The 54,017-nt window shown below is 73.1% G+C and carries 59 protein-coding genes, 2 pseudogenes and 1 riboswitch (1 of these 62 running past the window's edge); of the genes and pseudogenes, 38 read left to right on the top strand and 23 right to left on the bottom strand.

Translation table 11 applies throughout. The features are described from left to right. The 8 genes from gcvH to AB0F68_RS27635 all read left to right on the top strand — a co-directional run. Positions 1–79, top strand: the end of a protein-coding gene (gene gcvH / locus AB0F68_RS27670) for a glycine cleavage system protein GcvH (RefSeq protein ID WP_357343446.1). Its footprint begins 302 nt before the window's first position; only the last 79 of its 381 coding nucleotides appear in the window; its start codon lies beyond the left edge, outside the window; its stop codon occupies positions 77–79. Positions 80–296: 217 nt separating this feature from the next. Continuing rightward, positions 297–749: an FHA domain-containing protein gene (locus tag AB0F68_RS27665; protein WP_007071101.1), complete on the top strand. Its 453-nt coding sequence runs from the start codon at positions 297–299 to the stop codon at positions 747–749. A 50-nt stretch (positions 750–799) separates the two neighbouring features. Then, positions 800–1,501 (top strand): MerR family transcriptional regulator, encoded by a 702-nt coding sequence (locus tag AB0F68_RS27660; RefSeq protein WP_357343444.1) that lies wholly within the window; start codon positions 800–802, stop codon positions 1,499–1,501. A 215-nt stretch (positions 1,502–1,716) separates the two neighbouring features. Then, positions 1,717–2,181 (top strand): bifunctional nuclease family protein, encoded by a 465-nt coding sequence (locus AB0F68_RS27655; RefSeq protein WP_073833177.1) that lies wholly within the window; start codon positions 1,717–1,719, stop codon positions 2,179–2,181. A gap of 209 nt (positions 2,182–2,390) precedes the next feature. Further along, positions 2,391–2,969, top strand: a complete 579-nt coding sequence (locus AB0F68_RS27650) for a MerR family transcriptional regulator (RefSeq protein WP_357343442.1) — start codon at positions 2,391–2,393, stop codon at positions 2,967–2,969. 452 nt (positions 2,970–3,421) lie between these two features. After that, positions 3,422–3,811 (top strand): group 1 truncated hemoglobin, encoded by a 390-nt coding sequence (locus tag AB0F68_RS27645; RefSeq protein ID WP_357343440.1) that lies wholly within the window; start codon positions 3,422–3,424, stop codon positions 3,809–3,811. A gap of 2 nt (positions 3,812–3,813) precedes the next feature. Next, positions 3,814–4,980, top strand: a complete 1,167-nt coding sequence (locus tag AB0F68_RS27640) for a globin domain-containing protein (protein ID WP_357343438.1) — start codon at positions 3,814–3,816, stop codon at positions 4,978–4,980. After that, positions 4,977–5,657, top strand: coding sequence for a cell division protein DivIVA (locus AB0F68_RS27635; protein ID WP_357343436.1), 681 nt, complete (start codon positions 4,977–4,979; stop codon positions 5,655–5,657). The genes AB0F68_RS27640 and AB0F68_RS27635 overlap by 4 nt, the downstream gene beginning before the upstream one ends. Before the next feature lie 54 nt (positions 5,658–5,711). Here the strand turns inward: AB0F68_RS27635 and AB0F68_RS27630 are convergent, their stop codons facing one another. After that, positions 5,712–6,506, bottom strand: a complete 795-nt coding sequence (locus tag AB0F68_RS27630; protein WP_357343434.1) for an MBL fold metallo-hydrolase — start codon at positions 6,504–6,506, stop codon at positions 5,712–5,714. Between the two features lie 86 nt (positions 6,507–6,592). Between AB0F68_RS27630 and AB0F68_RS27625 the strand changes: the two genes are divergently transcribed. After that, a complete protein-coding gene (locus AB0F68_RS27625; RefSeq protein ID WP_357343432.1) occupies positions 6,593–6,937 on the top strand; it encodes a helix-turn-helix domain-containing protein in 345 nt (114 codons plus the stop codon). A 3-nt stretch (positions 6,938–6,940) separates the two neighbouring features. On the opposite strand, the gene AB0F68_RS27620 is transcribed toward AB0F68_RS27625, so the two are convergent. Further along, positions 6,941–7,597, bottom strand: coding sequence for an NAD(P)H-binding protein (locus AB0F68_RS27620; RefSeq protein WP_357343430.1), 657 nt, complete (start codon positions 7,595–7,597; stop codon positions 6,941–6,943). A gap of 124 nt (positions 7,598–7,721) precedes the next feature. Here AB0F68_RS27620 and AB0F68_RS27615 point away from each other — a divergent pair, with 124 nt between their 5' ends. Continuing rightward, positions 7,722–8,570, top strand: coding sequence for an NAD-dependent protein deacetylase (locus AB0F68_RS27615; RefSeq protein WP_357343429.1), 849 nt, complete (start codon positions 7,722–7,724; stop codon positions 8,568–8,570). 66 nt (positions 8,571–8,636) lie between these two features. Next, positions 8,637–8,735: riboswitch (glycine riboswitch) on the top strand. Between the two features lie 73 nt (positions 8,736–8,808). Further along, on the top strand, positions 8,809–11,631 hold the full coding sequence (gene gcvP / locus AB0F68_RS27610; RefSeq protein ID WP_357343427.1) for an aminomethyl-transferring glycine dehydrogenase: 2,823 nt from the start codon (positions 8,809–8,811) through the stop codon (positions 11,629–11,631). Between the two features lie 95 nt (positions 11,632–11,726). On the opposite strand, the gene AB0F68_RS27605 is transcribed toward gcvP, so the two are convergent. Beyond that, positions 11,727–11,927: a DUF5999 family protein gene (locus AB0F68_RS27605; RefSeq protein WP_091258044.1), complete on the bottom strand. Its 201-nt coding sequence runs from the start codon at positions 11,925–11,927 to the stop codon at positions 11,727–11,729. Positions 11,928–12,050: 123 nt separating this feature from the next. Between AB0F68_RS27605 and AB0F68_RS27600 the strand changes: the two genes are divergently transcribed. Continuing rightward, on the top strand, positions 12,051–13,247 hold the full coding sequence (locus AB0F68_RS27600; RefSeq protein WP_357343425.1) for a chorismate-binding protein: 1,197 nt from the start codon (positions 12,051–12,053) through the stop codon (positions 13,245–13,247). Positions 13,248–13,261: 14 nt separating this feature from the next. Here AB0F68_RS27600 and pip read toward each other — a convergent pair whose 3' ends face one another. Next, positions 13,262–14,209, bottom strand: a complete 948-nt coding sequence (gene pip / locus AB0F68_RS27595; protein WP_357343423.1) for a prolyl aminopeptidase — start codon at positions 14,207–14,209, stop codon at positions 13,262–13,264. Between the two features lie 51 nt (positions 14,210–14,260). Here pip and AB0F68_RS27590 point away from each other — a divergent pair, with 51 nt between their 5' ends. From AB0F68_RS27590 to def, 3 genes are all read left to right on the top strand, one after another. Further along, complete coding sequence (locus tag AB0F68_RS27590; protein WP_357343421.1) at positions 14,261–14,752, top strand: MarR family transcriptional regulator; 492 nt, start codon at positions 14,261–14,263, stop codon at positions 14,750–14,752. A gap of 77 nt (positions 14,753–14,829) precedes the next feature. Beyond that, the gene (locus AB0F68_RS27585; protein ID WP_357343419.1) at positions 14,830–15,618 is read left to right on the top strand and encodes a TetR/AcrR family transcriptional regulator; all 789 of its coding nucleotides are present in this window, start codon (positions 14,830–14,832) and stop codon (positions 15,616–15,618) included. A gap of 10 nt (positions 15,619–15,628) precedes the next feature. Continuing rightward, complete coding sequence (gene def / locus AB0F68_RS27580; RefSeq protein ID WP_357343417.1) at positions 15,629–16,138, top strand: peptide deformylase; 510 nt, start codon at positions 15,629–15,631, stop codon at positions 16,136–16,138. A gap of 55 nt (positions 16,139–16,193) precedes the next feature. On the opposite strand, the gene AB0F68_RS27575 is transcribed toward def, so the two are convergent. From AB0F68_RS27575 to AB0F68_RS27565, 3 genes are all read right to left on the bottom strand, one after another. Next, on the bottom strand, positions 16,194–17,768 hold the full coding sequence (locus AB0F68_RS27575) for a VWA domain-containing protein (protein WP_357343415.1): 1,575 nt from the start codon (positions 17,766–17,768) through the stop codon (positions 16,194–16,196). 158 nt (positions 17,769–17,926) lie between these two features. After that, the gene (locus AB0F68_RS27570) at positions 17,927–18,700 is read right to left on the bottom strand and encodes a GNAT family N-acetyltransferase (RefSeq protein WP_357343413.1); all 774 of its coding nucleotides are present in this window, start codon (positions 18,698–18,700) and stop codon (positions 17,927–17,929) included. 33 nt (positions 18,701–18,733) lie between these two features. Beyond that, a complete protein-coding gene (locus AB0F68_RS27565; protein WP_357343410.1) occupies positions 18,734–19,513 on the bottom strand; it encodes a TSUP family transporter in 780 nt (259 codons plus the stop codon). A gap of 176 nt (positions 19,514–19,689) precedes the next feature. On the opposite strand from AB0F68_RS27565, the gene AB0F68_RS27560 reads away from it, so the two are divergent. Beyond that, positions 19,690–20,469, top strand: coding sequence for an endonuclease/exonuclease/phosphatase family protein (locus tag AB0F68_RS27560; protein ID WP_357343408.1), 780 nt, complete (start codon positions 19,690–19,692; stop codon positions 20,467–20,469). A 16-nt stretch (positions 20,470–20,485) separates the two neighbouring features. Here AB0F68_RS27560 and AB0F68_RS27555 read toward each other — a convergent pair whose 3' ends face one another. From AB0F68_RS27555 to AB0F68_RS27545, 3 genes are all read right to left on the bottom strand, one after another. Beyond that, positions 20,486–21,367, bottom strand: a complete 882-nt coding sequence (locus tag AB0F68_RS27555) for a tetrahydrofolate dehydrogenase/cyclohydrolase catalytic domain-containing protein (protein WP_357343407.1) — start codon at positions 21,365–21,367, stop codon at positions 20,486–20,488. Between the two features lie 92 nt (positions 21,368–21,459). Beyond that, positions 21,460–22,485, bottom strand: a complete 1,026-nt coding sequence (locus tag AB0F68_RS27550) for a hypothetical protein (RefSeq protein ID WP_357343405.1) — start codon at positions 22,483–22,485, stop codon at positions 21,460–21,462. Between the two features lie 18 nt (positions 22,486–22,503). Next, positions 22,504–23,511: a tyrosine-type recombinase/integrase gene (locus tag AB0F68_RS27545; protein WP_357343403.1), complete on the bottom strand. Its 1,008-nt coding sequence runs from the start codon at positions 23,509–23,511 to the stop codon at positions 22,504–22,506. Positions 23,512–23,521: 10 nt separating this feature from the next. Between AB0F68_RS27545 and AB0F68_RS27540 the strand changes: the two are divergent. From AB0F68_RS27540 to AB0F68_RS27530, 3 genes and pseudogenes are all read left to right on the top strand, one after another. Beyond that, positions 23,522–23,962 (top strand): annotated as a pseudogene (locus AB0F68_RS27540) (phosphotransferase); the annotation flags it as partial. Between the two features lie 139 nt (positions 23,963–24,101). Further along, complete coding sequence (locus tag AB0F68_RS27535) at positions 24,102–24,470, top strand: phosphotransferase (protein ID WP_357343401.1); 369 nt, start codon at positions 24,102–24,104, stop codon at positions 24,468–24,470. A gap of 398 nt (positions 24,471–24,868) precedes the next feature. After that, positions 24,869–25,600 (top strand): annotated as a pseudogene (locus tag AB0F68_RS27530) (IS5 family transposase); the annotation flags it as partial. Positions 25,601–25,878: 278 nt separating this feature from the next. Here the strand turns inward: AB0F68_RS27530 and AB0F68_RS27525 are convergent. Next, positions 25,879–26,766 carry an AraC family transcriptional regulator gene (locus AB0F68_RS27525; protein WP_357343399.1) on the bottom strand — a complete coding sequence of 296 codons (888 nt, stop codon included), beginning with the start codon at positions 26,764–26,766 and terminating at the stop codon, positions 25,879–25,881. A gap of 140 nt (positions 26,767–26,906) precedes the next feature. On the opposite strand from AB0F68_RS27525, the gene AB0F68_RS27520 reads away from it, so the two are divergent. From AB0F68_RS27520 to AB0F68_RS27500, 5 genes are all read left to right on the top strand, one after another. Beyond that, positions 26,907–27,722: a phytanoyl-CoA dioxygenase family protein gene (locus AB0F68_RS27520; protein ID WP_357343397.1), complete on the top strand. Its 816-nt coding sequence runs from the start codon at positions 26,907–26,909 to the stop codon at positions 27,720–27,722. Positions 27,723–28,063: 341 nt separating this feature from the next. After that, complete coding sequence (locus tag AB0F68_RS27515; protein WP_357343395.1) at positions 28,064–28,606, top strand: hypothetical protein; 543 nt, start codon at positions 28,064–28,066, stop codon at positions 28,604–28,606. A gap of 229 nt (positions 28,607–28,835) precedes the next feature. Next, on the top strand, positions 28,836–29,726 hold the full coding sequence (gene sigJ / locus AB0F68_RS27510; RefSeq protein ID WP_357343394.1) for an RNA polymerase sigma factor SigJ: 891 nt from the start codon (positions 28,836–28,838) through the stop codon (positions 29,724–29,726). Positions 29,727–29,876: 150 nt separating this feature from the next. Then, positions 29,877–30,371, top strand: a complete 495-nt coding sequence (locus AB0F68_RS27505; protein ID WP_357343392.1) for a cupin domain-containing protein — start codon at positions 29,877–29,879, stop codon at positions 30,369–30,371. A gap of 109 nt (positions 30,372–30,480) precedes the next feature. Then, positions 30,481–30,939 carry a carboxymuconolactone decarboxylase family protein gene (locus AB0F68_RS27500; RefSeq protein ID WP_357343390.1) on the top strand — a complete coding sequence of 153 codons (459 nt, stop codon included), beginning with the start codon at positions 30,481–30,483 and terminating at the stop codon, positions 30,937–30,939. A 94-nt stretch (positions 30,940–31,033) separates the two neighbouring features. On the opposite strand, the gene AB0F68_RS27495 is transcribed toward AB0F68_RS27500, so the two are convergent. From AB0F68_RS27495 to AB0F68_RS27470, 6 genes are all read right to left on the bottom strand, one after another. Next, positions 31,034–33,412: an excinuclease ABC subunit UvrA gene (locus tag AB0F68_RS27495; protein ID WP_357343388.1), complete on the bottom strand. Its 2,379-nt coding sequence runs from the start codon at positions 33,410–33,412 to the stop codon at positions 31,034–31,036. 82 nt (positions 33,413–33,494) lie between these two features. After that, positions 33,495–33,905 carry a VOC family protein gene (locus tag AB0F68_RS27490; RefSeq protein WP_357343387.1) on the bottom strand — a complete coding sequence of 137 codons (411 nt, stop codon included), beginning with the start codon at positions 33,903–33,905 and terminating at the stop codon, positions 33,495–33,497. 5 nt (positions 33,906–33,910) lie between these two features. Then, a complete protein-coding gene (locus tag AB0F68_RS27485) occupies positions 33,911–34,360 on the bottom strand; it encodes a helix-turn-helix transcriptional regulator (RefSeq protein WP_357343385.1) in 450 nt (149 codons plus the stop codon). A gap of 85 nt (positions 34,361–34,445) precedes the next feature. After that, a complete protein-coding gene (locus AB0F68_RS27480) occupies positions 34,446–35,390 on the bottom strand; it encodes a TerC family protein (RefSeq protein WP_357343383.1) in 945 nt (314 codons plus the stop codon). Positions 35,391–35,568: 178 nt separating this feature from the next. Beyond that, a complete protein-coding gene (gene pdxY / locus AB0F68_RS27475) occupies positions 35,569–36,420 on the bottom strand; it encodes a pyridoxal kinase PdxY (RefSeq protein WP_357343380.1) in 852 nt (283 codons plus the stop codon). Positions 36,421–36,454: 34 nt separating this feature from the next. Next, positions 36,455–37,027, bottom strand: coding sequence for a GNAT family N-acetyltransferase (locus AB0F68_RS27470; RefSeq protein ID WP_357343379.1), 573 nt, complete (start codon positions 37,025–37,027; stop codon positions 36,455–36,457). Between the two features lie 181 nt (positions 37,028–37,208). Between AB0F68_RS27470 and AB0F68_RS27465 the strand changes: the two genes are divergently transcribed. Next, positions 37,209–38,627, top strand: coding sequence for an OFA family MFS transporter (locus AB0F68_RS27465; protein WP_357343377.1), 1,419 nt, complete (start codon positions 37,209–37,211; stop codon positions 38,625–38,627). Next, positions 38,624–38,749, top strand: coding sequence for a hypothetical protein (locus AB0F68_RS27460; protein ID WP_357343375.1), 126 nt, complete (start codon positions 38,624–38,626; stop codon positions 38,747–38,749). The genes AB0F68_RS27465 and AB0F68_RS27460 overlap by 4 nt, the downstream gene beginning before the upstream one ends. A 55-nt stretch (positions 38,750–38,804) precedes the next feature. On the opposite strand, the gene AB0F68_RS27455 is transcribed toward AB0F68_RS27460, so the two are convergent. Then, positions 38,805–39,533: an SDR family oxidoreductase gene (locus tag AB0F68_RS27455; RefSeq protein WP_357343373.1), complete on the bottom strand. Its 729-nt coding sequence runs from the start codon at positions 39,531–39,533 to the stop codon at positions 38,805–38,807. A gap of 77 nt (positions 39,534–39,610) precedes the next feature. Between AB0F68_RS27455 and AB0F68_RS27450 the strand changes: the two genes are divergently transcribed. The 4 genes from AB0F68_RS27450 to AB0F68_RS27435 all read left to right on the top strand — a co-directional run bounded on the left by AB0F68_RS27450 (position 39,611) and on the right by AB0F68_RS27435 (position 43,293). Next, positions 39,611–40,453, top strand: a complete 843-nt coding sequence (locus AB0F68_RS27450) for a patatin-like phospholipase family protein (RefSeq protein ID WP_357343371.1) — start codon at positions 39,611–39,613, stop codon at positions 40,451–40,453. Between the two features lie 67 nt (positions 40,454–40,520). Beyond that, a complete protein-coding gene (locus AB0F68_RS27445; RefSeq protein WP_357343369.1) occupies positions 40,521–41,201 on the top strand; it encodes a hypothetical protein in 681 nt (226 codons plus the stop codon). Positions 41,202–41,394: 193 nt separating this feature from the next. After that, positions 41,395–42,285 (top strand): GNAT family N-acetyltransferase, encoded by an 891-nt coding sequence (locus AB0F68_RS27440; RefSeq protein WP_357343367.1) that lies wholly within the window; start codon positions 41,395–41,397, stop codon positions 42,283–42,285. 132 nt (positions 42,286–42,417) lie between these two features. Then, the gene (locus AB0F68_RS27435; protein ID WP_357343365.1) at positions 42,418–43,293 is read left to right on the top strand and encodes a hypothetical protein; all 876 of its coding nucleotides are present in this window, start codon (positions 42,418–42,420) and stop codon (positions 43,291–43,293) included. A 74-nt stretch (positions 43,294–43,367) separates the two neighbouring features. On the opposite strand, the gene cydB is transcribed toward AB0F68_RS27435, so the two are convergent. Together cydB and AB0F68_RS27425 are read right to left on the bottom strand one after the other, a co-directional pair. Continuing rightward, positions 43,368–44,366: a cytochrome d ubiquinol oxidase subunit II gene (gene cydB / locus AB0F68_RS27430; RefSeq protein ID WP_357343363.1), complete on the bottom strand. Its 999-nt coding sequence runs from the start codon at positions 44,364–44,366 to the stop codon at positions 43,368–43,370. Between the two features lie 15 nt (positions 44,367–44,381). After that, the gene (locus tag AB0F68_RS27425) at positions 44,382–45,794 is read right to left on the bottom strand and encodes a cytochrome ubiquinol oxidase subunit I (protein WP_357343361.1); all 1,413 of its coding nucleotides are present in this window, start codon (positions 45,792–45,794) and stop codon (positions 44,382–44,384) included. 165 nt (positions 45,795–45,959) lie between these two features. On the opposite strand from AB0F68_RS27425, the gene AB0F68_RS27420 reads away from it, so the two are divergent. From AB0F68_RS27420 to AB0F68_RS27410, 3 genes are read left to right on the top strand one after another with little or no spacing between them, the layout of a single operon-like run. Further along, a complete protein-coding gene (locus tag AB0F68_RS27420) occupies positions 45,960–46,736 on the top strand; it encodes a lysophospholipid acyltransferase family protein (RefSeq protein ID WP_357343360.1) in 777 nt (258 codons plus the stop codon). After that, the gene (locus tag AB0F68_RS27415; RefSeq protein WP_357343358.1) at positions 46,733–47,314 is read left to right on the top strand and encodes a hypothetical protein; all 582 of its coding nucleotides are present in this window, start codon (positions 46,733–46,735) and stop codon (positions 47,312–47,314) included. Before AB0F68_RS27420 ends, AB0F68_RS27415 begins: the two co-directional genes overlap by 4 nt. Before the next feature lie 60 nt (positions 47,315–47,374). Then, positions 47,375–48,217, top strand: a complete 843-nt coding sequence (locus tag AB0F68_RS27410) for an SDR family NAD(P)-dependent oxidoreductase (protein ID WP_357343356.1) — start codon at positions 47,375–47,377, stop codon at positions 48,215–48,217. Positions 48,218–48,221: 4 nt separating this feature from the next. On the opposite strand, the gene AB0F68_RS27405 is transcribed toward AB0F68_RS27410, so the two are convergent. Continuing rightward, a complete protein-coding gene (locus AB0F68_RS27405) occupies positions 48,222–48,590 on the bottom strand; it encodes a DUF4180 domain-containing protein (RefSeq protein WP_357343354.1) in 369 nt (122 codons plus the stop codon). Beyond that, positions 48,583–49,035 carry a helix-turn-helix domain-containing protein gene (locus tag AB0F68_RS27400; RefSeq protein ID WP_357343352.1) on the bottom strand — a complete coding sequence of 151 codons (453 nt, stop codon included), beginning with the start codon at positions 49,033–49,035 and terminating at the stop codon, positions 48,583–48,585. Before AB0F68_RS27400 ends, AB0F68_RS27405 begins: the two co-directional genes overlap by 8 nt. A 99-nt stretch (positions 49,036–49,134) precedes the next feature. Here AB0F68_RS27400 and AB0F68_RS27395 point away from each other — a divergent pair, with 99 nt between their 5' ends. The 4 genes from AB0F68_RS27395 (at position 49,135) to AB0F68_RS27380 (ending at position 52,909) form a co-directional block, all read left to right on the top strand. Next, a complete protein-coding gene (locus AB0F68_RS27395; RefSeq protein WP_357343350.1) occupies positions 49,135–49,902 on the top strand; it encodes a glycerophosphodiester phosphodiesterase family protein in 768 nt (255 codons plus the stop codon). Positions 49,903–49,917: 15 nt separating this feature from the next. Continuing rightward, positions 49,918–51,321 (top strand): MFS transporter, encoded by a 1,404-nt coding sequence (locus AB0F68_RS27390; protein ID WP_357343348.1) that lies wholly within the window; start codon positions 49,918–49,920, stop codon positions 51,319–51,321. 106 nt (positions 51,322–51,427) lie between these two features. Further along, the gene (locus AB0F68_RS27385; protein WP_357343482.1) at positions 51,428–52,102 is read left to right on the top strand and encodes a thymidine kinase; all 675 of its coding nucleotides are present in this window, start codon (positions 51,428–51,430) and stop codon (positions 52,100–52,102) included. 27 nt (positions 52,103–52,129) lie between these two features. Continuing rightward, a complete protein-coding gene (locus AB0F68_RS27380) occupies positions 52,130–52,909 on the top strand; it encodes an NPCBM/NEW2 domain-containing protein (protein ID WP_357343346.1) in 780 nt (259 codons plus the stop codon). Between the two features lie 6 nt (positions 52,910–52,915). On the opposite strand, the gene AB0F68_RS27375 is transcribed toward AB0F68_RS27380, so the two are convergent. Then, positions 52,916–53,377 (bottom strand): hypothetical protein, encoded by a 462-nt coding sequence (locus AB0F68_RS27375; protein WP_357343343.1) that lies wholly within the window; start codon positions 53,375–53,377, stop codon positions 52,916–52,918. 132 nt (positions 53,378–53,509) lie between these two features. On the opposite strand from AB0F68_RS27375, the gene AB0F68_RS27370 reads away from it, so the two are divergent. Next, positions 53,510–53,881: a VOC family protein gene (locus AB0F68_RS27370; RefSeq protein WP_357343341.1), complete on the top strand. Its 372-nt coding sequence runs from the start codon at positions 53,510–53,512 to the stop codon at positions 53,879–53,881. Positions 53,882–54,017: the final 136 nt, after the last annotated feature.

The raw sequence follows: 54,017 nt of genomic DNA, 5'->3' as shown, positions 1-54,017 counted from the left end.
GGAGATCACTCCGGATGATCCGTCGGCGGTCGAGGGTTTGTTGACCGCTGGTGCGTACCGCGAGCTCACTGAGAGCTGAGTTCGTGTGTTCCGGGCGGCGGGGTAGGCTCCGCGCGTCCGGTTGCCCTGTTTTTCGGCGCTGGCTAGGCTCGCCCAGTTGACCGAGACCCAATAGTTTGAGCGTTGCGGAATGCGCCTTCCCGGGCACGGGGAGCCAGCCGCCGGGTGTGTTTCGGCCCGGCGGCCAGACCCGCCATTACCCGACGCCGACCGAACAGATCCGTGAGGTGGTCCCCATGACGCGCCCAGACGACGAGTTCCCCCCGCTCGACGTCACTTCGACGCTCAATCTCGGTTCGCTCGACGAAGTGCTGGAGGGCCCGGACACCGATGTGGTGCCGAGCCGGATGTCCGGTTCGTTGCCGCCGGGTATGGCGCTGCTGGTGGTTCGCCGGGGTCCGAACGCGGGCGCCCGGTTCCTGTTGGACCACGACGTGACGACGAGCGGCCGGCACCCGGACAGTGACATCTTCCTCGACGACGTGACGGTGTCGCGGCGGCACGCCGAGTTCCACCGGGACGGTGGCACGTTCACGGTGCGGGACGTGGGCAGCCTGAACGGCACCTACGTGAACCGGGAGCGGGTCGAGGCGGCGACGCTGAGCAACGGTGATGAGGTGCAGATCGGTAAGTTCCGGGTGGTGTTCATCGCCGGTCCGCGTCCGGAGGAGGAGGCCGGCCGGGGGTGAATGGGCCTGCGGCTTCGACGTCGCCCGGGGAGGCGCGGGGGACTCCGCTGATGAGCATCGGCGAGGTGCTGGCGCAGTTGCGGGTGGAGTTTCCGGACGTCACGATCTCGAAGTTGCGGTTCCTGGAGGCCGAGGGCCTGGTGGAGCCGGAGCGGACGCCGGCGGGGTACCGGAAGTACAGCTGGGACGACGTGGCGCGGTTGCGGTTCGTGTTGACCGCGCAGCGGGATCAGTACCTGCCGTTGCGGGTGATCCGGGACCAGTTGGCGGAGTGGGACTCGTCGGGTGCGGCGTCGGGTCGGCAGCGGCCGAACCTGGTGGCGGTCGGTCCCGGTGGTGAGGTGCCGGGTCGGGAGGTGGCGGAGTCCGCCGAGTCGCCGGAGGTGCGGCTGGGCCGGGCGGAGCTGATCTCGCGGAGCGGGATCGACGAGTCGACGTTGGCCGAGTTGGAGCGGCTCGGTGTGCTGGTGCCGGATCCGCCGGGTTGGTACGACGCGGATGCGTTGATCATCGCGCGGGCGGTGGCGGGGCTGGCGGCGTACGGGTTGGAGCCGCGGCACCTGCGGGCGTACCGGACGGCGGCGGATCGGGAGGTCGGTCTGTTCGCGCAGTTGGTGGCGCCGTTGGCGCGGCAGTCGGATCCGGCGGCGCGGGCCCGTGCGGCGGAGACGGCGCGGGAGTTGCTGGCGTTGTCGCAGCAGTTGCACGCGGCGTTGGTGCGGGTGGGGCTGCGGTCGACGTTGGGTCGGTGAGGTTGGTTCGGGCCGGGTGTCGTGGGGGCGCCCGGCCTTCGCCGTGGGTGGGGCTCGGAAAGATCTGCGCCGGGAAGCGTGTCGTAGGCTTGCCGGGGTAACCCTTTCCGGTGAGGCGTGGTGCACGTAGCGCATGGGACTCCCGTGTCGCGGTCCGTGTACCGTGCAGGGAAGGGCGCGGTGCGGGCGTAGGTGACAACGACACGGAGGCGGCGGTGCGCGAGCTGAGCGTGGTCGGAGTTCGGGTGGAGCTGCCCAGCAACCAGCCGATCGTCCTGCTGCGGGAGGTCGAGGGGGACCGCTATCTGCCGATCTGGATCGGCGCGGTCGAGGCGACGGCGATCGCCTACGAGCAGCAGGGGGTCAAGCCGGCGCGGCCGTTGACGCATGATCTGCTGCGGGACGTGCTGGCGGCGCTGCAGGCGCCGTTGCGGGCGGTGGAGATCACCGAGTTGAAGGAGAACGTCTTCTACGCCGATCTGTTGATCGGTGACGGCGTTCGGGTGTCGGCGCGGCCGAGCGATTCCATCGCGTTGGCGTTGCGGGTCGGTGCGCCGATTCGTTGTGCCGAGCAGGTCCTCTCCGAGGCGGGGATCGTGATCCCGGACGAGCAGGAGGACGAGGTGGAGAAGTTCCGGGAGTTCCTGGAGCAGGTGCGTCCGGAGGACTTCGCGGGCTGAGGTGCCCGGCCGGTGGGCCGGTGGTGACGCGGCGGCGGTTGTCACGGTGGGTGACGGCTGGCCGCCGTCGGTGATCTTCCGGGTGGCGGTGCGGCGTGTCGCGGTGTCTCCTGCGGGGTGACGTCGGGTGCCGGCGCTAGGGTTGCGGTGTCGAGGGGTGCACGTACGGGGAGACGACGTGTCACCGCACGGGCGGGGAGGTTGTCCGGATGCACGAGCCGCGAGATCCTGGTGCGAGTACGGAGCAGCAGCCTGATCCGGTCGTTGACGGTGAGGTGGGCTATCGGGGTGTGACCGCGTGTCACGCGGTGGGCATCAGTTACCGGCAGTTGGACTACTGGGCCCGGACGGGTCTGGTGGTGCCGAGCGTGCGGGACGCGTCCGGGTCGGGGACGTCCCGGTTGTACTCCTTCCGCGACCTGGTGGTGTTGAAGGTCGTGAAGCGGCTGTTGGACGCCGGGGTGTCGTTGCAGAACATCCGGAAGGCCATCGACGCGCTGCGGTCGCGTGGGGTGGAGGACCTGGCGGGCATCACGTTGATCTCGGACGGGACGACGGTGTACGAGTGCCGGTCGCCGGAGGAGGTCGTGGACCTGTTGCAGGGCGGCCAGGGGGTGTTCGGCATCGCGATCGGTGGGGCGTTCAAGGAGATCCAGGGTTCGCTGTCGCAGCTGCCGGCGGAGCCGGTGGGTGGGCAGCCGGAGCCGGCCGTCCCGCCGGCGGAGCCGGATTCGGAGTCGGTGGGTGACGAGTTGGCGGCGCGGCGGGCGCGCCGTCGGGCGGGCTGACGGGCCCGGTCGCTTTAGGGGTCCGCGCCACGCCCAAAACGGGTACGGCGCGGTCCCTTTTTTGATCACGGGGCGTGTCGGTCGACAGATCGGGTGGCAGCCGGCCCACGGGACCGTTTCCTCCGGCCGGGAGAGCGGCTGTGACGTGCGCAAACGCCCTCGGTGAGTCGTCGGCCGCCCGGTGTCCGAAGTGGACTCCCGCGGGTGTGGTTTGGCACGCAGCGTGGCGGTGTGGTCGCGGGACGCGAGGGTTCGGGCGGGTCGGTTGACTGTCCGTGATCGACGGTTGTCGGGAATCGGATAGGGCAGGGCTGAAGCGTTTCGGCGGGCACGCTATGGTCCGACACGGTCGCTTGCGCGTGGCCGTTCGGTGGAGCCGGTGCGACGCGTGCGGGCTGCCGGTTGCCCCCTCCGCGGCGCTACCCGCGTGACCCCTCCCGGAAGGAACCACCATGACGGTGACCGAAGAGACCACCCCGATCTCGCACTACGAGCGCATCGGGGGCGCGGCCGCGGTGAAGGCCGCGGTGGAGCTGTTCTACGACAAGGTGCTGGCCGACCCGGACCTGGCCGGTTACTTCACCGCGGTGAACATGCCCGAGCAGCGGCGGCACCTGGCGCTGATGCTCGCGGTGGTGCTCGGCGGCCCGAACGAGTACGCCGGTCGCGGCCTGGCCGAGGCGCACCAGCCGCTGAACATCCCGGCGGCGCACTACGCGAAGGTCGGTGAGCACCTGATCGCGACGCTGTCGGAGCTGGGCGTGCCGGGCGATGTGATCGCCGACGTGCACGTCGTGCTGGGCCAGGTCAAGGACCAGGTTGTCTCAGTGGGGAACGCCTGAGCGTGGACGCGGCACGGCTCAAGCAGAGCTGGTCCCTGGTCGCCGCGCACGGCGACCAGGTGCCGCTCTACTTCTACTCGACGCTGTTTTTGGCGCACCCGGAGACCCGGCAGATGTTCCCCACGAACATGGCCGGGCAGCGGGACCGCCTGGTGAACGCGCTGGGGCACATCGTGTCCCACGTGGACCAGGTGGACCGGCTGGTCGGGTTCCTCCAGGACCTCGGCGCGGACCACCGCAAGTTCGCGGTGCGCGCCGAGCACTATCCGGCGGTCGGTGAGGCGCTGCTGGCGACGCTGCGGCACTTCTCCGGCGAGGCGTGGACCGACGAGCTGGCCGCCGACTGGGCGGCCGCGTACGGGCTGGTCGCGCAGGTGATGATGGACTCGGCGCAGGCGGCGGAGACGAAGTCCCCGCCGTGGTGGGTGGCCGAGATCCTCGGCCACGAGCGGCGCACGTTCGACGTGGCGGTGCTGACGGTGCGCCCGCAGTACCTGCTGCCGTTCACGCCGGGTCAGTCGATCGGGGTTTCGCACCCGGCGGTGCGGTCGTGGCGCTACTACTCCCCGGCGAACGCTCCCCGCCCGGACGGGACGCTGGAGTTGCACGTGCGGGCCGCGCCGGGTGGTGCGGTGTCGTCGCGGCTGGTGTACGGATGCGCGGTGGGCGACCAGCTCCACCTGGCCGCGCCGGTGGGCGACCGGTTGACGTTGTGGTCGGCCGGGTCCTCGGATCTGCTGCTGTTGGCCGGTGGCACCGGCTGGGCGCCGGTGAAGTCCCTGCTGGAGCAGGTCGCGGCGGAGGGTGTGGACCGCCGGGTGGACCTGTACGTGGGGGCCCGGTCCCGGTTGGAGTTCTACGACAGCGAGGCGATCGACAAGTTCGCCGCCTCGTACCCGTGGCTGCGGGTGACGTACGTGCCGGCGTCGGACCCGCGCCGGCCGGGTGAGTTCGTGCAGGTGGCGGACCAGGTCCTGGCCGACGGTGACTGGCGGTCCCGGCACGTGTACGTGTGCGGCTCCGACGAGATGGTGAGCCATTCGGTGGCCGCGCTGACCGGGGCCGGCTACCAGCCGGGTCAGCTGCACCACGAGGGTTTCGGCAAGCACTGGTACGGGCCGGCCTTGCGGACGGCGACCGCCCCTGACGATTCCGGAGGTGTCCGGTGAGCGCGACCCCGATCAGCAGGTACGAGGGTCAGGTGACCGGTGGGGTGCAGGTGCGCCTCACCGCCGACCGGGTCCGCCGGTGGGAGTTCGGGTCGGCGTCGTTCACCCGCCGCGGCTACGACCACACCGACGTGGACCGCTTCCGGGTGCAGGTGGCCGACGAGCTGGACCTGCTGGCCACCCAGCTGGCGAACCTGCGGGCGGAGAACGAGCGGCTCAACGACCACCTGGAGCTGCACCGGCACGGGGTGATCCCGAGCGCCGACAACGCGGCGGCGGTGCCCGCGGCGAAGGAGGTGAACCTGCTGTCGGCGGCGCAGCGGGAGGCCGAGCAGATCATCGCGCAGGCCCACGACTACGCCCGCCGCGTGGCCGAGTACGCCCGGATGCAGTACGAGAGCTACATGCAGGCCGCGGCGGAGGAGGCGAAGCAGGAGGCCGAGCGCGCGGTGACGGAGTACCGCAGCAACGCCGGGGTGAACTTCGACGACTCGGTGGCCACCCGGGAGGCGCTGCGGATCTTCGGCGAGATGATGATCTCGCACATGCAGGCCGCGGCGCGGCACCTCGACGACGGCAGCGAGCAGCTGTCGCGGACGATGGAGCGGATCGCCCGGGAGGTGCGGCCGGTCGGCGGTGGGCAGCCGCAGGTGGCGCTGCCCCGCCACCAGCGCTGAGCGACGGTCCGGCCCCCCGGGTGGCCCGGTGGGTCGGACCGTCACCGGCGGGCGTCAGCCGGTCGGCGCGACGGTGACCGGTCGGCCGGGCGCCGCGCCGAGCAGCCGGTGCGCCAGGCCGTGGCGGGCGAACGCGGCAGCCACGTCGGCGGGTCCCTCGGTGAAGTGGCTCCACCCGTCGTCGTGGACGACCACGACCGGGCAGTCGCCGAGCAGGCGGGCGGCCCGCACGGCCTGTTCGGCGGTGAAGGAGAGGGTGGCCGGCCCGAATGCGGCGAGCCGGGCGGCGCCGGCGTGCAGGACGGCCAGACCGATGGGGCCGTCGGCCGCCACCTCGGCGGCGGTGTCCAGGTCGACGGTGTCGCCGCTGACCCACACGGCCGGTGGGCGCGCGGCTCCGGCGGGTGAGGACGGGCGGAGCAGGAAGCCGGTCACCTCGCCCAGCGCGGCGCCGAGGGGGCCGGGACCGTGCGCCGCCCGGGTGGCGGTGACGGTGACCCGGCCGGCGACCTCGACGTGCGCGCCGGGCGGCAGGCCGACGGCGGCGCCGCCGAGCCGGCCGGCCGCCGCCGGGGTGGTGAGCACGGCCGGGGCGTCGGCGAGCAGCGCCCGGCCCGCCCGGTCGAGGTTGTCGGGGTGCTGGTCGTGGCTGAGCAGCACCGCGTCGACCGCGCCGAGCGCCGCGGCCGGCAGCGCCGGACCGCGCCGCTTGGTGAGCGTGGCGCCGGGCAGCGGATAGCGGGTGCCGGGCGGGTCGAAGGTGGGGTCGGTGAGCAGCCGGACTCCGGCGACCTCGAGCAGGACGGTCGGTCCGCCGAGGGCGGTGACGGTGACGGCGGGGGTGCGCATGCTTGCCTCCTGACGGTCGGGACGGTCAGGCTGGCACCGGAGGGTGGGTTTCCTTCAAGTAACCACGGGGGGCGGGAGTGGACGCCATGGACTGGCGGTCGCCGGAACTCGTCGCGGGCGACTGCCCGCTGTCGCGGACCCTGGACATCGTGGGTGGCCGATGGAACGCGATGATCATCCGCGAGTTGCTGGACGGCCCGAAACGGTTCACGCAGCTGCGCGCCGGGCTGGGTCCGGTGACCGCGAAGGTGCTCACCGAGCGGCTGCGGCTGCTCGCCGACTACGACATCGTGCGCCGCGACGAGCAGCGGGGCGTGCCGCCCCGGGTCGCGTACGCGCTGACCCCGCGCGGGGAGTCGCTGCGTCCGGTCCTGGCCGCGCTGTGGCGGTGGGGGGTGCGGGACGAGGCGAGCTGGGCGGCCGCCGGTTGACGGTCAGCCGGCGGCGGCGCGGACCGCCTCACCGATCGGGGTGTCCCCGCCGACCAGTTCCAGGGTGAGCCCGACGGCGGCCGGGGCGGACAGCAGGGCGAGCAGGACCCGGGCCACGTCGGCGCGGGTCACCGCACCGGGCTCGACGTGCCGGGCCAGGGTGATCCGGCCGACCGGTGCGTCGTCGGTGAGCCGGCCGGGCCGCAGCACGGTCACGTCGAGGTCCCGTCCGGTGACGTCGTCCTCGGCGGCCTTCTTCGCCCGCAGGTACGCCGCCCACACCTCGTCGGTGCCGGCCCTCGGGGGCCGGTCCACGCCCATCGAGGAGACCAGCAGGTAGCGGCGGACCCCGGCGCGTTGCGCGGCGTCGGCGAGCAGCACGGCCGCGGCCCGGTCGACGGTGTCCTTGCGGGCCGCGCCGCTGCCCGGGCCCGCCCCGGCGGCGAAGACCACCGCGTCGGCGCCGGACAGGTGCCCGGCGACGGTGTCGACGTCGGTGTGCTCCAGGTCGCAGACGACCGGTTCGGCGCCGGCGGCGCGCAGCGCGGCGGCGTGCTCGGGGTTGCGGATCAACCCGACGGCCGTGTCGCCGCGCCCGGCGAGTTCCCGCTCCAGCAGCTTGGCGATCTTCCCGTGGCCCCCGGCGATGACGACGCGCATGCCCTCAACCTAGCCCCGCGGCCCCTGACCGGGCGGATCCCGGCCGGAACGGGAGCCGGGAACGTCACTCGCGGCGGCGGGGGTGGTGCTCGCCGTGCGGCGGCGGGCGAGGCAGCATGGACGGGTGACCGAGACGTTCGACGCGTTGACCCGGCTGGTGGGCGCCGGGGACGTGGTGGTGCTCAGCGGCGCCGGCCTGTCCACCGAGTCGGGCATCCCGGACTACCGGGGGCCCAGCGGCGCGGCCCGCCGACACACTCCGATGACCTACCAGGCGTTCACCCGCGACCCGGACGCGCGGCGGCGCTACTGGGCGCGCAGCCACCTGGGCTGGCGGATGATCGCCCGGGCCGCCCCCAACGACGGGCACCGGGCGGTGGCCCGGCTGCAACGCGCCGGCCTGCTCGGCGGCATCATCACCCAGAACGTCGACGGCCTGCACACCGCCGCCGGCGCCACCGGCGTGATCGAGTTGCACGGCCGCCTCGACGAGGTGACCTGCCTGGACTGCGGCAACCCGACCTCCCGCGACGAGTTGGACCGGCGGCTGACCGAGGCCAACCCCGGTTTCGACGCGCACGTCGCGCACGTCAACCCCGACGGCGACGTGGACCTGCCCGACGAGGCGGTGGCCCGGTTCCGCACCGTCGACTGCGGTATCTGCGGCGCCGGCATGCTCAAACCCGACGTGGTGTTCTTCGGCGAGACGGTGCCCGCGCCCCGGGTCGCCGACTGTTTCGCCCACGTCGAGCGGGCCCGGGCGCTGCTGGTGCTCGGCTCCTCCCTGACCGTCATGTCGGGGCGCCGGTTCGTGCTGCGCGCGGCGAAGCTCGGCATCCCGGTGGCCATCGTCAACCAGGGCCCCACCCGCGGCGACGGGCACGCCACCGTCACCCTCGACGCGCCGCTGGGCGCGACGCTGACCGCCCTGGCCGACCGGGTCGCCGCCGGGCCGGTCCCCGCCGCCGTGTGACCGACGCCCGGGCGGGGTACGACATGAGCCGGAAACATGGTCGCTGGTAGCGTTGACCATGCCGGTACCACCCACGTGGGAGAGACCGCCCGGGAACCACCCGGACGGCGCCGAAGGGGCAGATTCTCCCCGGAACCTCTCAGGCAAAAGGACCACGTGGGCAGGCGCTGTGGAGCGCGTCAGCGCGACTCAGGGGGAGGCCGACCCGTCGACCTCGCCCCCGCAAGGAGCGCAGCGCATGACCGCAGAGCAGTTCGCCGACCGGCACATCGGCCCCGGCCCGGACGACGAGCGCCGGATGCTGGAGACCGTCGGTCACAGCTCCATCGACGAGCTGATGGACGCCGCGATCCCCGAGGTGATCCGCTGGCACGGCACCCTGGACCTGCCCGCCCCGGCCAGTGAGCGGGAGGCGATCGGCGAGCTGCGCGCGCTGGCCGCCCGCAACACCGTCGCCGTGTCGATGATCGGGCTGGGCTACCACGGCACGCACACCCCGGCGGTGATCCGCCGCAACGTGCTGGAGAACCCGGCCTGGTACACCGCGTACACGCCGTACCAGCCGGAGATCAGCCAGGGCCGGCTGGAGGCGCTGCTGAACTTCCAGACCATGGTCACCGACCTGACCGGGCTGGCCACCGCCAACGCCTCGATGCTCGACGAGGGCACCGCCGCGGCCGAGGCGATGACCCTCGCCCGCCGCGCGTCGAAGAGCAGGAGCCCGGTGTACGTGGTCGACGCCGACACCCTGCCGCAGACCATCGCCGTGATCGCCAGCCGCGCGGAGCCGCTCGGCATCGACGTGCGGGTGCTCGACGTGGAGCACGACGAGCTGCCCGCCGAGTTCTTCGGCCTGCACCTGCAGTACCCGGGCGCGTCCGGCGCGGTCCGTGACCACACGCCGCTGGTGGAGGCCGCGCACGCCGTCGGAGCGCTGGTGACGGTCGCCGCGGACCTGCTGGCGCTGACCCTGCTGCGCCCGCCGGGCGAGATCGGCGCGGACATCGCCGCCGGCACCACCCAGCGCTTCGGTGTGCCGATGGGCTTCGGCGGCCCGCACGCCGGCTACCTGGCCGTCCGGTCCGGGCTGGAGCGGATGCTGCCCGGCCGGCTCGTCGGGGTGTCCAAGGACGCCGACGGCAACCCGGCGTACCGGCTGGCGTTGCAGACCCGCGAGCAGCACATCCGGCGGGAGAAGGCGACCAGCAACATCTGCACCGCCCAGGTGCTCCTGGCGGTGATGGCCGGCATGTACGCCGTCTACCACGGCCCGGACGGGCTGCGGGCCATCGCCCGGCGTACCCATGAGGCGGCGGCGCGGCTCGCGGCCGGGCTGCGCGCCGGCGGCGTGCAGGTCGCGGACGTCGCGTTCTTCGACACCGTCACCGCGACCGTGCCCGGGCGGGCCGCCGAGGTGGTGGCCGCCGCCGCGCGGCGGAACGTGAACCTGCGGCTGGTCGACGCCGACCGGGTCGGCATCTCCTGCGACGAGACGACCACGGCCGCGCACCTGGCGGAGGTGTGGGCGGCGTTCGGCGTGGCCGAGGTCGACGGCGAGGTGGACGCGGAGCTGCCGGCGGAGTTCCGGCGCGGCAGCGACTTCCTCACCCACCCGGTGTTCCGCACCCACCACTCCGAGACGGCGATGCTGCGCTACCTGCGCCGGCTGTCGGACTTCGACTACGCCCTGGACCGGGGCATGATCCCGCTGGGCTCCTGCACGATGAAGCTGAACGCCACCACCGAGATGGAGCCGGTCACCTGGCCGGAGTTCGCGCACCTGCACCCGTTCGCCCCAGCGGAGCAGACCGCCGGCTACCGGGAGTTGATCGCCCAGCTGGAGGCCTGGCTGGCCGAGGTCACCGGCTACGACGCGGTCAGCGTGCAGCCCAACGCCGGGTCGCAGGGGGAGCTGGCCGGGCTGCTGGCCATCCGGGCCTACCACCGCCAGCGCGGGGAGGGGCACCGCGACGTGTGCCTGATCCCGTCGTCGGCGCACGGCACCAACGCCGCGTCCGCGGTGATGGCCGGCATGCGGGTGGTGGTGGTCGGCTGCGACGCCGACGGCAACGTCGACCTGGTCGACCTCGACGCGAAGATCGACAAGCACCGGGACGCGCTGGCCGCGATCATGGTGACCTACCCGTCGACCCACGGGGTGTACGAGACGGGCATCGCGCAGCTGTGCGCGAAGGTGCACGACGCCGGCGGGCAGGTGTACGTCGACGGGGCGAACCTCAACGCCCTGGTCGGCTTCGCGAAGCCGGGGCGGTTCGGGGCGGACGTGTCGCACCTGAACCTGCACAAGACGTTCTGCATCCCGCACGGCGGCGGTGGCCCCGGCGTGGGTCCGGTGGCGGTGCGGGCGCACCTGGCGCCGTTCCTGCCCGGCGACCCGCTCGGCGCGCACACCGACGGCCGGCCGGCGATCTCCGCAGCGAACCACGGTTCGGCGGGGATCCTGCCGATCCCGTGGGCGTATCTGCGGATGATGGGCGCCGAGGGGCTGGCCCGGGCCACCGGCGTGGCGGTCCTCGCGGCGAACTACGTGGCGGCGCGGCTGCGCCACCACTACCCGGTGCTGTACGCCGGCAACAAGGGCCTGGTGGCGCACGAGTGCATCCTGGACCTGCGGCCGCTGACCAAGGCCACCGGGGTCACCGTCGACGACGTGGCGAAGCGGCTGATCGACTACGGCTTCCACGCGCCGACGATGTCGTTCCCGGTGGCCGGGACGCTGATGGTGGAGCCGACCGAGAGCGAGGACCTGGCCGAGCTGGACCGGTTCTGCGACGCGATGATCGCCATCCGCGCGGAGATCGACAAGGTCGGCTCGGGGGAGTGGCCGGCGGGGGACAACCCTCTTGCCAACGCGCCGCACACCGCGGCGATGGTCTCCGGTGACGAGTGGCCCCACCCGTACCCGCGGTCGGTGGGCGCGTACCCGGCCGGGGTGGACCGGGCGGGGAAGTACTGGCCGCCGGTGCGGCGGATCGACGGCGCGTACGGCGACCGGAACCTGGTCTGCTCGTGCCCCGCGCCGGAGGCGTTCGAGAACTGAAGGCGCAGCGCGCCGGGGCGGTGCAGTGCCGCCGCCCCGGCCGGCGCGTCGACCGGTGGGGCCAACGCGTACGCTCCCTGACGGAGCGTGATCGTTCAGGCGACGAGGGCGTGCCGGGCGGGGCCGCGGTGCGGGGCGATGGTGCTGCCGTCGGGGAGCAGCTCACCGGTGTCCTCGAAGACGATGACACCGTTGCAGAGCAGGCTCCAGCCCTGCTCAGGGAAGCAGGCGATGACGCGTGCGGCTTCGCGATCGGTCGCCTCGGCGGAGGGGCAGGTGGGTAGGTGCTGGCACATCGGGTTCTCCGGACTGTGGGGGCACTGTGTCATGGTTCACATGACCAGTGACGCACAGTACCAAGCGTAAGTGCGCGCTATCGAGCAAGGATGCGGCTTGTTCACCCGAAATCGGCTGAACGGATGAGGTGGAACGAACCGGACGGCGTGGAAGCGCTCCCAAAGATGGGGGTCGACGTGCCCGGAGCCCCGCCCGAGTGCCGGGACCGGCTCGTGGAACGGGCCCGGCTGGAATGGTGGCTCGCCGACGGCGGCGACCCGGCGACGCTCGCCCAGGATTTCCTGGCCGCGCACGGCGTCGACCTGGCCGACCTGGCCCGGCCGGCCGTCCACGACCCGGACGGGACCTGCGGCGCCGCCCTGTTCCTGTCCGCCGCGGCCGGGGCGCGGGCCGCCGGCGGCGCGGCGGGCGCGCCCACCCCGCTGCCGGCACTGCCGGACCTGGTCGTGGTGGTCTACGGCCACGCCGACCGGCCGGCCCCACATGTGGGCGCCGGACGGGACGGCGGCTGGTGGCTGGGGCCGTGGCGGGACAGCTGGACTCCCGCCGCGCACGCGCAGGCCGTGACGGCGGTCCGGGGGGCCATCGGGCGCGGCGACGTCTACCAGGTCAACCTGGTCGGCCACGCCGCCGCCGGGTACGCCGGGGATCCGCTGCTCGCCCTGGCGCGGCTGGCCGCGCTGCCCGGCGCCCGCTACGGCGGCACCCTGTCCGGGCTGGGCTGGGCGATCGGCTGCGCCTCCCCGGAGACACTCGTCGCCGTCGAACACGGCCGCCTGGTCACCCGGCCGATCAAGGGCACCCGTCCGGCCACCCCGGCCGGCCGGCGGGAGCTGCTCGCCTCGGCCAAGGAACGCGCCGAGCACGTGATGATCGTCGACCTGGAACGCAACGACCTGGCCCGGGTGGCCCGCACCGGCTCGGTGCGGGTGGACGAGCTGTTCGCCGTACGCCGGTGGTGCGACCTGTGGCAGGCCGAGTCGACGGTGTCCGCGGCGCCCGCCGACGGGCTGGGCCTGGCCGACCTGCTGCGCGCGGTCTGTCCCGGCGGGTCGGTGACCGGCGCCCCGAAGCTCGCCGCGCTGGCTGAGATCGCGGCCTTGGAGCCGGTGGGCCGCGGCGCGAGCATGGGCGCGCTCGGCTGGGTCGGGGCGGGCCGGATCGATCTGGGGTTGACCATCCGCACCGCCGCGGCCGACGCCGAACGGCTGCACCTGTGGGCCGGCGGCGGTATCACCTGGGGCAGCGACCCGGCCGCCGAGGTCGCCGAGGCGGGCGCGAAGGCCGCCCCGGTCCGGGCTCTGCTCGCCGCTGGCTGAACCGCCGCCGGGGGTCAGGCGCGGGCGAAGGCGTCCAGGGCGGCGACCACCCGCTCGCCCACCCCGTGGCCGCTGCCGTGGCCGCCGGACTCGACGATCTCCAGCCGGGCGTCGGGCCAGTCCCGGGTGAGCTGCCAGGCGATGTCCGGCGGGCCGCTGACGTCCAGGCGGCCCTGCACCAGCACGCCCGGGATGCCGGCGAGCTTGCCGGCGTCGCGCAGCAGCTGCCCGTCGGGCAGGAACCCCAGGTTGCTGAAGTAGTGGGTGACCAGCCGGGTGAAGCCGGCCCGGAACGCCGGGTCGGCGTAGCGGGGGCTGGGCTGGTAGCCGCCGGCCAGGGAGACGTGCACGTCCTCCCAGGCGCACCAGTCCCGGGCGGCCCGGTCGCGCACCTGCGGGTCCGGGTCGTTGACCAGCCGGGCGTACGCGGCGGACAGGTCGCCGTCCCGGTCGGCCGCGGGCACGCCGTCGCGGAACCGGGCCCACTCCTCGGGGAAGATCCGGCCCATGTCCCGGGTCACCCAGTCGATCTCGCGGCGGGTGTTGGCGACCACGCTGAACAGCACCAGCGCGGTGACCCGGTCGGGGTGGCGCTGGGCGTAGGCCAGGGACAGCGACGAGCCCCAGGAGGCGCCGCAGAGCAGCCACCGGTCGACGCCCAGGTGCGCGCGCAGCCGTTCCATGTCGGCCAGCAGGTGGGCGGTGGTGTTGACCGACAGGTCGGTGGCCGGGTCGCTGGCCAGCGGGGTGCTGCGGCCGCAGCCGCGCTGGTCGAACAGGATGATCCGGTAGGCGGCCGGGTCGAACAGCTGCCGCCAGGAGGCGCCGGCGCCGGAGCCGGGGCCGCCGTGCACCACCAGGGCGGGCCGGCCGTCGGGGTTGCCGCAGGTCTCCCAGTGGATCCGCTGGCCGTCGCCGACGTCGAGCCGGCCCTGCGCGTACGGCTCAATCGGTGGATACATCGGCTTGCCCTCCCACGGCCCGGATACAACAGCGCTGTTACATTAGCGGACGTGACCGCCACCCCCGACCGCGAGGCCCTCGGCACCCTGCTTCGCCACGTCCTGGAGATGCTCGACGGCGACGTCGCCGCCGTCTACGCCCACCTCGACCTGGCCGACTACCGGCCGCGCTACTCACCGCTGGTGCGGGTGCTGGTCGCCGACGGGCCCCTGGCGATCGGTGACCTGGCCGCCCGGGTCGGCGTCACCCACTCCGCGGCCAGCCAGACCGTCGCGCAGATGGCCCGCGCCGGCCTGGTCGTCCTCGCCCCCGGCGCGGACGCCCGGCAGCGCATCGTCGCCCTCACCGACCGGGCGCACGCGCTGCTGCCGCTGATCGAGGCCGAGTGGGCGGCCACCACCACCGCCATGAAGCGGCTCGACGCCGAACTGCCCGTACCCCTGGCCGACGAGCTGTACGCGGTGCTCGCCGCGCTGCGCCGCCGCCCGCTGCGCGACCGGATCGCCGACACCGGCCTGGCGCCCACCCGCCCGCGGGCCTGACCCGGGCGCCCGCCCGGCGGCGGAGGCGCGCAGCCTGCCGTACCTCCGGCGAGAAGGTGGGTCGGTACAGTCGGCGGGTGGCCACCGAGTACAGCGGCACCGGGGACCCGGCGCGCAGCCTCGCGCTGCTCTGGCGTACCCGGGACAAGCCCAGCCGCAAGGGCGGCGAGTTGTCCGTGGAGCGGATCGTGCGGGCGGCCATCGAGGTCGCCGACGCCGAGGGGCTGGGCGCGCTGTCGATGCGGCGGGTCGCCGAGCGGCTCGGGGTGGGCACCATGACCCTCTACACCCACGTGCCCGGCAAGGGTGAACTGCTCGACGTCATGCTCGACACCGTCTACGGCGAGACCGCCCGCCCCGATCGGGTGCCGGGCGGCTGGCGGGGCCGGCTGGCGCAGATCGCCCGGGAGAACTTCGCCCTCTACCTGCGCCACCCGTGGCTGCTGCAGGTCGCCACCACCCGGCCGCCGCTGGGCCCCAACCTGATCGCCAAGTACGAGTACGAGCTGCGCGCCGTCGACGGGATCGGCCTGACCGACCTGGAGATGGACGCCGTGGTCACCCTGATCACCGGCTACGTGCACGGCGCGGCCCGTCCCGCCGTGGAGGCCGCCCAGGCCAGCCGGCACACCGGGATGACCGAGCAGCAGTGGTGGCACGCGCACGCCCCGTACCTGGAGAAGGTGCTCGACCCGGGCCGGTTCCCCCTCGCGGCCCGGGTGGGCGCCGCCGCCGGGCAGGAGTACCAGGCCGCCGGGGACCCGGGCGGGGCCTTCGAGTTCGGGCTGGCCCGCCTGCTCGACGGCATCGAGGTCCTGGTCCGCGACCGGGCGGGTGCGGCACCCGCCGGGGTAACGGGCCGATAGCCTTCCGGGCATGACTATGCGCCCGATCCGGATCATCGGCGACCCCGTGCTGCGCACCCCGTCGGAGCCGGTGACCAGTTTCGACGCCGAGCTGCGCGCGCTCGTGCAGGACCTCATGGACACGCTGCTCGGCGCGCCCGGCCGGGCCGGGGTGGCGGCCCCGCAGATCGGGGTGAATGCGCAGGTGTTCGTCTACGACGCCGACGGGCACCGCGGCCACCTGATCAACCCGACGCTGGAGCTGTCCGAGGAACGCCAGGACGACGACGAGGGCTGCCTGTCCATCCCCGGGCTGTACTTCCCGACCCAGCGGGCCATGCACGCCACGGCGCACGGCTTCGACCAGCACGGCCAGCCGCTGACCATCGCCGGCAGCGGGTTCCTGGCCCGCGCCCTGCAGCACGAGACCGACCACCTGCACGGCCGCCTGTACGTGGACGCCCTGCGCGGCGACATCCGCCGCCGGGCGCTGCGGGAGATCCGCGCCGGCCGGTTCGACTCGCCCAGCCGGGGCCGCTGACCGCGAGGTGCGGGGGTGGCGCGACGGCCACCCCCGCACGTCCGGTCGCGACGGGTCACTTCGGCGGCGGGGCCACCAGGCAGGTCGCGGTCGAGGTGTTACCGGAGTCGTCCACGCCGGTGATGATCGCGTCGCCGCGCAGCGTCACCTTGTAGTCGATGTCGCCGGTGCCGTCCTTGACCCGGGACTGCGCGCCCGGCGCCTGCACCAGCTTGATCTTCGTGCCGGCCGGGAACGGCCCGAACCGCACCGACGGGTCGGCGGCGTCGGAGATGTGGACCTGGACCGCCGTGTCGACGATGTCCGTGGCGGTCAGCTGGTAGAACCCGTCCGGGTTGTACGAGCCGGGGGTGTTGTCGCCGCTCGGGTTGTTGGTCGGCACGCACTGCGTGACCGGCGCGGTGGTGTCGACCACCCGCATCACCGCGGTGTCGCTGCCGGTGTTGCCGGCGGCGTCGGTGGCGGTGCAGGTGACCGTGGTGGCGCCCAGCGGGAAGGTGCTGCCGGGAGGCGGCGCGCAGGTCGGGGTGAGCGGACCGTCGACGTTGTCGGTGGCGCTCGCCGGGTAGTTGATCACCGCGCCGGCGGGGCTGGTGGCCTCCACGGTGCGGTCGTCCACGACCACGGTCGGCGGGGTCACGTCGTTGACCGTCACCGCGATGTGCTCGACGAACGCCGGCCCGCCGGACAGGCCGTTGAGCAGGAAGTCCACCGTGCAGTGCAGGGTGGCGCCCTGCGGGGCGTCGCCGGCGACCGTGATGGTCTCGGCGAACGGCACGTCGGTGCCGCTCTGCTGGGTCTTCGACGGCGCGTCGAAGCCCACCGACAGGCCCGGGTCGCAGACCACCTGCGGGCTGACGGTCACGTCGAGGTCCCGCAGCCCGGACAGGATCGCCGCGGTGACGGTGTCCGGGGCGCTGCCGACCACCTGCCCGCCGGTGGCGGTGGCCACGACGGTGGCCTGGCCGGACGCGTCCAGTCCGCCGCCCCCGCCGGTGACGTCGACGGCGAGCACCCGCGCGTCGTCGGCCTGCAGCGCGGCGGTGGCCTGCGCCAGGCTGTGCCCGGCGCTCGGGTCGTGGCTCGGCGCGTCGCCGACCAGGACCACGATCCGGCTGCTGCCCGACCGGTAGGCGATGCCCCCCTCGGAGACCTGGAACAGCCCGTTGACCCACGCCTCCGGGACGTCGCCGCCACCCCCGGCGGCCAGCCCGTCAACCGCGTTCTGCAGCGCGGTTTCGTCGCCGGTCAGGTTCTGCCGGACCCGGAACAGCTCCGCGCCGTCGCCCTCGTCGCGGTAGGAGGCCACCGCGAACTGTGCGGTGGGCTGCGCCCCGCGCACGTTGGTGATGACCTGCTGCAGGTTGGTGCGGACGTTGGCGATCGCCGGGCCCATGCTGCCGGTCGTGTCGACCAGCAGCACCACGTCCGGGTTCGGCGGGATCGGCGGCGTCGAGACCACCTTGCTGATCCCGATGGTGGCGCCGGGGTCGGCGGACCGGTCCACGCTGGCCGGGTCGACGCCGGGGGCCGCCCAGGCGGGCGCAGCCATCGCGGCGACGAGCGCGGTCACGGTGCCGGCGACGGTCACCGCCGTTCTTCGCCCGTCGGGCAGTGCTGTGAAACCCATCGTGTCTCCTTCAGCTCCGCCGCGCCCGCCCCGGGCGCGGCCTCGAAGCAGACGCTAGGGGCTGGGCCGCGCCGGCCCGGTCAGACACAAGCCCAGGTCAGGGTCGGGTTGTTGACCCGGCGTGGCGGCTGGACAGGACAGACTGAGCGGTCAGCCGCTTACGCAAGGCGATGCAGCGCGCACTCGGTGAAGTCGGCCACCCGGGTGAAGCCGAGCCGTTCGTAGAGGCGTACCGCGGGGACGTTGCCCGCCTTCACGTTGAGCGTCACGTGGTCGACGGTGGCCCGCAGCCCGGCGCACAGCGCCGCCACGGCCGCCCCGGCCAGGCCCCGCCCCCGGACGTCGGGGTGGGTGGTCACGTTGCCCAGGGCGGCCACCCGCCACGTCGGCGACCACACGTGCACCCCGGCCACCCCGACCAGCCGGCCCGCCTCCCGCACCCCCACATACCGGCCGGTGTCCAGCATCCGCGGGTCGAACCAGTTGCCCGGATACGCGGCCGCGTACAGCTCCCGCAGCTCCGGCAGGTCGGCGCGGCCCAGCGGCTCCCCGGCCGGGGCCACCGCCGCCAGCCGGGCCGGATCGGTCAGCGCCATCCGATGGTGCACGGCGGCGTCGGAGACCGCGTACCAGCGGGCCACCGTGGCCTCCAGGCCGGGGGAGAGGTGCGCCCACAGCCGCGCCGGCAGCACCGGGGCCGCCTCGGCCAGCAGCGCCGCCAGGTCCCCGGCGCGCTCCGGCGGCGCGAACGCCAGCAGCGTGGGCAGCTCGACACCGTGATACAGCAGCACCACCTGGTCGTCGCGGCGATACCAGGAGGTGTACGGCCAGAAGAAGTCGTCCAGGTCACCCAGCTGGTAGGCGTGCAGCACCGGATCCCGGCCCAGCAGCTCGGCGAGGACGGCACGGTCGTGTTCGGCGCGGACGGGCACCCGCCGATGATCACACGCCGGCGATCCGCCCCGTCACGCCACCCACTGGTCGTAGCCCAGCTTGCCCATCAGCGCCAGCACCACGACCAGCAGCACCACCCGCACGAAACCCGAGCCGCGCCGCAACGCCATCCGCGCGCCCACCGCCGCCCCGGCCACGTTGCACACCGCCATCGCCGCGCCCAGCAGCCACCACACGTGCCCGGTCGCCGCGAACACCACCAGCGCCCCCAGGTTCGTGCCCGCGTTGACCACCTTCGCCATCGCCGAGGCGTGCACGAAATCCGCCCCCACCAGCGCGGTGAACGCCACCACCAGGAACGTGCCGGTGCCCGGCCCGATCAACCCGTCGTACAGCGCGATGCCCAACCCCGCCACCGCCACGGCCGTCGCCACCCGCACCGGCGTGCGCCGCCCCGGCAGCGACACCACACCCAGCCGCGGCCGGGTCAGCACGAACACCGCCACCGACACCAGCACCACCAGCACAACCGGCCGGTACGCCCCCGCCGGCACCGCCCCCGCCAGCACCGCGCCCAACCCCGCCGTCAGCACCGCCAACCCCGCCGCCGGCCCCGCCACCGCCCAGTCCAGCTTCGTGCGCCGCGCGTACGTCAGCGCCGCCGTCGACGTACCGAAGATCGCCGCCAGCTTGTTCGTGCCCAACGCCGTCGCCACCGGCACCCCCGGCGCACCCAGCAGCAGCGCCGGCAACAGCAACAGACCACCACCGCCCACCACGGCGTCCACCCAGCCCGCCACGGCGGCCGCGCTCAACAGAGTCGTCAGCGACACAGGATCCACGGGCGGCATTCTGCCCACCCCCGGCACCCCGACGAGACCCCCTGTGGCCAGCCTCACCGCAGCTCAACGCCCCCGGCGCCGCCGCAACCACAGCCCCACCGACGCGACCGCCACGAACACCAGCATCGAACAGAGCAACGCCTTCAGCACCCGGCAAGCCTGCCACGCGGACATAGGCTGTGCAGGTGCGCCTGGCCACCTTCAACCTGCTGCACGGCCGGTCCCTCACCGACGGACTCGTCGACCCCGACCGGCTCGCCGCCGCCGTCACCGCCCTCGACGCCGACGTCCTCGCCCTGCAGGAGGTCGACCGCGACCAGTCCCGCAGCGGCAAACTCGACCTCACCGCCATCGCCGCCCGCGCCCTCGGCGCCCCCGAACACCGCTTCGCCGCCGCCGTCGTCGGCACCCCCGGCGAACAGTTCCGCCCCCTGACCCACGACGACGACGGCCACGGCGAACCCCTCTACGGCATCGGCCTGGTCAGCCGCCACCCCGTCCGCTCCTGGCAGGTCACCCGCCTGCGACCCGCCCCCGTCCGCTCACCGATCTACGTACCCGGCCCCGGCGGGGGACTGGTCCTGCTCCGCGACGAACCCCGCGTCGTCCTCGCCGCCGTGCTCGACACCCCGTACGGGCCGCTCACCGTCGCCGCCACCCACCTGTCCTTCGTGCCCGGCTGGAACATCCTGCAACTGCGCCGCGTCGTGCGCGCCCTACGCGCGCTGCCCACCCCGCGGATCCTCCTGGGCGACCTCAACCTGCCCGCCGGACCCGCCGCCCTGGTGTCCCGCTGGCGACCACTCGGGCGCCGCCCCACCTACCCGGCCGGGGAACCCCGGGTGCAGCTCGACCACATCCTCGCCGACCGGCGCGGCCTGGACCGGCTGCCCCCGGTCACCGCCGTCGACACCCCGCTGTCCACCATCTCCGACCACCGGCCGCTCCTGGTCGACCTCGGCTGACCGACCCGGCGAGCCCTCAGCCAAGCCCGGACGCCCGCTCCGCCGCGCGCACCGCGTTGCGGAACAACATCGCCACCGTCGTCGGACCCACCCCGCCGACCCGCGGCGTGATCGCCCCCGCCACCTCGGCACACGACTCGTCCACATCCGGCAGCAACCGCCGCCCCTCGTAGCGCACCCCGCCGCCGACCACCACACCACCCGGACGCACATGCTCCGGCTGGATGATCCCCGGCACCCCCGCCGCCGCCACCAGGATCTCCGCCCGCCGCGTGTACCGCGGCCAGTCCGGCACCCCGGTGTGCACCACCGTAACCGCCGCGTTCGCCGTCGGCCGCTTCTGCGCCAGCAGCATCGCCAACGGCCGGCCCAACGTGGCGCCCCGACCCAGGATCACCACCTCCCGGCCCGCCACCGGCACCCCGTGGAACGCCAGCAACGCCTCGATCCCCGCCGGCGTACACGGCAGCGGACCCGGCAACCCCAACGCCAGCCGGCCCATGTTCACCGGATGCATCCCGTCCACGTCCTTGTCAGGGTCCAGCTCCGCCAGCGCCCGGTCATAGTCCAGATGCCCCGGGATCGGATACTGCACCAGCACCCCGTGCACGGCCTTGTCCGCGTTCAAGTCCGCCAGCACCGCGTGCAGATCCGCCTGCGACGCCGACGCCCGCAGATGCACGTGCGGCGAGACGAAACCCAGCTCCGCCGCCTGCCGCTGCTTGATCCGGATGTAACCCGCGCTCGCGTCGTCGTCGCCCACCAGCACCGTCGCCAACGCCGGCGTGACCCCCGCCGCGCGCAACGCCACCACCGACTCGGCGACCTCCGCCAACACCTGCTCCGCCACCGGCGCACCCGGCAGCAGCCGCGCCGTCGTCGTACCCGAAGAAGACATGCCGCACCCCGCCCGCGGAGGCCCAGGCGGTCGACCCCCGCGACGAGCTCCCCGATGGTTGCCCATCCCCGTGCCGCCAGTCGCGTTCACCCTCAGCCTGCCACAGCGCGCTCCGCGACCGCATCCGCCACCGCCTGCCACCGCGGCAACGACCCCAGCAGCGCCGCCGCCCGCCGCCGCCGATCCGCCGCCGACGCCACCCCGAGATCCGCCACCGCCGCCTCGAACGCCGGCCGCAACACCCGCTCCCGCCCCGGCGCGTCCACCGCCAGCACCGCGTGACACCGGGCGTACGTCACCACCATCCAGAACATCGCCTCCCGGTGCGCGCCCGCCGCCACCAGCGCCGCGCTCCCGTCCAGCACCACCGGCCGCCCCGCCGCGCTCAGATCCGCCGCGAACGGGAAGGGGGTACGCGCCACCCGCGCCGCCTCGTCGAACGTCACCGCCAACCCGGCCAGATGCTCCCGCACCCGATCCGGACCCACCCCGCCGCCGTCCAGCGACGCCAGCAGCTCCGCATACCGGTGACCGAACCCGTACCCGGCCAGCACCTCCCGCGCCAACCCGTAGCGCCGCCGCACCGTCGGATCCCGCAACGCCGCCACCGCCGGCAACACCGCCAGCAGCGACGTCGGGAACACCCACGCCAGCACCTGCTCCGGCAACGACGCCGACTCGTCCAGCCGAGACAGCCCCTCCTCGATCCGCCGCCGCACCCCAGCACAGCGCCGCCGCACCCACACCGGGTCCGCGAACCCCGCCGCCACCCGCTCCCGGATCCCCGCCAGCCGACCCAACGGATCCGCGATCACCGCGTCCGTCCGGAACATCGGCGCGAACACCCACGACCCCAGCACCTCCACCGGCGACCCCAACTCCGCCCAGGTCAGCGCCGAGACCTCCAACAGCACCCCACGGTGACGGAACTTGCCCACCTTCACCGCCGGCGCGTCCCGCACCAGCAGCACGTCCACGTCCGACCACGACGGCAGCACCGCGCCATCCGGCAGACCCACCGTCGACCCGCTGAAGAACGCACCCCCGATCGACGGATCCCGGCGCATCTCCGCGCGCACCCACTCGACCGCCACCGCCCGCGCCGCACCCACCCGCACCCCGACATGGTGCCCCGCTCACCGCACCTCCCGCTGCACCACCAGACCCGCCAGGGCGCGATTCGTGCGGTTCGACGCCACCGCCGCGCGCTGCTGACCCGCCGTCACCTCGATGTAGGTCTGCGACGACGCCAACGACGCGTGCCCCAGCAACCGCATGATCTCCGCCGCGCTCGCCCCGTCCTCCGCCAACCGGGTCGCGAACGTGTGCCGCAACGCGTGCAACCGCGCGCCCCGGGGCACGCGGTCACCGATCCCGGCCCGCCGGTAACACGACTCGACCAGATACTGCAGGCCACCCCGGCGCAGCGGCTCACCCCGCCGGTCCACCAGCAGCGGCGAGTCCGGCCGGACCGAGCGCGCCCCGAACCGCCGCCGCCGGCTGTCCAGGTAGTCCCCGAGCACCCGGTCCACGCCCGCCTCGATCGGCACCGTACGCGGCCGCCCACCCTTGCCCGCCACGTCGACCCGGCGCTCGCCGGCCCGGCCGGCCACCGACGCCACCCGCAACGCCAGCAGCTCCGACAGGCGCAGCCCCGCGCACAGCGCCAACGCCAGCACCGCCAGGTCCCGCTCCGGCCACGGGTCACGCTGCCGGCCGTCCTCCCGAGCCACCGCGGCCAGCAGCTCCTCCGGGGTGTCCTCGCCCCGCAGCGGCTTGGGCTGGGGGAGCGGGGTGCGGGGCCGCCCCACCGCCGGCATCGGATTGCCGGGTACGACGCCTTCGGCGACCAGGAACGTGAAGAAGCTGTTCCAGGTGGACCAGGCACGGTGGACCGAGGCGGCGGCGCGCGGAGCGGCGAACCGGGCGAACGCCGAGCGCATCACCCGGGGGGAGAGGGCGTCGACCGGGAGCCGGTCGAGGGGGAGGGGAGTGCTCCCGTCGGCCGCCGCCACCAGGCCCGCCACGGTGATCAGGTCCCGCCGGTACGCCGCCAGCGTGTGCGGGGAGGGCTTGCGGGTGGCCCGGGCGGTCAGGAACTCCTCGATCAACCCGCCTACCGTTTCGCCCGGTTTGTCATGCATAAGGGATATTATGCACGATTTTCGCGTTTCCGCCAGCCGCCGGATCGGGGGAGCGACCCCGGAAACCGCTTGTCGCGGCACAGAGACTGGGTCCGTGGTGGACATCGACGAAGAACTGGTACGCCGACTCGTCGCCGGGCAGTTCCCGCAGTGGGCGCACCTGCCCGTCGCCGCTGTGGCCCGGCAGGGGTGGGACAACCGGACGTTCCGCCTCGGCGACCACCTCGTCGTACGGCTGCCCAGCGCCGAGGGCTACGTGCCCGGAATCGCCAAGGAGGACCGCTGCCTGCCGGCGCTGGCCCGCCACCTGCCGCTGCCCGTACCCGCGCCGGTGGCCACCGGCCGGCCCGGCGCCGGCTACCCGTACCCGTGGTCGGTGCGGCGCTGGCTGCCCGGCGACACCCTCGAGGCCGCCGAGGTCGCCGACCGGTCGGCCGTGGCGCGCGACCTCGGCACGTTCCTGACCGCGCTGCGGGAGGCGCCCACGGCGGGCGGCCCGGCGGGAGGGCGGCACTCCTGCTTCCGGGGCTGCCATCCCAGCGCCCTACGGCGACGAGGTCGAACAGGCCCTCGACGCGCTGCGGGGGCGGGTGGACCGGGCCGCCTGCCAGGACGTCTGGGCGCGGGCGCTGATTTCGGCGTGGTCGGCCGCGCCGGTCTGGTTCCACGGCGACGTGGCGGCCGGCAACCTGCTCGTCTCCGGTGGGCGGCTGGCCGCGGTGATCGACTTCGGCACCTGCGGCGTCGGGGATCCCGCCTGCGACCTGGTGCTGGCGTGGACCTGGTTCGCCGGTCCGGAGCGGAAGCTGTTCCGGGAGGCGGTCGGCCTGCCCGACGACGCCTGGCGGCGCGCCCGCGGCTGGGCGCTGTGGAAGGCGCTCATCAAGCTGGCGCGCGAGCCCGACGAGGAGCAGTCACGGGTCCTGGCGGCGGTCCTCACCGACCCGGTCGTCGACTGACACCGGGGAGGGCCGGAACCTGCTTACTTGACATAATGTGCATTATCGACGCTGCGGCGGGCGGGGCGGGCGGTGCGAGCGGGGCCGTGCCGGGCTGGATCGCCGATGTCCGTTCTCATTCATCTCGAGCCATTCTCAATAACCTGAGCCATCTCCCGAGCTTTCTCACAGAGTTGAGCCAGCTTGCGCCTCAGTGATCTGGTGCAGTCCCAGTCCCAGTCCCCGTCAACCCGCCGCAGTTGGTGGACGCTGTTTCGCTTGGGCTGTCTGCTTGCATAGTGCCACTCTCTCATCGCCGCGGCCGTGGTCGGTGCGGCTGGGCTATCGATTTCGATTGATGCACTGTAAGAGGCCGGGCCTCTCCCCTGGGCCGCGCTGCGGCGCAGCCCAGAGTGTGGCTGTGGAAGATCCGGGCGGGTGCGGCGTGGCGGGACCTGCCCGCCCGCTACGGCTCCTGGCAGTCGATCTACACGCGTTTCCGCAGGTGGGCCCTGGACGGGACGTTCGCGCGGATGCTGGCCGGGGTGCAGGCCGACGCGGACGCGGCCGGGGACATCGACTGGCTGGTGTCGGTCGACTCGACCATCGTGCGGGCCCAGCAGCACGCAGCCGGGGTTAAAGGGGGCGCCGAGAAAGGACGAACCACAAGATCACGCCCTCGGTCGAAGTCGAGGTGGACTGACCACCAAGATTCACCTCGCCTGCGACGGTCTCGGGCGGACCTTGGCGTTCGTGCTCTCCGGCCGCAACGTCAACGACTGCAGCCGCTTCGCCCAGGTCATGGCTGCGATCCGGGTCGGGCGGTCGGGGCCTTCGACCTCGGGTTCGCCCGGGCCACGTCATCGCCGACAAGGGCTACAGCTCCAAAGCGATCAGGGCCGACCTACGCCCGACGCGGCATCGGACACACCATCCCCGAACGCGCCGACCAGCAGGCCAACCGCCGCAGACGCGGCAGCCGCGGTGGCCGCCCGCCGACGTTCGACACCCAGCTCTACAAGCACCGCAACGTCGTTGAACGTTGCTTCAACCGGCTCAAGCAGTGCCGCAGCGTGGCGACTCGGTATGACAAGTCCGCCACGTCGTACCAGGCCACGGTCACCGTCGCCGCGCTACTGCAATGGTTGTGAGCCTTTGAAGACACCGCCTAGCGGATCAGATGCCCGGGTCGCCTCGCAGTCCAGGATCGTGCCGATCTGGCAAGTGCAGGTTGCCGTCGACATCGTGCTGCGCCCCGGCGACGTCGAGGTCCGCCACCCCAACATCGTCCACGGCAGCAGCCCCAACGCCAGCCCCCATCGCCGCTGCGGGCTGACCATCCGCTACATCCCGACGACGACCCGGATCCTCGCGACGAATAGCCCTGTCCGAGCGCGTTCTGGCTGCACGGCGCCCAGGGGGCCAACGCCTACCAGGCCGTGCCACTCTTCGACGCCGACCGCCACATCCCGTTCCCCGCCCGGAAGTGGCGGCGGAACTCCCGCGGACTCATCCCCGTCTGCGCCCGGAACCGGCGGTTGAAGTGCGACAGGTTCTGATAGCCGCATGCGACCGCGATCTCACTGATCGCCGCGTCGGTCTCGATGATTCGCCGGCACGCCTCGGCCAGCCGCACGTCGTTGACGTAGTCGGTGAAGGTGCGCCCGGTGTGGCGCCGGAAGAAGCGGCTGAAGGCGTCAGGCGTCATGGCCACCAGGTCGGCCGCCCGCGCCACCGTGACTTCCTCGGCGTAGTCTCGGCGGACCAGCCCGATCACCAGGTCGATCCGGCGCCGGGCGGAGGCGTCAACGTCGGTCACCAGGGAACGTGTGGCGAGCGTCTCGGCGGGAAGCTCGGCGAGCGACACCAGGGTGTCGAGCAGCCGGATCGACTGTCGGGCCGGGTCGAGGCCGCCGATCCCGAGCATCCCGGCCGCTGCGTCCTCGGCGCCCGCGCCGCTGAAGCGCAGCCCGTGCGCAGCGCGTGCGAGCAGCCGTTCGACGCCCTGGAACTCGGGCCGGCCGAAGAAGCCGGCGCCGAACGCGTCGTGCTGGAACTGCAACGTGACGGCCTCGTGCCAGCCGGCCGGACCCGATTCCCAGGTGTGCGGCGTCAGCGCGCCCACCAGCACGAGGTCGCCGGGCTCGTAGTCGTCGACCCGGTCACCCACGTAACGCCGGCCCGAGCCGGCGACGATGAGCGTCAGCTCGTACTCGGGGTGGTAGTGCCAGTCGAAGGCGAACCGCGGCTCGGCGCGCACCCCGTGGTGCCACGAGAGGTATGGCGAGGACGGCACGCGCTCCAACGACGGACGCATGCCCGAACGGTACCCTGCCGGCCACAAAGGCACTGCGGCCGTGACGAATCGGTCGGCGGAGTATCGGTTCCGGCCGCCCACGGCGTGGTGGCCCGGTCCCGGTCCCACACACACTCAGGTGGCGACCCAAGGGAGGCTCGATGACAACCACCGCCAACGAACTCGACCAGCACTATGTAGTCAGCGCGGAAGACGTCGCGCGCTACGCCGAAGACGGCTTCGTGAAGCTGCGCGGCGTGCTCAGCCCCGACGTCGTCGCTCACTACGAGCCGGAGATCACCGAGCAGGTCATCCGGCTCAACACTCAGCACCTGCCACTGTCCGAGCGCGACACCTACAGCCGGGCCTTCCTCCAGGTCGTAAACCTGTGGCGCCACAGCGGCACGGTTCGCGAGTTCGCCTTCTCCCGCCGGTTGGCGGGGATCGCCGCCCAGCTGCTCGGGGTGCCGGCCGTGCGGCTGTACCACGACCAAGCGCTCTACAAGGAGGCCGGCGGCGGCATCACGCCGTGGCACGTCGACCAGCACTACTGGCCGCTGTCGAGCGACCGCACCGTCACCGTCTGGGTACCGTTACAGGACACCCCGCAAGAGCTCGGACCGCTGACCTTCGCAGTCGGCAGCCACCGTTCCGAGCACGGTCGTGAACTCGCGATCGGCGACGAGTCGCAGGCGCGCCTCGACGCGTTCGTGACCGAGTCCGGCTACCGAGTTGACGACTCGCCGTACGCGATCGGCGACGTCAGCTTCCACGCCGGCTGGACCATCCACCGGGCGTCCGCGAATTCGAGCGCCACGCCCCGGCGAGTGATGACCGTCATCTACATGGACGCCGCCATCGAAGTGACGCCGCCGGCGAACCGCTACCAGGAGGCGGATCTCGCCGCCTTCCTCGGTGGCCGTGCGGTCGGCAGCGTCGCCGACGGCCCCCTCAACCCGGTGCTCTGGTCGGCCTGACCGGTCGGGCATCGACCGACCCCTGGAGTGACCCCAGGACCGCTCTGCCGGTGCGCGCCCCGCTCGACGGCACCTGGACGCTTCGTCTCGTCTCCGGACCGGTGCCCGCCGGCGATTGCGGCCAGCGTCTCAAGTGTCGGAGGACAAACCCAGGCTCGGCTAGATAGTGAGAAGAGCTGATGCTCGCAATTCTCATTGTCTAGCCAGCGCAGGTCAGGGCGGTTCAGGTGGCTCGGGATGAATGAGAAGGGACAGCCGAGTTGGTCAGGTTGGTCACGACAGCACCAATCGGGCGCCGCCTGCAGAACGGGTGCCAACGTCGAACCGCCAGGGAGAGGCGCGTGATGAACCGTCCGGTCAACTGGAGGTCGCCCGTTCTGCCGGTCCTCCTGGTCCTCGTCGTGGTGCTGATCTGGCTGGTCAGAGGAGCGTTCGACGGGCCGGACGACCAGTTCGAATCGTTCCCCTCGGTGACGGACAGGCTCGTACGCGAGGCGGACGTCCAGACGTTCCTCGGCCGAGCGGAGGCGGCGCGCTGCGAACGAAGCGACGACGGTCGACGCCAGCAGGTGGAGACATGCCTGTGGGGCGCTCCCGAGGCCGGCCAGCTGACCGTCACGGTCATCCGGCACGCCGCCGAGGCGACCGCGATCCGGGACTTCCGCCGGCCCATCGTGCCACCGAACATCGAGATACCCGGCCTCGGCGACGAGGGTGCGCGCTCCACGGAATCCGCCGTCGAACCGGAGGTACTGTTCCGCCGCTACTACCTCGTGGTATCCATCTGGTACGTCGTCACCGACGGGGACCCGAACGAACGGGTGCCGGGCATGATCTCGCTCGCGCACGCCATCGACAACCGACTCGACCCGTTCGTCGCCTAGGGTCTGCGCGATCTGCTCCCAGCATCCGTCGACACCTCTCCCCCGCGTTCACTCCCCGACGCCCACCGCCGCTGGGGTGCCTAAGCCGACACCATTCCCAACGCGGCTTGATCACGACGTACGGCTGCTGTGTCTGGGCGGGCTGGCTCGCTCCCGCAGAGCCGTCTTCGAGGATCCCGGGTTCGGATCGCTACGCTGGATCCGCACGCTGGAGGAGGTCGCGATCTGCATGGGTGACTGGCGCGGGCCCGGACGGTCGGAGCAGGAGGACCCGCTCGGAGCCGAATGGGAGAGGCACCGGCCTGCGGTTTTCGGTGTGGCCTACCGGCTGCTGGGGAGTGTGGCCGATGCCGAGGATGTGACCCAGGACGTGTGGCTGCGGGCGGCCGGAGCGGATCTGCGGGACGTCGGTGATCTGCACGCCTGGCTGGTGACGGTGGCCGCGCGACGGTCGTACGACATCCTCAAGAGTGCCCGTGTCCGCCGGGAGACCTATGTCGGGCCGTGGCTGCCGGAGCCGCTGCTGACCGGGCCGGACGCGTCGCAGCCGGTACTCGTCGACGAGTCCGTCAGTTCGGCGATGCTGCTGATCATGGAGGAGCTGAGCCCGCCGGAGCGAGTGGCCTTCGTCCTGCACGATGTCTTCGGTGTCGAGTTCGGCCGGATCGCCGAAGTGCTGGACGTCTCCGTGCCGGGTGCCCGGCAGCTCGCCTCGCGGGCGCGACGGCGGGTGGCCAACGCGAAGCAGTCCACGCCGCAGGCGTCGAAGGCGGAGCGGGAACGCGTCCTCACGGTCTTCCGCGCCGCCTACGAGGCCGGCGACCTGGCCGGCCTGGTCAGGCTCCTGCACCCGGACGCCGTCTACGTCACCGACGGCGGCGGCAAGGTCTCCGCGGCACGCAAGCTCATTTACGGCGGCCAGCGCGTCGCCGAGGTCATGGTGCGTACGGGACGCCAGTGGCGCCCGGACCGCATCGACTTCGCCGAGTTCGGCGGCGAGCTCGCCCTCGTGTTCCACCGGGAAGGCCGGGTCTACTCGGTCGACACGGTGCAGATCACAGCCGGTCTGATCAGCGCGTACCGCAGGGTCATCAATCCCGACAAACTCGCGCGCGTCTGAGTTGTCACGCCCGGAGGGGCTACCTCGTCTCCCTGGTGAGAACGCAGAACGGGCGACGAAGGAATACGCGCGAGCAGGTGGGGTCACTCATACAGCCCTGCGCGTGAGCGGGTTGTGCGCTCGAGTCGCCCCTCCCCAGTAAGGACCTGTATGCAAGGCATCACTGTGCGACGCCGGAACGCCGGTTTCGTCGCTGGTCTCCTGGCTGTCGCCACGCTGACTGCGGCCACGGCCTGCTCGACCTCCAACGAGCCCGCCCACGCCGAGGGGCCGGCCACGGCCGCAGCGGCATCGGCGTCGTCGCGCCCCGCCGAAACCCTCAAACCGCTGCTCCAGCAGGCCCTTCCGGATGTGAAGGGCAAGACGTTCACCTCGGCGGTCGTCGAGCTTCCGCCCAACGCGAGCGCGGCGCCGCACCGGCACGGCCAGGCGTTCGTCTACGCCTACGTCCTTGAAGGGACCGTGCGCAGCAAGCTCGACGACAAGCCCGTGACCACCTTCCACCAGGGCGAGAACTGGGTCGAGCAGCCGGGCACCGATCACGTCCTCACCGAGAACGCCAGCCAGACCGAGCCAGCCAAGCTCCTGGTCGTCTTCGTCTCCAACACCGGAGACAAGCTCAAGGTCGACGACCCGAAGTCATAGGCCGGGGCACACGGCGGGCGGCAACACGCTGCCCATGCCAGAACACTCACCGCCACCTCGACGCGCCCGAAGGGCGCGGCACAGACCACACGAACGGATCAAAGGAACCATGACCGAGCTTCAGCGTGTCAACATCGGCGAGCAGCACCCGGCCCCCTACAAGACCCTCATCGCCCTGTCGTCGGAGGTGGCCGAGGCCGCCGCCGCAGCGGGCCTCGACCCGCTCCTGGTCGAGCTGCTGAGGATCCGCACCTCCCAGATCAACGGCTGCGCGTTCTGCCTGCGCATGCACACGCGCGACGCCCTCAAGAAGGGCGAAAGCCCCGACCGGATCGCCGTGCTGCCCGCCTGGGCGGAGACCGGCTACTTCTCCGAGACCGACCGCGCCGCCCTCCGACTGGCCGAGGCGATCACCCTCGTTCCGAACGGACACGTCAGCGACGAGGATTTCAATGCCGCCGCGGCCGTACTCACCGCAGACCAGGTCTCGGCAGTCGCCTGGCTGGTAACGGTGATGAACGCCTTCAACCGCGTCGCGATCACCAGCCGCTACCGCGTCGGCATCTGACCGCAGCGGAACCCACCTCGGTGATCATGACGCTGGCGGCGGCTAATGGGACGAATCACGCCGCCAACCTCATGATCACCGCGGGGTGGGCGGGTCAGGCGCTGACGTAGGCCGCCAGGTGCTCGCCGGTGAGAGTGGAGCGGGCGGCGATCAGGTCGGCCGGGGTGCCCTCGAAGACGATCCGGCCGCCGTCGTGGCCGGCGCCGGGGCCGAGGTCGATGATCCAGTCGGCGTGCGCCATGACCGCCTGGTGGTGCTCGATGACGATGACCGACTTGCCGGAGTCGACGAGCCGGTCGAGCAGGCCGAGCAGGTGCTCGACGTCGGCGAGGTGCAGGCCCGTGGTCGGCTCGTCGAGGACGTAGACGCCGCCCTTCTCGCCCATGTGGGTGGCAAGCTTGAGCCGCTGCCGCTCGCCGCCGGACAGCGTCGTCAGCGGCTGCCCCAGCGACAGGTAGCCCAGCCCCACGTCGGCGAGGCGCTGCAGGATCTTGTGGGCCGCCGGGATCGGCGCCTCGCCGGCCCCGAAGAACTCCTCGGCCTCGGCCACGGACATGGCGAGCACCTCGCTGATGTCCTTGCCGCCGAGCAGGTAGGTGAGCACCTCGGCCTGGAACCGCTTGCCGCCGCACTCCTCGCACACGGTCGCGACGCCGGCCATCATGGCCAGGTCGGTGTAGATGACGCCGGCGCCGTTGCAGGTGGGGCAGGCGCCTTCGGAGTTGGCGCTGAACAGGGCCGGCTTCACGCCGTTGGCCTTCGCGAAGGCCTTGCGGATCGGGTCGAGCAGGCCGGTGTACGTGGCCGGGTTGCTGCGCCGGGAGCCGCGGATCGCGCCCTGGTCGATCGACACGACGCCGTCGCGCCCGGACACGGAGCCGTGGATCAGTGAGCTCTTGCCGGAGCCGGCCACGCCGGTGACGACGACCAGCACCCCGAGCGGGATGTCGACGTCGACGTTCTGCAGGTTGTGGGTGCCGGCGCCGCGTACCTCGAGCACTCCGGAGGGGGTGCGCACGGACGGCTTGAGGCGGGCGCGGTCGTCCAGGTGGCGGCCGGTGAGCGTGCCGCTGGCGCGCAGTCCCTCCACGGTGCCCTCGAAGACGACCTCCCCGCCGGCGGTTCCGGCGGCGGGGCCGAGGTCGACGACGTGGTCGGCGATGGCGATCGTTTCGGGCTTGTGCTCCACGACGAGGACGGTGTTGCCCTTGTTGCGCAGTTGCAGCAGCAGGTCGTTCATCCGCTGGATGTCGTGGGGGTGTAACCCGATGGTGGGCTCGTCGAAGACGTAGGTCACATCGGTGAGCGAGGAGCCGAGGTGGCGGATCATCTTGGTGCGCTGCGCCTCGCCGCCGGACAGGGTGCCGGAGGGGCGGCTGAGGGAGAGGTAGCCCAGCCCGATCTCCACGAACGAGTCGAGGGTGTGCTGCAGCTTCGCCAGCAGCGGCGCCACCGACGGCTCGTCGAGGTCGCGTACCCAGGCGGCGAGGTCGCTGATCTGCATGTCGCACGCGTCGGCGATGCTGATGCCGCTGATCTTCGACGACCGGGCCGCCTCGCTGAGCCGGGTGCCCCCGCAGTCGGGGCAGGTGGTGAAGGTGACGACCCGTTCGACGAAGGCGCGGATGTGCGGCTGCATCGAGTCGACGTCCTTGGACAACATCGATTTCTGGATCTTCGGGATCAGGCCCTCGTACGTCAGGTTGATGCCCTCGACCTTGATCTTGACCGGCTCCTTGTAGAGCAGGTCGTGCAGCTCCTTCTTGGTGAACTTTCGGATCGGCTTGTCCGGGTCGAAGAAGCCGCAGCCGCTGAAGATGCGGCCGTACCAGCCGTCCATGCTGTAGCCGGGGATGGTGAGCGCGCCCTCGTTGAGCGACTTGCTGTCGTCGTAGAGCTGGGTCAGGTCGAAGTCGGTGACCGAGCCCGTGCCCTCGCAGCGCGGGCACATGCCGCCGGTGATGCTGAAGCTGCGCCGCTCCTTCGTGGTCTGGCCGGCGCGCTCGATGGTGACCGCGCCGGCGCCGCTGATCGAGGCGACGTTGAAGGAGAACGCCTGGGGCGAGCCGATGTGCGGCTGCCCGAGCCGGCTGAAGAGGATGCGCAGCATCGCGTTGGCGTCGGTGACGGTGCCGACGGTGGAGCGGGGGTTGCCGCCCATCCGCTCCTGGTCGACGATGATCGCGGTGGTCAGCCCGTCGAGCACGTCGACCTCGGGCCGGGCCAGCGTCGGCATGAAGCCCTGCACGAAGGCGCTGTAGGTCTCGTTGATCAGCCGCTGCGACTCCGCCGCGATGGTGCCGAACACCAGGGAGCTCTTGCCCGAGCCGGAGACGCCGGTGAAGACGGTCAGCCGGCGCTTCGGGATCTCGATGCTGACGTCCTTGAGATTGTTCTCGCGTGCCCCCTGCACGCGGATCAGGTCATGGGTGTCGGCGACGTGCTGCGCGGGCGACGGGGTGTCCGTCCTCATCGTGTCTCCATCTGTCACGTGGGCCGCCTCCGCGGCCTCCGTCGGTGTCGGCTGGCTCGATCTGATCAGGTGAGTCCGACAGTCAGCGCAGCTCCTTGATGCGGATCAGGTTGCCCGCGGGGTCGCGGAAAGCGCAGTCGCGGACGCCGTAGGGCTGCTCGATCGGCTCCTGGACCACCTCGGCGTCGCCGGCCTGGAGCTTGTCGAAGGTGCCGTCGAGGTCGCGGCTGGCCAGCATGATCCAGCCGTAGGTGCCCTTGGCCATCATCTCGACGATGGTACGGCGCTCCTCGTCGGTGATCCCGGGGTCGACGGCCGGCGGCGCCAGCAGGATGGAGGTGTCGGGCTGCCCGGCGGGGCCGACGGTGATCCAGCGCATCCGGCCCTGTCCGACGTCGCTGCGGACCTCGAAACCGAGGACGTCGCGGTAGAAGGCCAGGGAGGCCTCCGGGTCGTCGTGTGGGAGGACGGTGGTGTTGATGGTGATGTCCATGGCAGTCAGGCTAGGTGCGGCGTGACGGCGTGCGCTTCTCGATTCCTGATCGGTCGGGTCACCTGCTTGGCCAGGCACGGCGGCAGCTCGCCGGAGCCGCTGGCCGCGCGGGCCCGGTAGGTGCTCGGCGGCATGCCGACCAGCTCGGTGAAGCGGGTGCTGAAGGTGCCCAGCGAGGAGCAGCCGACCGCGAAACAGACGTCGGTGACGCTGAGGTCGCCGCGACGCAGCAGCGCCATGGCCCGCTCGATGCGCCGGGTCATCAGGTAGGCGTACGGCGACTCGCCGTAGGCCTGCCGGAACTGGCGGCTGAGGTGTCCGGCCGACATGTGGGCGCCGCGGGCGAGCGCCTCGACGTCCAGCGGTTGGGCGTACTCGCGGTCGATCCGGTCGCGGACGCGGCGCAGCCGGGCGAGGTCGCGCAGGTGCTGCGTCGGGTCGGAACTGCTGGTCACCTGCCAGATCGTGCCACGTCGGGTCGGGGTTGCCCATCGCGTCGCGGTGGCGTGGCGGTTGATCAAAACGTCTCGTGGCGGCCGGTCACCGGGCCCCGGCGCCCCGGCGGGCGGTCACCACGCTCCAGGCGATGGCGGTGCCGAGGGTCAGGACCACCACGGCGAGGGTGAGCCAGACCGGCAGCTTGCCCACGGGGGTCTCGGCGAGGATCAGTTTCACCCCGGCGAAGGCGAGCAGCACGGCCAGGCCGTAGCGCAGGTGGCCGAAGTGTCGCAGCAGACCGGCCAGGCAGAAGTACAGGCTGCGCAGCCCGAGCACGGCGAAGGCGTTGGCCGTCCAGACCAGGAACGTGTTGGTGGTGATGGCCAGGATCGCCGCGACGGAGTCGATCGCGAAGATCACGTCGGTGGCCTCGATCGCCACCAGCGCGACCAGCAGCACGGTGCCCTTGCGGCGGCCGTCGACCCGGACGGTGAAGCGGCCGTCGTGGTAGCGGGGTTCGGTCGGCACCAGCCGGCGGAAGATCCGGACGGCGATGTTGCGGTCGGGGTCGACGTCCGGTTCGCCGCGGACGGCGAGGCGCCAGCCGGTCCAGATCAGGAACGCGCCGAGCACGAGGCCGGCCCAGGTCAGCCGGTCCAGCAGTTCCGCGCCGGCGAAGATGAAGACCAGCCGGAAGCCCAGCGCCCCGAGCACCCCCCAGAAGAGCACCTTGTGCTGGTACACGGGGGCCACCCGGAAGTAGCCGAACAGCAGTGCGAACACGAACACGTTGTCGACCGACAGGGCCTTCTCCAGCAGGTAGCCGGAGTAGTACGCCACCGCCGGCCCGCCGCCGCGCCAGAGCCAGATCATCAGGCCGAAGGCGATCCCGGCGGTGATCCACACGGCGCTCCAGAGCAGCGCCTCGCGCAGTTCGATGACGTGGTGGTCGCGATGGGAGAACACGTCGACGGCGAGCATGACGGCGATGACCGCTCCGACGGCCACCCAGGCCCAGGCCGGCGCCGCGAACGTGGTCTCGTCCATCCGGCGTCCTCCGCATCCGCGCCTGGGCGGGGACGGGCGCCCGTTCCGGCCCGTACGCGGGTCTTGCGGAACCGGACTGCGTCGTCCCCGAGCCTAGGCGAGCGGCCGGTCGGGAGACGGCGGTCCGGCGAAGTCCGTGCCGGGGCCGCTCTCCCCCGCCGGCGCCGCGGAGATCACCTCAGCGCAGCCGGCGGGCGCCGAACCGGGTGGGCGGGTCGGCGATGGCGTCCTGGGCGGCGACGAGCTGCAGTTCCCGGGTGCCCGCGGCGAGGGTCGCCTCGAGGACGGCGTAGATGGAGTTGGTGGTGCGTTCCAGCGCCGTCTCGGGTGAGCCGGTCGTGGCGAGGTGGGCCAGGTACAGCGCGGCGGTGACGTCGCCGCCGCCGTTGGGGCTGATCGGCAGCAGCGGGGTGGTGACCGCCCAGGCGCCCTCGTCGGAGACGGCGACGACCTCCAGCGACCCCTCCGGGAGGTCGCCGTGCAGCACGCTGGTGACCAGCACGTGCCGGGGTCCGGTGTCGCGGACGACGTCGACGGCGGCGAGCAGGTCGTCGAGGGTGTCGGTGCTGCGGCCGGCGAGGAACTCCAGCTCGAACTGGTTCGGGGTGACGATGTCCGCGCGCGGAACGACGGTGTCGCGCAGGTACTCGGGGATGCCGGGCCGGACGAACATGCCGCGGCCGACGTCGCCCATCACCGGGTCGCAGCAGTACAGGGCGTCGGGGTTGGCGGCCTTCACCCGGGCGACCGCGTCGAGGATCACCGCGCCCATCGCCGGGTCGCCCTGGTAGCCGGACAGGACCGCGTCGGCGGTGCCGAGCACGCCGCGGTCCTCGATCCCGGCGATCACCTCGGCGACGTCGGCCGGGGGCAGCAGCGGCCCGCGCCAGGCGCCGTAGCCGGTGTGGTTGGAGAAGTGCACGGTCAGCACCGGCCAGACCTCGTGCCGGAGCCGTTGCAGGGGGAAGACGGCGGCGGAGTTGCCGACGTGACCGTAGGCGACGGAGGACTGGATGGACAGGATCTTCACCGGCTCATCGTCGCATCCGCCGCCGCGGCGCCGGTCAGGTGTCGGTGCGTAGCCGGGCGTGCAGGTGCATGTCGTGCCAGCCGTCGGTGTGCCGGGCGGCGCCCCGGTTGGTGCCCTCGGCGGCGAGGCCGGCGCGTTCGGCCACCCGGCAGGAGGCGGGGTTGGCGGTGGAATGGCGCAGCCAGACGCGGTGCAGGCCGAGCCGGTCGAAGCCGAAGGCGGTGAGGGCGCTCAGGGCGCGGGCGGCGACGCGCCGGCCGCGGGCGGCGGGCAGCACCCAGTACGACACCTCGGCCTGGGCCTCGGGCAGGTCGACGGCGCGCAGGCTGATCTGCCCGAGCACACCGGTGGCGTCGGTGACGGCCCAGCCGGCACCGGTCTCCTGCCGCCACCGTCGGGGCCAGGCGTCGATCCAATCGCGGGCCTCGTCGTCGGTCATGGCGCGGCAGTGCCAGCGGCGGATGGCGGGGTCGGCGTACGCGGCGAGGACGGTAGGCCGGTCCTCGGGTCGCCAGGGTCGCAGCCGCAGGTCGCCCGCGTCGAGGTCGGGTTGGGGGCGGCTGGCGAGGGCGCCGGGGTGCAGGGCCGGGGTGGTGAGCAGTGGCATGCCCTCATGATCGCCCAGGACGTGCCGTGACGGTGCGGCGACGGCGGGTGCGCGGCCCGGTGGTGGGGTGACCGTTCGGCTCAGGGTTCCGACCGTCCGGCGCGAGGTGGGTTTCGGCGTAGCGCCCCGCGGGGGGATGAAACGGGTGGGATTTTCGCCATTCTCCGGAGAGGAAGCACCCATGCTTTCCGCACTCGATCGTCGGCACACCGTCGCGCCGCCGGGTTACAGCCGTTGGCTGATACCCCCGGCGGCGTTGGCGATCCATCTCTGCATCGGGCAGGTCTACGCGACCAGCGTGTACAAGAACTCGTTGATCGCGCACTTCGACACGGGTCAGACGGCGATCGGGGTGATCTTCAGCATCGCGATCGTGATGCTGGGGTTGTCGGCCGCGGTGGCGGGCACGTGGGTGGAGGCGAACGGGCCCCGGAAGGCGATGTTCGTCTCGGCGTGTTTCTGGGCCGCGGGTTTCCTGGTCGGCGCGCTGGGCATCGCGACGAAGCAGCTGTGGCTGCTGTATCTGGGGTACGGGGTGCTGGGCGGGATCGGGCTGGGGATCGGCTACATCTCCCCCGTCTCCACGTTGATCAAGTGGTTCCCGGACCGGCCGGGGCTGGCCACCGGGTTGGCGATCATGGGGTTCGGTGGTGGGGCGATGGTGGCCTCTCCCCTGTCCCGGCAGTTGCTGTCGTTCTACGACCCGGGATACGACCCGGCGAACGCGGGCTCGACGGCGTCGGGCAGCGCGCTGGTGTGGCTGTTTCTGACGTTGGGCGTCGGCTACTTCGTGATCATGATGTTCGGGGTGTTCAACGTGCGGGTGCCGGCGGCGGACTGGCGGCCGGCGGGGTTCGACCCGGCGACGGTGGCGGCGAAGCCGCTGGTGACCACGGCGAACGTGTCGGCGGCGAACGCGGTGAAGACCCGGTCGTTCTGGCTGCTGTGGGTGGTGCTGTTCTGCAACGTGACGGCGGGGATCGGGATCCTGGAGCAGGCGAGCCCGATGATCCAGGACTTCTTCCGGGACAACGGGACCTCGGCGGTGTCGGTGGCGGCGGCCGGCGGGTTCGTGGGGCTGCTGTCGCTGTTCAACATGGCCGGCCGGTTCGTGTGGTCGTCGACGTCGGACGTGATCGGCCGCAAGCCGATCTACCTGGTGTACCTGGGCGTGGGCATGGCGCTGTACGTGCTGCTGGCCCTGTTCGGGCAGGCGGCGACGGCGCTGTTCGTGCTGTTGGCGTGCGTGATCCTGTCGTTCTACGGCGGTGGGTTCGCCACCGTGCCGGCGTACCTGCGGGATCTGTTCGGCACGTTCGAGGTGGGCGCGATCCACGGCCGGTTGTTGACGGCGTGGTCGGCGGCCGGGGTGGCCGGTCCGCTGATCGTGAACGCGTTCCTGGACGCGCAGGGCAAGCCGGGCACGTTGACGGCGGCGGCGTACCGGCCGGCGTTGTTCACGATGGTCGGGGTGCTGGCGGTCGGTTTCGTGGCGAACCTGTTGATCCGGCCGGTGCCGGAACGGTTCCACGAGCCGGCGTCGGGCCGGGACGGTGTCGAGGGTGCGCAGCCGGTGGCGGCGGAAAGGAGCGGGTCGTGAACGAGCAGGCCGGTGGCGGGCAGCGGGTCCGTCTGGTGGTGTCGTGGGCGGTGGTGTCGGCGCTGCTGGGCTACGGGGTGGTGCAGACCGTGATCACGGCGGCGAAGCTGTTCACCCACTAGGAGCGCGGTGCGGAGCGGCCCGGGGGGTGCGACTCTCCCCCGGGCCGCTTGCGTGTCAGAGGCCGCCGGCGACGCGCAGGACGGCGCCGGTGGTGTAGGTGGCGTCGGGGCCGAGGAGGAACGCGATGGCGCCGGCGACCTCGTCGGGTTCGCCGGCGCGGCCCAGCGGGATGCGGCCGGCCGCGGTGTCGGGGCGGTCGGGCACGCCGGAGAGGGCGTGGATGTCGGTGCGGATGATGCCCGGGGCGACGGCGTTGACCCGGATGCCCCGCGGGGCGAGTTCCTTGGCCAGGCCGACGGTGAGGGTGTCGGTGGCGGCCTTGACGGCGGCGTAGTGGATGTATTCGCCGGGGCTGCCGAGGGTGGCGGCGGCGGAGGAGACGTTGACGATGGCGCCGCCGTGGGTCATCCGGCGGGCGGCCTGCTGGGCGCAGAGGACGTAGCCGACGAGGTTGACGTCGACGACCTGGCGCAGGTCGTCGACGCGCAGCTCGGCGAAGGGTCCGATCGGGCTGGTGATGCCGGCGTTGTTGACCAGGCCGGTGAGCGGGCCCAGCGCGGCGGCGGCGTCGAAGAGGCGCTGGACCTGCTCGGGGTCGCCGGTGTCGGCGGCGACGGCGAGGCCACGGCGGCCGGCGGCGCGCACGTCGGCGAGGACGGCCTCGGCGGCGGCGTGGTCACTGCGGTAGCCGATGACGACGTCGTGGCCGGCGGCGGCGAGGCGGCGGGCGGTGGCCGCGCCGATGCCGCGCCCCCCACCGGTGATGATGGTGACGGAGGTCAATGTGTTCTCCCCTGCCCTGACGGTCGGGCTGACGTTACCGTGGGCGGCGCGGAACCCGGTGGAGAGGACGGTCACACATGACGCGGGCGTTGGTGCTGGGTGGCGGTGGCGTGACCGGGGTGGCCTGGGAGTTGGGGCTGCTGGCCGGGCTGGCCGCGCAGGGGCTGGACCTCACAGGCGCGGAGCTGGTGGTGGGCACCTCGGCGGGTTCCGTGGTGGGCGCGCAGGTGTGCTCGGGCACGCCGGTCGAGGAGCTGTACGCCGCGCAGTTGCGCCCGGCCCACCAGGAGGTGGCGGCCCGGCTGGGGGTGGGGGTGCTGGCGCGCTGGGCGTGGGCGGGCACCCGGGGCCGGGACGCGGTGCGGGCGCGGGCCCGGGTCGGGGCGATGGCCGTGGCTGCGCGTACCCCGTCGGAGGAGTCGCGGCGGGCGGTCATCGCGGCGCGGTTGCCGGTGCGGCAGTGGCCGGCGCGGCGGCTGCTGGTGACCGCGGTGGACGCGGCCTCGGGCGAGTTCGTGGTCTTCGACGCCGGCTCGGAGGTGGCGCTGGTGGACGCGGTGGGGGCCAGTTGCGCGGTGCCGGGCGTGTGGCCGCCGGTGACCATCGGCGGCCGGCGTTTCGTCGACGGCGGGGTGCGTTCGGCGGTGAACGCGGACCTGGCGGCGGGCGCGCGGCAGGTGGTGGTGCTGGCGCCGACGCGGGCCGGGTTCGGGCCGATGCCGCGGCTGTCGGCCCAGGTGGCGCAGCTGCGGTCGGCGGGCGCGCGGGTGGCGGTGGTGTCGCCGGACCGGGCGGCGCGGGCGGCGATCGGGCGCAACCTGCTGGATCCGGCGCGGCGGGCCGCGTCGGCGCGGGCGGGGTTCGCGCAGGCGGCCGCGGTGGCCGAGGAGGTGGCGGCCGTCTGGGTCGCCGGGGGTTGATCTTCCGCCTGTCGGTGCGGGCTGGTATCAAGGCAGGCATCAGACACGTGTACGGAAGAGGGCTGTGATGGCGGGCCAGGGTTTGTCCACTGACGAGGTACAGGGCATCCGGGAGGCGCTGGCGGCCGGCCGCAAGCCCAAGGTGGTGTTCACGGCGGCGGCCGGGCAGATGGCGGGTCAGCTCGGGCAGGTGGTGGAGCTGACCGACCCGGAGGCGTCCGAGGAGTTCGTGGTGGTGCGGTTCGGCCGCGACGAGCTGCCCTTCTCCCCCACCGACGTGGCGATCGCGCCGAAGGGGGCCGGGCGGCGGCCGGCGGAGCCGAAGCCGGAACCACCGGCCGAGGAGCCGCCGGCGGAGCCGGAGTTCGTGTTGGACGCGCCGCCGGTGCCGGCGCCGCGGCGGGAGGAGCCGAGGGTGGAGCAGCAGGCGGAGCCGAAGCCGGCGCGGCGGGCGGTGAAGGCGGTCAAGCCGAAGAGCCCGGCCGGGCTGACGGTGACGCTGGCCTACGCCGAGGGCGAGTGGACGGTGGCGGCGCAGCAGGGCGCCAAGGCCCTCGCCAAGCCGTACGTGGTGAAGCCGGCCGAGGCGCTGCGGATGGTGGCGCTGGTCGACGTGCCCGGGGTGCAGGAGGCGGTGGAGCAGATCCTGGCCGCCGAGCGGGCCGAGGCGGAGCAGCAGGCGGAGAAGCTGCGCGCCGAGCTGGCCGAGATCGAGGCCCGGCTGGCGGAGCTGCGCGAAGCCCGCTGAGCCCGTCGCCCGCGCCCCGGCCGGAAAACACCCCGGCCGGGGCGCGGGCGCTCTGCTATCGTTCCGCCGCGTCCTCGACGAGACCGGAGGGAGGTGAGCGCCATGACCCGTACGACTGTCATGCGCTCCCACCTCCCTGCGAGGACGCCGGGTTCCTGAACCGGGGAGCGCACCGCTTCCTGGAAGGACCTTCATGACCGATCTGGTCATTCGCCCGCTCGTCGCGGGCGAGGAACATCTCTTCGACTCCCTGCCCGACCCCGGGCTGGTCGGGCGGACCCTGCTCGGCGAGACCTACGCCGGCGGCGGCTTCCGCCCGGAGTGGACCTGGGTGGCCCTGCGCGACGGGGTGGTGGTCGCCCGGGCCGCCTGGTGGGCCGGGCCGGACGACCCGGCGCCGCTGGCGCTGGACTGGTTCGACTTCACCGACGCGCAGGCCGCGGTCGAGTTGCTGCGCATCGCGCCGTTGCGCGCCGAGTACTCGATCCTGCTCCCCCATCACTGGCGGGAGAACCCCGCGGTGCGCGCGCAGGCGCAGGCCCGCATCGACGCCGCGACGGCGGCCGGCATGCGGGTGCTGGTCGAGCGGTACCGCTACCGCTGGACTCCCGGGTGCGGCCTGCCGGCCCGGCCGAGGCGGCTGGAGTTCCGGCCCGAACCGGATGACGCGGTGATCCTGGACATGCTGTGCCGCATCGGTGAGGGCAGCCTGGACGCCCACTACCGGGCCGCGGCGGCCGCGCACGGCCCGCTGGCCGCGGCGCAGGAAGACCTGGACCTGCTGCGCTGGATGCCGAGCCCGCGGGACTGGTGGCGGACGGCGTTCACCCCGGACGGCGAGCCGGCCGGACTGGTCGTGCCGGCCCGCAACCCGACCCACCACGTCGTGGGGTTCGTCGGCGTGCTGCCCGGACAGCGGGGCCACGGCTACGCCTACGACCTGCTGGTCGAGGCCACCCACCTGCTGGTCGAGGCGGGCGCCGACGCGATCGTGGCCGCCACCGACCAGGGCAACGCGCCGATGGCCGCCACCTTCGCCCGGGCCGGCTACCCGGTCGAGTGGGAGCGCGTGGACCTAGTCTGATCGTCCGCGTGGTCGGCCCGTCGCCCCGGCGGGCCGACCACGGGCGCGTTGAGGTGCGCGCCGGCGGGTCGCCCCTGGGAGGGCGGCTGCCGTGGCGCCGCACCGGGGCGCTCGCGCGCATAGGGTGCCCGGGTGGGTTACTGGGGCACGGTGGTGCTGGCGCGGCCCGGCGGGCTGCTGGTCGACCAGGACGGCATCGGCGGGTTCGGGCACCGGCACCGGTGGCTGCGGGAGCTGGGCGACGGCTGGCAGCTGGTGGAGACCACCGGGTGGAACGATCCCCCGGACCTGCTCGCCCCCGCCGGGGCGCTCGCCACGTCGACCGGTCACCCCGTCCTCGCCGCGTACGTCAGTGACGGCGACTGCGCAGTGCTGGCGACGGCGACGCCGGGTGTGGTGGGGCCGTTGACGCACCTGTGGGACACCGACGGGCCGTGCGGGGTGTACCGGCACCAGCCGCGTGGCATGCCGGGGCCGGTCGGACGGAGCGCTGACGACGTGGTCGCGGAGCTGGTGGCCTGGTCGGCGGCGGCGGGGCTGCGGGCCGACGCGACACGGCTGCGCGAGGTGTTGGGGCACGACCATCCGGTCGAGGCGGACGATCTGTTGTTCGCGCTGGTCAAGGCGCTGGGAGTGGCGCGGATCGGACGGACCCGACCGTGGGCGCTACCGCTGGAGCAGTGGCCGTTCCGGTCGGTCACGGACGTCCTGGCGTTGCGGGCCCGGTCGGAGGCGGCGTACCGGCTGGCGGCGATGGAGGACGGCGAGGAGCCCGACGAGCCGGAGGCGCCGTGGGAGGCTGCGGCGATCCGGTTGGACGAGGAGCTGTGGGCGTCGCTGTACCGGCCGGCGGTGGACGTCGCCGGGCTGGCGCGGCGGGCGCAGCGGCTGCGTACGGAATACGACGTGGCCAGGGGCCGGGAGCCTCAGCCCTCCGACGGCCCGTTCCACCCGGAGAACCCGTGGAACTCCGGCCGGGTGTGGGCGGACGAGCGGGCGACCGACTGACCTGCCCTGCTCGCGCCGCGGGGCCGGTGCGACCCCCTCGCACCGGCCCCGCGCCACCCGCGCCCGCAGGATCGTCAGTGTTGCGGGATGTTCTGTACCCCGATGCGCTTGCGGAACACCCAGTAGGTCCAGCCCTGGTAGGCCAGCACGATCGGGGTGAACACCACGGCCACCCAGGTCATGATCTTCAGGGTGTAGGGGGTCGAGGCGGCGTTGGTCGCGGTCAGCGTGCCGGCGGCGTCCAGGGTGGACGGCAGCACGTTCGGGAACAGCGCGGCGAACAGGGTCGCCACGGCCAGGGCGATGGCCACGGCGGTGCCGGTGAACGCCCAGCCCTCACGGCGCGCCCGGGCGGCGGCGAGGCCGGCGAGCAGGGCGAGGGCGGCACCGGTGGCGAGCACGACGGCGGCCGCGCTGGAGCGGATGCTCAGCGTCCAGGCCAGGAAGGCCACGGCCACCACGGCGGTGCCGGCGCCGAGCCGGACGGCCAGCGCGCCGGCCCGCTGCCGGATCTCGCCGCTGGTCTTCAGGGCGATGAACACCGCGCCGTGGGTGAGGAACAGGCCGAGGGTGGTCACCCCGCCGAGCAGGGCGTACGGGTTGAGCAGGTCGAGCAGGCCGCCGGCGTACTCGTGGTCGGCGGTCAGCGGCACGCCGCGCAGGATGTTGGCGAAGGCGACGCCCCACAGGATCGCCGGCACCAGCGAGCCGACGAAGATGGCCTGGTCCCAGCGGCGCTTCCAGGACGCCTCGGGGCGCTTGTGCCGGTACTCGAAGGCCACCCCGCGGGCGATCAGGGCGAGCAGGATCAGCAGCAGCGGCAGGTAGAAGCCGGAGAAGAGGGTGGCGTACCACTCGGGGAAGGCGGCGAACATGGCGCCGCCGGCGGTGATCAGCCAGACCTCGTTGCCGTCCCAGACCGGGCCGATGGTGTTGATCAGGACGCGGCGTTCCCGGTCGTCGCGGCCGAGCACGGGCAGCAGCATGCCGACGCCGAAGTCGAAGCCTTCGAGGATGAAATAGCCGGTGAACAGCACGGCGACGAGGAGAAACCAGACGGTCGTCAGTTCCACGGTGGGCTCCGGGGGTCAGTAGGCGAACGCCAGCGGGCGATCGGCGTCGTCGGTGTCGGCTGGTTCAGGGGCTGGAGTCAGGTCGGGCACGCCGGCCTTGGCGTAGCGGATCAGCAGCTTGAACTCGATGACCGCGAGGGTGGCGTAGATGAGGGTGAAGGCGGTGAACGAGGTGAGCACCTCGGCCAGCGAGACGCTGCGGGACACGCCGTTGCGGGTGAGCATCTCGCCGAAGACGATCCACGGCTGGCGGCCCATCTCGGTGAAGATCCAGCCGAAGGAGTTGGCCAGCAGCGGCAGGGCCGGCATGACCAGGCCGGCGCGCAGCAGCCAGCGGCTCGACGGGGTGCGGCCCTTGCGCTGGGTCCAGAGGACGATCAGGGCGATCGCGGCGGCGGCCATCCCGAGGACGATCATGAAGCGGAAGCTCCAGTAGGTGACCGGGATGATCGGGGTGTAGCTGCCGGCGCCGTACTGGGTGGCGTACTGGGCCTGGAGGTCGTTGATGCCGTGCACGGTGCCGTGCGGGTCGCCGGTGCCGAGGTAGGACAGCAGGTACGGGATCTTGAGGGCGAACAGCTCCCGGCTGCCGTCGAGGCTGCCGACGGTGAGCACGGAGAACGAGGCGGGGCTCTCGGTGGTGTAGAGGCCCTCGGCGGCGGCCATCTTCATCGGCTGCACCTGGGTCATGATCTTGCCCTGGATGTCGCCGGTGAACAGCACCAGCGCCGCGGCGACCAGCACCACCCAGGAGCCGAACTTCGTGGCGAAGCGGTAGGCGTCGGTGTCGGCGCCGCCCCGGTTGCGGATGACGTGCCACAGCCCGACGGCGACGATCAGCGACCCGGCGACCAGGAACGCCCCGGCCAGGGTGTGCGGGAAGGTGATCAGGGCGACCTTGTTGGTGAGCACGGCGACGAAGTCGGTCAGTTCGGCGCGGCCGGTCTGCGGGTTGATCCGGTAGCCGACCGGGTTCTGCATGAACGAGTTCGCGGCGAGGATGAAGTAGGCGGACAGGTTGGTGCCGATGGCCGCGGCCCAGATGGCGGCCAGGTGCAGCCGCTTGGGCAGCCGGTCCCACCCGAAGATCCACAGGCCGATGAAGGTGGACTCCAGGAAGAACGCGACGAGGGCTTCGATCGCCAGGGGCGCGCCGAAGATGTCGCCGACGAAGCGCGAGTAGTCGCTCCAGTTCATGCCGAACTGGAACTCCTGCACGATGCCGGTGACCACGCCCATCGCGAAGTTGATCAGGAAGAGCTTGCCGTAGAACTTGGTGAGCTTGAGGTACCGCTCGTTGCCGGTGCGGTGCCACAGGGTCTGGAGGATGGCCACCAGCACGGACAGGCCGATGGTCAAGGGCACGAAGAGAAAGTGGTAGACGGTGGTGACACCGAACTGCCAGCGGGCGACGTCCAACGCGTCCACCTGAAACCCCCAGCTGTGCGTACTACGAGACGTAGTAAATACTACTCGGCGTCGTAGAGGATTGGGCAGGGCCGCAGGGCCCGAACCGGCCCGGGACCAATGACCCTGATCACCTCCGCCCTCGGGTCTCCGGCTCACCCTGGCGCGTGCGACCATCCAGCACTGATGGACACCCCGATCACCCACTGGCGGGCGCCCCTGCTGTGGCGCGCCGCGCAACTGGCCGCCCGCGGCCTCGTCGGCCTGGTCGCCCGGCTCGAGGTCAGCGGCGACGTGCCGGACGAGATGCGCCGAGGACCCCTGGTCCTGGCCGCCAATCACATCAGCCCCTTCGACCCCGTGGTGCTCGCCGCGGCGTGCCAGGTCCGCGGCATCCACCCGCGGATCATGGCCACCGGCGGGCTGTTCCGGGCCCCGGTGGTCGGGCCGCTGATGCGCCACGCCGGGCACATCCGCGTCGACCGGGGCACCAGCTCCGCGCACCACTCCCTGGAGATCGCCGCCGGCGCGGTGGCTCGCGGCTCGGTGGTGCTGGTCTACCCGGAGGGGCGTATCGGCCTGGACCCCGGCATGTGGCCCGAGCGGGGCAAGACCGGCGCCGCCCGGCTCGCCTTCGCCGGCGGCGCCCCCGTCGTCCCGGTCGCCCAGTGGGGCTCCCACGAGGTGCTGCCCTACCGGGCGCCGAAGGGCATGCTGCGCGGCCTGGCCCGCGCGGTGCGACGGCGGCCGGTCATCCGGGTGCACTTCGGCGCCCCGGTGACGCTGTGCGACCTGCCCCCCGGTTCGGCGGGCCGCGCCCGGCGTGCCACCGACCGGATCATCGACGCGATCACCGCCGGCCTGGCGCCGCTGCGCCCCGACGAGCCGGACCGGCCCCGCCACGTCGACCCGGGCCGCCCGCTCGACACCAGCCGGTCGCACCGCCGCGGGCCGGTCGGATGAACGGCCTGCCGCGCCGCCTCGCCCTGGTCGTCCTGGTGCTGCTCGTCGTCGGAGGGCTCGGGTACGCCGGGCTGCGGGCCGCGTACCACCGGGCCAAGGACCAGCGCGACGTGATCAGCCTGACCGGGGGGTCGCCGTGGCCGCGGGAGCAGCTGCTGATCCCCGACGGGACGGCCCGCCCCGGCAACGTCGCCTGGCTCGACCGGGGCGGCCTCGAGGTGGCCTACGACCTGGGCGTCGGCGACGGCCGGAGCGTGCCGGTGATGTGGGGGCTGCGCGTCCCGCAACCGGAGACCGGGTTGCCCGAGGGGGTCGACTGCGGCTCGCCCCGGCTGCGTACCTGCACCGACCTGGGTGCCGGCGAGACGCTGATCGTGACCCGCAAGACCGACAACAGCAGCCCCTCCACCGCCCTCTACCGGGCCGACGGCGGCCGGGTGCGGGCGGTCGAGGTGCAAGGGCCGGACCCGGTCGAGGTCGGGACGCTGCGCGCCGCGCTGGACCGGCTGCACCGGCCCACCGACGCCGAACTGCTGGAGCTGCTGCGCCACGAGGGCTACCGGACCGACTGGAGCTGATGCCGCCGATTCGCCGCCGCGCCCGCCCGGACGGTGAGACGGTGGCGGCAGGAGGCACCCGTGAGCGCACCCACCGTGCTGATCACCGGCACGTCCACCGGCATCGGCCTGGAGACCGCCGTGGGCGCGGCCCGCGCCGGCTGGCGCACCGTGGCGACCCTGCGCGACCCCGCCCGGGCCGACCGGCTGCGCGCCGCCGCCGACGCCGCCGGGGTCGGCGATCTGCTGGAGGTACGCGGGCTCGACGTCGTCGACCAGGCCGCGGCGGCCGCCTGCGTGGCCGACGTGGTCGCCCGCCACGGCCGGCTCGACGCGGTGGTCAACAACGCCGGCGCCGGGCACGTCGGCACCCTCGAACGGGAGACCGTCGGCGACGTCCGGGCGGTCATGGAGGTCAACTTCTTCGGCGTCCTGCACGTCACCCGGGCCGCCCTGCCGCACCTGCGCGCCACCCGGGGGCGGCTGATCACCGTGACCAGCGTCGGCGGGGTGGTAGGGCAGCCGTTCAACGAGGCGTACTGCGCGGCGAAGTTCGCCGTCGAGGGATTCATGGAGAGCCTCGCCCCGGTCGCCGCCACCGTCGGGGTCAGCGTCACGGTGATCGAGCCCGGCGCGGTGGCCAGCGAGTTCGTGGCCAACGTCGGCCTCGACCCGGAGGCCGCCGTCGCCGCCGCCGGGGTGTACGGGCCGGCGCTGCGCGCGTACCTGGATCGCAGCGCCGCCGCGTTCGCCGCCGCGCAGTCGCCGGCGGACGCCGCCGCCGCGGTCGTGGCGACGCTGGTCGACCCGGAGCCCCCGCCCCGGGTGCAGACCTCCCCCGCCGCCCGGCAGTTCGTCGGCGTCAAGCTGGCCGACCCCGACGGCCTCGGGGTGACCGCGCTGACCGCCGGCTGGGTGCGCTGAGCGGTCAGCGCGCGCGCAGCCGCTCGTCGAGGGCGGCCAGGTCGGGCAGGAACCAGACGTGGTCGTGGCGGTTGGACTCGGCCACCAGGGCGCGCAGCGCGCCGCTGGTCGCCAGGTGCGCGGAGATGTCGCCGACGACGACCAGCCGCAGCCGGTAGTTGACGAACTTCTGCATGACCTCCCCGGCGAAGCGGGTGCCCAGGGCGAAGAAGCTCGGGTCGAGCCGGCCGGCGGGCACGGCGACCACCTCGGCGCCGCCGAAGGCCGCGCCGCCGATCAGGTCGAGGGCCGCCTCGGTGGTGGCCATCGGCGGGCCGGCCGGGTCGCAGACCAGCACCGGCACCCCGGCCCGCTCCTCCAGCACGTCAGGCATCGCTGGTCTCCGTCCCGGTCAGCAGGCCGTTGTCGCCGGCGAGCACGGCGTCGACCAGGCGCAGCAGGTCGGCGGTGGCGGCGGCGTCGCCCAGGATCACGATCTTCATGCGGTGGCGTTCCTCGTCGTGGACGGTCTGCACGCGCAGCGGGCGCGCGGTGTCGTGGTGGGTGTTGACGCCGGCCAGCACCAGCGTGGCGAGGCGGTCGGCCGCGGCCCGGTCGACGCCGTCGACCTGCACGATGCTCGACACCTCTACCGCCGGCGCGCCGGCCACCGGCGCGGGCCGGCCGGTCAGCGCGTCCACGTCGGCGCGGGCGATGCGGTACTGCTTGCCGATCCGCACGGCGCGCAGCCGGCCGCGGCGGATGTAGCCGCGCACGGTGCGCACGTGCAGCCCGAGCAGCTCCGCGACCTGCTCCACCGAGTACATGTCGTTCCCCATCGCTCCCCATCATAGGGGTTACAGGGAACGATGGGGAAGTTAGCTGCGGCGATGGCGGCCGGTCACCCGGACGCCACCCGCGCGCGGCATACTTCCCGCGTGCAGCCCCGTCACGGCTACCTCGACGCCCCCGCGCCGCTGGCCTTCGCCCACCGCGGCGGCGCGGCCGACGGCGACGAGAACACCGCCGCCGCGTTCGCCCGCGCCATCGCGCTGGGCTACCGATACGTGGAGACCGACGTGCACGCCACCGCCGACGGCGTACCGGTGATCTTCCACGACGCCACCCTGCGGCGGGTCACCGGCGAGCGGGGCCGCATCGCCGACCTGCGCTGGGCCGACCTGGCCTCGGTACGCGTCGGCGGCGCCGCCGTGGTGCCCCGCCTCGACGAGGTCCTCGGCGCCTGGCCCGAGGTCCGGTTCAACGTCGACGTCAAGGCCGACGGGGGCGTCGTGCCGACCGTCGACACGGTCACCCGGACCGGCGCCGGCGACCGGGTGCTGCTCGCCTCGTTCAGCGACGCCCGGCTGGCCCGGCTGCGCGCCCTGGCCGGGGCGAAGGTCGCCACCAGCCTCGGCATGCGCGGGGTGGCCCGGCTGCGGATGGCCTCGCTGCACGGGCGGCCGCTGCGGCTGCCCCCGTCGGTGGCCGCCGCCCAGGTCCCCGTCCGGTACGGCCGGGTGCCCGTGGTCGACCGGCGGTTCCTCGACTACTGCCACCGGCTCGGGTTGCAGGTGCACGTCTGGACGATCGACGAACCCGCCGAGATGCACGAGTTACTTGATCTTGGTGTGGATGGCATCATGACCGATCACGTCGGCGTGCTGCGCGACGTCTACCGCAGCCGCGGCCACTGGGCCGCCTGAACCCCGAGGACCCCGATGGCCGCAACGGTCGCCCCCGCCGTCGACGAGCCCGCCCGCCCGGGCAGCAGCCGTCGCGAACGCACCGGCTGGTACTTCTACGACTGGGCGAACTCCGCCTTCCAGACCACGGTGATCACGGTCTTCCTCGGCCCGTTCCTCACCACCGTCACCGAGCTGGCCGCCGGCTGCGAGCTCGGCGCCGACAGCTGCGACGGGGCCGTGCACCCGCTGGGCATCCGGGTCGCCGCGGGCTCCTACTACCCGTACCTGATCTCGCTGTCGGTGTTCCTCACCGTCTTCGTGCTGCCCGTGATCGGGGCGGTCGCCGACCGGTCGAGGCACAAGAAGCCGCTGCTGGCCGCCGCCGCGTTCACCGGCGCCGGCGCGACCATCGCGTTCGCGTTCGTCACCGGCGAGCGCTACCTGCTCGGGGGGGTGCTCTTCCTGATCGCCAACATCTCCTTCGGCGCCGCCGTGGTCGTCTACAACTCGTTCCTGCCACAACTCGGCGGCCCCGACGACCGCGATGCCATCTCCAGCCGCGGCTGGGCCATCGGCTACCTCGGCGGCGGCGTGCTGCTCGCGCTGAACCTGGTCGCGGTCAACCTGCTCAGCGAGGAGGGCAACCCGCAGCGCACCCTGGACCTGGCCCGCTGGTCGATCGTCTCGGCCGGCGTGTGGTGGGCGGCGTTCACCCTGCTGCCGCTGCGCTGGCTGCGCGAACACCCCGCCGCCGCGGCCGCCGCCGAGGCCCGGGCCGGCGGCCGCAACGTGCTCACCGACGGGTTCCGCCAGCTCGGCCGCACCCTGAAGAACATCAAGGCGTACCCGCTGACGCTGTTCTTCCTGCTCGCCTTCCTGATCTACAACGACGGCATCCAGACCGTCATCACCCTGGCCAGCCAGTACGGCACCAAGGAGCTGCGGCTGGAGCAGAACACCCTGATCGTGACCATCCTGCTGGTGCAGTTCCTGGCCTTCGGCGGCGCGCTCGCGCTGGGCGCCCTGGCCCGGCGCATCGGCGCCTGGAAGACCGTGCTGCTGTCCCTGGTGCTCTGGACCGGGGTGATCATCGCCGCGTTCCGGCTGCCCGCCGAGGCGCCGCTGCCGTTCATGGTGCTCGGCGGGTGCATCGGCCTGGTGCTCGGCGGCAGCCAGGCGCTGAGCCGCTCGCTGTTCAGCCAGCTCATCCCCACCGGCAAGGAGGGCGAGTACTACGGCTTCTACGAGATCAGCGACAAGGGCACCAGCTGGCTCGGGCCGCTCGCCTTCGGCCTGGTGTTCCAGCTCACCTCCTCGTACCGGGTGGGCCTGGTCTCCCTGCTGATCTTCTTCGTGGTCGGGTTCGCGCTGCTGGCCGCCGTGCCGATCCGCCGGGCCATCGTGGCCGCCGGCAACACCCCGCCCCGGGTGCTGTGAGGCTTGCCCGCGCCGCCGCGCGCGGGCAAGATCCTTCCGCATCGATGAGCTAGGCTGCCCCGTCGTGACCGACGACGCCGCCGCCCCGATCTGCCTGGCCCGACCCCTGCCGGGCCCCGGCGACGACCGTGCCGGCGGCTGCGCCGCCGCTCGCGGCGTCGACGGCCGGCCGCTGCACGCCGCCGCGCTGAAGTTCTTCTGGGGGCCGATGGACTGCGGCAAGTCCACGATGGCCCTGCAGATGAACTACAACCACGCCCGGCAGGGCCGGCGCGGCCTGGTCACCACCCGCATCGACCGCTCGCTGGGCCCGCAGGTCACCACCCGCATCGGGCTGGCCCACTCCGCGGTCGAGGTGACCGACGAGCTGGACCTGCGCGACCTGGTCCGCGACGCCTGGGCCGAGGGGGTCCGCGTCGACTACCTGATCTGCGACGAGGCGTCCTTCTACAACCTGGCGCACATCGAGCAGATGGCCGACCTGGTCGACAACTTCGACGTCGACGTCTACGCCTTCGGCCTGGCCACCGACTTCCGCTCCTGCCTGTTCCCGGCGGCCCAGCGGCTGTTCGAACTCGCCGACGAGGTTGCCCGCATCCAGATCGAGGTGCTCTGCTGGTGCGGCCGGGAGGGGCGGCTCAACGCCCGGGTCGTCGAGGGACGGGTGGCGCGCGAGGGCGAGCAGGTCGTCATCGGCGACACCGTGGACAGCGCCGACGTGCGCTACCAGGTGCTGTGCCGGCGCCACTACCGCTCCGGGGACCTCGGCCCCCGCGCCTGACGGGCGCGGGCCTGATACAAACGGCCCGTGCGGGCAGACTTCATGACCACGGCACCGGACGGGCCCACGGCCGCACGCCCCGCGCGGCTGCTGCCGCAGGGCGTCGGCGTGATCGCCGACGTGGCGGCGGTGGCCGCGCTGCTCACCGGCGGTGGGCGGCCCATCGTCCTGGCGGCCAGCGCGGGCGCCGTCCTGGCCGGCGGCTACCTCCTGGTACGCCGCCTGGGGCAGCCGGTCGACCGGACCGCGCTGGTGGGCCTGGCCGTCGCGGTCGCCGGAGCGGCGATCTTCGGCTACGCCCTGCGGACCGCACCGGCCCGGGCGCCGAGCACGGCGGCGCAGCACGGCGGCGACGCGGCACCCACCAGCTCCACCCGCACCAGCACCAGCGCTCCGCCGGCCCCCGCCGGCGGTGGGACCTGGTTGTTCGACCTGTCGCCCGTCGAGGGCGGCGAGGGCTGGCGGCACCGCCCGGAGACCGTCAACGGGCAGCGGTACGAGAACAGCGTCGTCGCGTCGACCTGCTTCGCCACCAACGACCAGGCGGAGTCGTTCAACCTCGGCAAGCGGTTCACCCGGTTCCAGGCCACCGTCGGCGTGGCCGACACCGCACCGGGCGACTACCGCACCGAGTTCGCCGTGAAGGTCGACGACGAGACGGTCTTCCGCCGGGATCTGACGCTCGGGAACACCGCCGCGGTGGACGTGCCGGTCGCCGACGGGCTCCGGCTGGTGCTGAAGGTTGAGGGCATCGGCCTGACCGCCTGCGACGACGCCGCCGTGTGGATCGAGCCGGCCCTGCGGTGACCGGGGTCAGAACGGGTCCCCGCAGACCCGCCACTTCCCGTCCTCCTGCACCACCGGCAGTTCCCGCTCCTCGCCGCCGCCGCCGTCGCGGATCAGCCGCACCGTCACCGTGCCGCGCGGCCGGCCGCCCCGGGTCTGCACCGACACGTCGACGATCTCGTAGCCGCTGACCTGCGGCGGGGTGCGCACCCAACTGCCGAAGCCGACCTGGCTCCACTTCCCGCGTGCCTCCCGGCACAGCTTGTCGTACGCCTGGTCGGTCTCCCCGGCCGCGACCTGGCGGAAGAACGCGTCGGCGGTGTCGCGGACCGGGCCGTTGGCCTGGAGCACCACCTGCACGTTCCAGACGCCGAGCCCGGCCACCCCGACCAGGCAGGTGCCCAGCCCGAGCCCGGCGACCAGCACGCCGGCGCGTACCGGCCGGCGGCGGCGCCGGGCCGGCCGGCTCCCCGCCCGTTCCCTGCCCATCACCACCGACGGTAGAGACCGGCGGGCCGGCCCGCAGGAAGTTGTGCCGGGTCGGCGACCGGGCGGCAGGCCGCGGCAATCCGCCGGACGAACCTGACAGCAGATGGCAGGTACCGGCGGCAGACTACCGGCATGACAGCGCACGCCGACCTCGCGATGGTCAACCTCGACAGCTCCGACCCGGTGGCCCACGCCGCCTTCTACTCCCGCGCCCTCGGCTGGGAGGTCACCCACAGCCAGGCCGAATACGCCATGATCAGCAAGGACGGTACCTCGATCGGCTTCGGCCTGGTGCCCGGATACGCGCCGCCGGCCTGGCCGGACGAGACCGCCGGCAAGCGGTACCACCTCGACCTCTACGTCGACGACGTGACCCTGACGGAGAAGGACCTGGTGGCGGCCGGCGCGACGCGGCCGGAGTTCCAGCCCGGCGGCGAGCGGTGGACCGTGCTGCTCGACCCGGTCAGCCACCCGTTCTGCCTCTGCCCCCGGCCGCAGGGCTGACCACCGCCGCCGGCCCGCCGGGCGACTGCCCGGCGGGCCGGCCGGACCGGACACGTGCGGTCCCCCCGCCGTACCGGGCGGCCGAAGGCGGGCACGAGGCGGGGCCCCCCGTCGGCGAAGCACCGCGGCGCCCCGG

Origin of the sequence: Micromonospora sp. NPDC023966 (assembly GCF_040639095.1) — a bacterium.
Taxonomy (GTDB): Bacteria; Actinomycetota; Actinomycetes; order Mycobacteriales; family Micromonosporaceae; genus Micromonospora.
The sequence above is the reverse complement of the archived record's forward strand: the minus strand, read 5'-3'. Positions and strand labels throughout refer to the sequence as shown.

Coding starts and splice junctions, on each gene's coding strand:
- AB0F68_RS27665 (WP_007071101.1), top strand. CDS start 297: ATGACGCGCCCAGACGACGAGTTCCCCCCGCTCGACGTCACTTCGACG.
- AB0F68_RS27660 (WP_357343444.1), top strand. CDS start 800: ATGAGCATCGGCGAGGTGCTGGCGCAGTTGCGGGTGGAGTTTCCGGAC.
- AB0F68_RS27650 (WP_357343442.1), top strand. CDS start 2,391: ATGCACGAGCCGCGAGATCCTGGTGCGAGTACGGAGCAGCAGCCTGAT.
- AB0F68_RS27645 (WP_357343440.1), top strand. CDS start 3,422: ATGACGGTGACCGAAGAGACCACCCCGATCTCGCACTACGAGCGCATC.
- AB0F68_RS27630 (WP_357343434.1), bottom strand. CDS start 6,506: ATGCGCACCCCCGCCGTCACCGTCACCGCCCTCGGCGGACCGACCGTC.
- AB0F68_RS27625 (WP_357343432.1), top strand. CDS start 6,593: ATGGACTGGCGGTCGCCGGAACTCGTCGCGGGCGACTGCCCGCTGTCG.
- AB0F68_RS27620 (WP_357343430.1), bottom strand. CDS start 7,597: ATGCGCGTCGTCATCGCCGGGGGCCACGGGAAGATCGCCAAGCTGCTG.
- gcvP (WP_357343427.1), top strand. CDS start 8,809: ATGACCGCAGAGCAGTTCGCCGACCGGCACATCGGCCCCGGCCCGGAC.
- AB0F68_RS27605 (WP_091258044.1), bottom strand. CDS start 11,927: ATGTGCCAGCACCTACCCACCTGCCCCTCCGCCGAGGCGACCGATCGC.
- AB0F68_RS27600 (WP_357343425.1), top strand. CDS start 12,051: ATGAGGTGGAACGAACCGGACGGCGTGGAAGCGCTCCCAAAGATGGGG.
- pip (WP_357343423.1), bottom strand. CDS start 14,209: ATGTATCCACCGATTGAGCCGTACGCGCAGGGCCGGCTCGACGTCGGC.
- def (WP_357343417.1), top strand. CDS start 15,629: ATGACTATGCGCCCGATCCGGATCATCGGCGACCCCGTGCTGCGCACC.
- AB0F68_RS27575 (WP_357343415.1), bottom strand. CDS start 17,768: ATGGGTTTCACAGCACTGCCCGACGGGCGAAGAACGGCGGTGACCGTC.
- AB0F68_RS27565 (WP_357343410.1), bottom strand. CDS start 19,513: ATGCCGCCCGTGGATCCTGTGTCGCTGACGACTCTGTTGAGCGCGGCC.
- AB0F68_RS27555 (WP_357343407.1), bottom strand. CDS start 21,367: ATGTCTTCTTCGGGTACGACGACGGCGCGGCTGCTGCCGGGTGCGCCG.
- AB0F68_RS27545 (WP_357343403.1), bottom strand. CDS start 23,511: ATGCATGACAAACCGGGCGAAACGGTAGGCGGGTTGATCGAGGAGTTC.
- AB0F68_RS27525 (WP_357343399.1), bottom strand. CDS start 26,766: ATGCGTCCGTCGTTGGAGCGCGTGCCGTCCTCGCCATACCTCTCGTGG.
- AB0F68_RS27520 (WP_357343397.1), top strand. CDS start 26,907: ATGACAACCACCGCCAACGAACTCGACCAGCACTATGTAGTCAGCGCG.
- sigJ (WP_357343394.1), top strand. CDS start 28,836: ATGGGTGACTGGCGCGGGCCCGGACGGTCGGAGCAGGAGGACCCGCTC.
- AB0F68_RS27505 (WP_357343392.1), top strand. CDS start 29,877: ATGCAAGGCATCACTGTGCGACGCCGGAACGCCGGTTTCGTCGCTGGT.
- AB0F68_RS27500 (WP_357343390.1), top strand. CDS start 30,481: ATGACCGAGCTTCAGCGTGTCAACATCGGCGAGCAGCACCCGGCCCCC.
- AB0F68_RS27495 (WP_357343388.1), bottom strand. CDS start 33,412: ATGAGGACGGACACCCCGTCGCCCGCGCAGCACGTCGCCGACACCCAT.
- AB0F68_RS27490 (WP_357343387.1), bottom strand. CDS start 33,905: ATGGACATCACCATCAACACCACCGTCCTCCCACACGACGACCCGGAG.
- AB0F68_RS27480 (WP_357343383.1), bottom strand. CDS start 35,390: ATGGACGAGACCACGTTCGCGGCGCCGGCCTGGGCCTGGGTGGCCGTC.
- AB0F68_RS27470 (WP_357343379.1), bottom strand. CDS start 37,027: ATGCCACTGCTCACCACCCCGGCCCTGCACCCCGGCGCCCTCGCCAGC.
- AB0F68_RS27465 (WP_357343377.1), top strand. CDS start 37,209: ATGCTTTCCGCACTCGATCGTCGGCACACCGTCGCGCCGCCGGGTTAC.
- AB0F68_RS27450 (WP_357343371.1), top strand. CDS start 39,611: ATGACGCGGGCGTTGGTGCTGGGTGGCGGTGGCGTGACCGGGGTGGCC.
- AB0F68_RS27445 (WP_357343369.1), top strand. CDS start 40,521: ATGGCGGGCCAGGGTTTGTCCACTGACGAGGTACAGGGCATCCGGGAG.
- AB0F68_RS27440 (WP_357343367.1), top strand. CDS start 41,395: ATGACCGATCTGGTCATTCGCCCGCTCGTCGCGGGCGAGGAACATCTC.
- AB0F68_RS27420 (WP_357343360.1), top strand. CDS start 45,960: ATGGACACCCCGATCACCCACTGGCGGGCGCCCCTGCTGTGGCGCGCC.
- AB0F68_RS27415 (WP_357343358.1), top strand. CDS start 46,733: ATGAACGGCCTGCCGCGCCGCCTCGCCCTGGTCGTCCTGGTGCTGCTC.
- AB0F68_RS27405 (WP_357343354.1), bottom strand. CDS start 48,590: ATGCCTGACGTGCTGGAGGAGCGGGCCGGGGTGCCGGTGCTGGTCTGC.
- AB0F68_RS27400 (WP_357343352.1), bottom strand. CDS start 49,035: ATGGGGAACGACATGTACTCGGTGGAGCAGGTCGCGGAGCTGCTCGGG.
- AB0F68_RS27390 (WP_357343348.1), top strand. CDS start 49,918: ATGGCCGCAACGGTCGCCCCCGCCGTCGACGAGCCCGCCCGCCCGGGC.
- AB0F68_RS27375 (WP_357343343.1), bottom strand. CDS start 53,377: ATGGGCAGGGAACGGGCGGGGAGCCGGCCGGCCCGGCGCCGCCGCCGG.
- AB0F68_RS27370 (WP_357343341.1), top strand. CDS start 53,510: ATGACAGCGCACGCCGACCTCGCGATGGTCAACCTCGACAGCTCCGAC.